Source organism: Paenibacillus xylanexedens, from assembly GCF_007676705.1.
Lineage (GTDB): Bacteria > Bacillota > Bacilli > Paenibacillales > Paenibacillaceae > Paenibacillus > Paenibacillus xylanexedens_C.
In genome coordinates, this window is record NZ_VEBF01000004.1 from 1 (window position 1) to 56555 (window position 56555).

Genomic DNA, 56555 nt, shown 5'->3' on the forward strand with positions numbered 1-56555 from the left:
CAGACTGTAAATCTGCTCCCGTACGGGTTCGGTGGTTCGAATCCATCATCCTCCACCAGTTTTTAGGGGCATAGTTTAAAGGTAGAACAACGGTCTCCAAAACCGTTGGTGTGGGTTCAATTCCTGCTGCCCCTGCCAATTAACTTTTTAGAAACCTAACTTTTTGTGGCGATCGTGGCGAAGTGGTTAACGCACCGGTTTGTGGATCCGGCATTCGGGGGTTCAATTCCCCTCGATCGCCCCTTTGTTTTTTCATTTTTTATTGGGGATTAGCCAAGCGGTAAGGCAACGGACTTTGACTCCGTCATGCATAGGTTCAAATCCTATATCCCCAGCCATTATGCGGACGTGGCTCAGCGGTAGAGCATCGCCTTGCCAAGGCGAGGGTCGCGGGTTCGATTCCCGTCGTCCGCTCCAAAATATGGCGCCATAGCCAAGTGGTAAGGCACAGCTCTGCAAAAGCTTTATCCCCAGTTCGAATCTGGGTGGCGCCTCCAGTATATGCCGGCGTGGCGGAATGGCAGACGCGCTCGACTCAAAATCGAGTGGGAAACCGTGGAGGTTCGAGTCCTCTCGCCGGTATATTGAATAGCCCTACAAATTGCTTATGCAATCTGTAGGGCTATTTTTATTTTATAAGAAATGATTTTTGCAGAGTAAGGAAAGTTGGACGTTAATAAAGATTGACGTATGTTTTTATTCAGTATATTGTAGATAAGTGAAGTCTTTAATATAAAGGAGTGAAGCAAAGTGATTACTGAAAAAAATATACTGGATACAGACCTGTTATTCAATCTCACTGTATGGGAAGAAGCATGGAAGAATCGTCCGAGAAGTTCAAAGTATAAGAAGAAAAGTGCACCATTTAATACAGAAGAAGCATTTGAGCGGTGGGCCAGAGATTATCATGCACAATCGTTTACTGAAGAAGGGAAACAGCGGTCTGAGCGCATTATGGGCTGGATTGAAAACCAGGGAGTAGAGTTCGTGGGCTTGTCCATTTTGGACATTGGAGCGGCCTCAGGCATATTTACCATTCCTTTTGCTGAAAAGGGAGCAAGGGTAACCGCTGTTGAGCCTTCTGAACTGCTTGTCTCACTCATGAATGAAACGATACCTTCAGCCCTGGAATCTAATATTGAAATAGTAAAAGAGCGATTTGAGGAAATCTCCATTCAGGATAAGGGTTGGGAGAAGAAATATGATTTTGCATTTGCTTCCATGTGTCCAGCCATGTCGGATTGGGAAACAATTGAGATGGCGATCAACTGTGCTCGTAAGTATGTGTATATAAGTACTATAGCTGGACAGAAGGAACACACACTAATGGATGAAATTAAGGATGTACTTGGGATCAGTTCTTCATACAAGGCTGGTGATATGGGATATATCCAACAGTTACTGTATTTGAAGGGTTATTCATACACGATGATCATTACAAGAGAAGTTAATTCATTTGAAGTGCCGGTGGAAGAGATTATTGAGAAGCTGCCAGAATGGCTTAATACGTATGAGTTACCAACAGATAAAGATTCCCTCAGACTGGCTGAGAAGTATATCCGGGATACATATAAGGATAGTACAGTAACCTTCTCACGTGGAGCAAGGTTTGGTAAAATTCTGATCCAACTTGAACAACCTAATATGAAAACAGTCCGTTCCAAGGATAAACGTTAAATCGTATAAGCTGGGTACGTGTCTGAGGATCAGGAATCGAGACGGACAACGTAGTTTAACGTCTAAGATGACGCTGGGAAGCATCACATCGCTGCGCAAAAAGATGAACGTATGAAACATATGAAGTTAAGATTATAGAAGTGAAATTGTAAGTGAAGGGAGCAGGATATGTGCTCCCTCTTTTTTTTGAAGCCAATAACTAATCAACCGCTTTGAACCAGACCCTCGTTTATTTGGAGATGTTCGAGACAACGAAAAAACAAAGCACATATCTAGTTTTCAGAGAATGATCTCTAAAGCATATTCCCTGATAGCTCAGTTGGTAGAGCAATCGACTGTTAATCGAGTTGTCACAGGTCCGAGCCCTGTTCGGGGAGCCATATGGAGAGGTGTCCGAGCTGGCCAAAGGAGCACGACTTACAATCGTGCTCCTTTTCTAATTTCTGTTCGACACTTCTGCTTTTTGCTTGCGCTCCCGGTACTGACCGGGAGTGATTCCTTCCCATTTACGAAATGATCGGATAAAGTTTTGCGGATTGTTGTAACGGAGTCGTGCTGCGATATCTTTAACCGTCAGATCACTTTCGTCCAGCCATTTTTTAGCGATGTTAAATCGGTACTTGGTCAGGTATTCACTAAATGCACAGCCGGTCTCTTTACGAAAAACGCTACTTAAGTAGTTGGCATTATAGTGAAGCTTAACAGCACATTCCTCAAGCGTCAGATCCTTATCGTAATCTTGATGAATCATGGCAATCATCTTCTCTGATATATGTTGGTACTGGGCATACTGTCTCCCTTTAAAAACCTGAATGATGGGCAAGATGACTTGATGGTTAAACCACTCCTCAACTTCAGCACCGTACTGCAAACCATGAAGCTCATGAAACATCGATCCATTGCCTTGAGAGATCTGTCCGAGTCGTATACCGGATTCCTGAGTCATTTGCAAAATATGCGTCAGCAGCCTCGTAAAGGCCACCTGATATTCCTCTGGCGTACACTCCATACCAAAGATCACTTCCAGGACCTGGTGCAAAAGAGCAGAGGCCTGGACTTCGTCCGCACTTTGAATAGCTTGAATCAACGAGTATTCCAATGATTCCGGGTAGGTCATGGACCAAGCTGGCGCATAATGATCTATGTTCTCATATTGAAAGATAATACCTGTCCCCAGCTTCATTCGATGCTTCAAAGCCTCCATGGCTTCTGTGTAAGCCTGAGGGATATGGTATAGGGAGCTATGCGGCTGACTGAAGCCAATACTGACCTGAAGAGCCAGAATCTCATCAATCTGTTGTTGTAATTGGTCTGTTAATACATGTAGCTGCTGTGAAAAAACAAACTGATCCTGTTCAACGGTGCCAATCACTGTGACAACCGTATGTTCCAGCACGATAGGAAGCAGTTGTTGGTTATGCACAACCGTTTCCTCCAATATATTTTGAACAGCGAATAACAGGAGGTCACGATCATTGGCACTGTATTTTCTGTGATTAACGAGATCGGCCTGTAGTGCAATAACAGCAATTTGTTGCCATTCTCGAACCTGATGTGTATAGCCATATTCATTCAGGGTGTCATGTAGAGTGTGAACAGGGCTCTTGCCCTGGAACAGATTCATCATAAAATGAGTACGAATCTGCAACAGATGCATATTTAGTGTGTTCTCCAGTTGGGAGCGAGATGCCGATAATTGTGAGACACCTGCTCGAATCTGTTCGAATTCATCAAACAACTCTGGTGATTGCTGAGTCAAAGTACTTCCTTCTTTGGACAGGCGGTTGTCACCAAGTTGGGTTAGAAGTTTACGAATTGGAATATGCATTCGTTTGGAGCCGAGCCATGCGAGCATTAATGAAAGCAAAAGCAGGAAGATACTGATATACAAGGTGTGTAATCCGATATCGATATATTCCTGTGTCAGAATGTTGGTGGGTGAGATTAGAACATATGTCCATCCTTTTAAGGTAGAAGGGCTATACGTCAGGGAATAGTGTGTATCGGCGATCTTGACTTCTCGTTCTTCAAAGCCTGTTGAAAATGTGATAGGTGATAGTCTGATTATGCTGGCTTCCGTATCACGATCTTGTAATCCAACTGCAGACAACGGTTGTCCAATATATACGGGATCGGGATGCACCATGATACGTTGTTCCCGATTTAAAATGATCAGTCCTGAGGCAGCATTGCCTAAGGGGGCTTCACCTAGCGTATTTTGTAAAGAGCATGCAGGAATTCCGGCAATTAAGGCTACATCGGAAGATGCATTCAGATTCGGAATAGATCTCGCAAGGGCAATGTGATAGATACAGCCTGTACCGGGTGAACGCTCATCATTACTGAACACCGATGAAGGGGAGAGCTGCCATCCGGAGGTTAGCGTATCCGAGATCAAATCCTTCATGGGAAGTGCCAGTGGGAAATCGGTATTACGATATAATCCGGCATGGTCAATAAGCCAATTCTGGGATTGATTCACCAATGTGATATCCAGCAAAGGTTCCCACGACCTCATATTCTGAAACTCACTCTGCAACTTATCGGCAAGTAATGGTCCTTTCCCTTGAAGTGAAGAAGAAGCAGACAGGGAACGAAGGGTTACTGGAGATCGAACGGCCTGATCAAGCATATAACTGACTGTAGCGAGTTTGTGTTCTACGTTGGATTGCATTTGTTCCAGCAACTGCCTGTTAGCTTGTGTACGATGCAGTTCAGTTTGGTTTGATGAATAGATAAACGCGGCAATCCCCGTTAACAAAATGGGCAGGGTGCTTAGCAGGATTCCGAAGATGATCATTTTATGGAGATAGCTGATTGGTCGCACGGTTTCAGTTTCACCCCTGACATTAGATATAGTAACACTTTCTATTTTAGTAAACGCTTACATATAGAACAATCTAAATTTTGTTTATTTGGATAAATAAGTAATTTTATTTGAGACAAAAGAGATTGGTACTGGATTATTGATATGTACTCCTTTTGTAATGAAAACCTGGGATACGGCTTCGATGGATTGTCCAATACGGAATAAGGGGAAACGAAAGTGAAGGGTAAACGTAAATAGAGACAAGGACATCATTCTTTCTACCGGACGATATCGGGTGAAGTAGAGCCTGAATACGGGGAATAGAAGGTAATTGGAATGTTATTCAGCTTAGGTGGAACGATGGTCTTATACCGGGACAGTCAAAGGTCCAACTAGATCCCCGACCTGAGTCTAGGATGAAAAACCGTCCACGGTCTGTTTTGAAAAGTCTCAGAATCACCTAGAATAAGGACATAAGGTTAAACAAGAAACACGGAAACAAAAAACAAGAAACAAACGAACAAATGACTTAACCAATTAAAATGAACGAACGGAAAGGGCGGTGAACAACAATTATGAGATTGAATAAGGGAAATGGCTGGGCGATTGTATTGATTGCACTTGGTGCACTACTCCTCTTCGGAAAGTTAACTCCTCTTCTTGGACACTTAATGGGTTATCTGATTCCGGTCCTGATGATTGCACTGGGATATTACGGAGTTAAACGTGGGAATGTGATGCTTGGCTGGATTGTTCTCATCATCGGTATCATCTCACTGATGGGTAAGCTGGCATGGTTGATCGGACCGATCATCGCGATCGGGTTAATCATCTTTGGTATCTCAATGCTAAGCAATAACCGCAGTCGTCGTGGTCGTTACTAAGCTTTCAGGATTATGAAAAGGAGGGAAAGAACATAATGAGTGTATTTCGTCGAATGCGGGATATTACCGTAGCCAATCTGAATGAACATTTGGAGCAAAGTCAGGATCCAGTCAAACTGATTGATCAGTTCCTGGTCTCGACCCGCCAAGACATCGGTGAAGCCGAGAAACTTCGTCATCAATATGCAAGCCATACCAGACAAATGAAACAACAAGCCGATCAGGCAGCAGGTATGGTGAACAAACGGGAAGAGCAGGCTTCCATGGCTCTGAAAGCAGGGGAAGAGCATCTCGCTAAGCTGGCCTTGCAGGAGAAAATCCTCCACGAGGAAAAAATGGAACAATACAATGAATTGTATGCACAAAGCTATGCGGCATTACAGGAGCTGGATGAACAGATCGACCAGCTGAAGGTTGAATATCAGAATGTATACAGCAAACGCCAATATTACTACGCTCGTATGCAGACGATTCAGTTACAACAACGTATGAACCAGAGAGGCAACCACAACGGTCAGAATGTACCTCGTATGTTTAACCGATTGGATGACCAAGTCTCTGATCTCGAATATGAAGCACAAAGTCTCCGGGATATCCGGCGGATGAGCCAAGGCGGTTCAGGAGCGACTGGCAGTATGTCATCCTCTGCGCTGGATAAGGAACTGGAGCGCTTAAAACAGAAATTGAACAATGACAGAAAGGAGTAGTCACATGAGTAAATTATACCGCTCGGCGCGTAATCGAAGGCTAACCGGTTTGATCGGCGGCATTTCTGAAAATCTCGGATTGAGTACCACGCTGCTACGTATCATCTTCTTCATCAGTATTTTCGCTACGGGGGGTACATCATTGTTGATCTACTTCATCGCTGCATTGGTCGTACCCAAGGAATCCAATCACGTTGATCCATATGCTTATGGTCCCAACGCAAGAGGATATAAGTAAACGAAAGGAGAAAGCACATGAGCAAATTATACCGCTCAACGCGTGACCGGATGTTAACCGGCTTGTGCGGCGGAATTTCCGAAACCATCGGGATGGATTCCACCCTGCTGCGGATTATCTTCGTCATCAGTATCTTCGTAACTGGCGGCACGTCGTTGTTAATATACTTCATTGCAGCACTGGTGGTACCAAAAGAACCGTATCCGCCTTATGATCCATATGGCTACGGCCCAGGCCCTGGTCCGGGCAGAGGATACAACAACTATGATCATCAGGCACCAAGAGGTCCTTTTCAAAATAACCAAAACCAACAAGGTCCTGGCAACTTCGGTCCTGGCCCAGGATACAACAGCAGACCCCAATCTGGTCCGCGCTCTTATGATAACAACGCCTACGGAGCAGGAGCACCGCAAGAAAGTGAACTTGATTCCATGATGAAAGATATCGAGAAAAAAGCACTGAAAAAAGAAGTTGAAGAGCTTCGCCAAAAATTATCTCGTTACGAGAAGGGAGAAAAGTAAAATGGGAGTATTTAAACGGATTAAGGATATGACGAAAGCATCGGTAAATGATATGTTGGATAAAGTAGAGGACCCAATTGTAATGTTGAACCAGTACTTGCGTGATATGGAGGCTGAGATTCATGAGGCAGAGGTAACTGTTGCTAAACAAATGGCAAATGAGCGCCGCATGAAACAACGTTTGGATGAAGCGGAGCGTACTTCGGTACAACGTGAGTCCCAAGCAGAAGCTGCTCTGTCTAACGGTCAGGAAGAAGTGGCACGCAAATTGTTGGAAGAGAAAATCTACTTTGATCAAAAAATTACGGAGTACAGCGAACTGCATGCACAGTCTGAAGCACAAGCAAAAGATCTGTTGCAACAGTTGCATGATATGAAAGATGAGTTCTACAAAATGCGTAACAAACGTAATGAACTCGTATCTCGTGCCCAAATGGCAAAAGCCAAAAAACAAATGTCTTCCATTAATAGCTTGCATTCCATCGAAAGTGGCGGGGCATCACTAGGATTCCACCGCATGGAAGAGAAAATCATGCAACTGGAAGCTGAAGCTGACGTAGCTCGTGCACCTTATCGCAACACATCATCCACGTATACGAATCCTGTAGATGTGGAAAAGCAATTCAAAGTGGATCAGCAATTGCAGGCCCTCAAAAATAAAATGGGCAATGGTTCCAAGAATGAAGCGAACGGAACTTCAAAAGAATAACTGTTCGCTCGGTGGACAATATGATATTCTATAAATCGTGTATAATGTACGGTTGGTAGAACAAAAGTTAAGCCATACAGGACTTCAGTGCCTGGTATGGCTTTTCCGTTGAATGAAGAGAGATTAACATACAGAGGAGGTGCGGCAGGGATGGATAACAAGAGTAAATGGCTTGCAGTTGTCATTATTATTATCGGCACATTCATGTTATTGAATCAGAATATTAACTTGCTGACCGCTGCCGCACTGATTCTCTTAACCATTGGAATGCTGCAAGTCCGCAAAGGGGATACCCACAAAGGTTATCGGTATCTTGGCATTGGTGCGGCACTGTTACTACTGGATAATCTAATGATTGTATTCTTAATTGTACTGGCTTCCTTGGCTTACTTTTATTCCAAAAACAAAAAGATTCATCTGGACGATGGCGTTATGAAAAAACATAATTTCATGGCTAGATATTACTGGGATCAACCATCCTGGACGCTACGCAGTATGAGCCTATGGCATGCTATGGGTGAGGTAAATGCAGATCTGTCTCTTTCGATTCCGGAGGAGAAACAAACGATTGTGCTGTTGCAAGGGGTTATGGGGAATGTTCGCCTTACGCTGCCGGAAGATTATGGTGTAGAGATTGAAGCATCGGTCCTTTTCGGCCGAATTAATCTTCTTGGAGAACAAGACAGCGGCATGATGAACAAATTAGTATGGAGAACTCCTGGATATGAGTCCAGTGAACATAAAGCAAAATTTGTCATTTCGTATATTGTTGGCGACCTAAGCATCAGTAATCCGTAGTAAAATAGATGAAGAGAAGGAGGAGACCCCGATGAAGACAAAACGACATACCGACATGGTAACCCGAAGTATGGGTGAAGGGATCCTCCTGGTTTTCATTGTGCTCGCTGTTATTTTGTATGTATTGTATACATATGGTTATCTTGCTCCATTTGCAGGCTGGCGGCACTTGATTCAATCCGGTCTGGCCTTATTGCTGCTTCTGATTGCGATCGGTGCGGTCTTTGGGTTCTATCAGAGTTACCGGGTGAAACGCCGGTTGGAACTGCTGCGGGAAACACTCCTGCAGTGGGAGAAGGGCTCACTGTCTCGTACTGTACCTGATCTGGGCGTAGATGATGTGGGCCGCTTAAGTGAGCAACTCGGACGAATCGGCAAAAAGTGGGAAGATCAAGTATCCTCGCTCCAGCGATTGTCTACCCATAATGCACAGCTTGCAGAACAAGCCAGAATTACGGCCATTGTGGAAGAGCGGCAGCGGTTGGCACGGGAACTGCATGATGCGGTATCTCAGCAATTGTTCGCGATATCCATGACAGCAACGGCTGTAGGACGGAAGATGGAGAAGGATTTTGAACGTGCTCAGCGGCAGGTGGCATTGATTGAGGAGATGGCTTCGGTAGCTCAGTCCGAGATGCGTGCGTTATTGTTACATCTGCGGCCAGTTTACCTGGAGGGCAAACATCTCGAACAAGGTCTCCGTGATCTGGTGATGGAACTGAAAACGAAAGTACCCATGGACATTGTGCTCGAAATGGACGAAGACATCGATTTGATTAAAGGCATTGAGAATCATCTGTTCCGAATCGTTCAGGAGGCTATGTCCAATACGTTACGGCATGCGAAAGCGGAAAAAATGGAGATACGGATCCAGCGCCGAACAGATGCGATTCGGGTACTGATTCGTGACGATGGGCAAGGCTTCGATCTGGATGAGAATAAACAAGCTTCCTACGGTCTGGCTAACATGCGTGAACGTGTTACGGAGATTGGCGGGGCTATACAATTTGTAACAGCGCCTGGTAAGGGAACGCGAATTGAGATTACGATACCTTTGATGAGCGATGAAAGCGAGGAAGAACATGTCAATGGAACCGGAAGTCGAAACGGAAACGTCGATCAAAGTATTGCTCGTGGATGATCATGAGATGGTACGTATTGGTCTAGCTGCGGTACTGGATACCGAAGATGGAATTGAAGTAGTTGGTGAAGCAGGTAGTGGAGAGGAAGGCATTCGGCTTGCGCAGGAATATAAGCCTGATGTTGTTCTGATGGACCTGGTTATGGAAGGAATGGACGGCATTGAGGCTACCCGTCAGGTGCTCAAAATGTACCCGGAGTGCAAAGTCATCGTATTGACCAGTTATTTGGATGATGAAAAAATGTATCCTGTCATTGAAGCAGGCGCATTCAGTTATCTGCTAAAAACATCAAGAGCCAATGAAGTGGCAGATGCGATTCGCGCAGCCGCTCGCGGGCAATCCGTTCTGGAGTCACAGGTTGCTTCGAAAATGATGAATCGATTCCGGCAGCCACAGGCAGCAGCTCCTTTGCATGATGAATTGACGGATCGAGAAATGGATGTTCTCCGATTGCTCGCCAAAGGCAAGTCGAATCAGGACATCGCTGATGATCTGATCATCGGTATCAAGACAGTCAAATTCCATGTCACGAATTTACTGGCAAAATTGGGCGTAGACGACCGCACACAGGCCGCGATCTATGCTTATAAAAATGGGCTTGCAGAGTAATAACAAGAACTATATGCAATATCATAATTAAGCCAAAGAACCGTGCTTTCATGTGCGGAAGTTATAGATAAGAGATGATTTATATATAAGTGCGTGTTCAAAAAGGTCGGTTTTCAGTACCAAGAAGATGGGATAAAGCTAGAAATGGAGTAGCGGAGCGTAGATCGAGCTACGTGAGCAACGGACATTTCGGCTGAATTCCATATTCGATGTTGATGATGCCGCTAGGCACCATTCGTAATCAAAAGCGGACTTTTTGAACAACCTCTATAAGTATGAATGGAAAGCTCCGATCTGCCATGCAAGTGGCGGGTGGGGCTTTTTTGCTGTGTTCAGAAGAAGTATAGCTAATGCGTGAAAGGGGCATGCTGTTGATAGATTCATAGAATGCAAGAAAGAAGCGGGGGATTCGAATGTTAAATCGTTGGATGACAGCAGGTATATTGGCAATAGCAATCATTATTCTTATTGGTGTGACACAGGTATACGCAGAGAAGAACGAACCCAAAGCAGCTCAACTGGAACAACTAATCTATACTGCTGACAGTGTAATTGATAATGTCGATCGTTTGGTGATTAAATGGCAAGGAGAAGGCAAGGGAGATGCGCAAGCGCAGGCCGTATTACTGGCTAGTCACTTAGGGCTTGAACCACCGATGCAGGTACGTCAGACGGGCCACGATGTGTACCGTAGTGAGCTGGTTGTAGGTGCATCTAATGGGGGCGTAGGCATGTTGGTCAATGTCGTCGATACAGGAGACAACGGATACTATGCCATCGTGCAGTTATCAGGTGATACACACACGGATCGGAAGAGATTAGTAACGTCACATGAGCAGGTGGATCAACTGTTTGTCGACTCGGGGATGAAGGCAAGCTGGAATGTGTCAGTGCAGGGTACGGCATCTACGGCTATTGAACATGATGCCAGTCAGCAGCTGGAACTGATCGAAGAACAGCTGTCCAGAAAGGTGGATATCACCTCCGTTGAACGTTATACGGATGTAGCCAGCGCAAGTGTCTCTTATGAGGCGGCTGAGCTGCCCTTGTCGATCAAGAGTGGCTCGCACATGTTGAATATGCAACTCGCAGTCCATCAGGTTGGTAGCGAGATCGACAATCGAATTACGGTGGGGTTTCCGGTGATTACGATTGAATATTAAGGAAAGAATTTTCCATGAATTTGGACCCAATATTGAGAATCTTTATCAGAAAAATGAGTGTGAAATAGTGCATCCGTTCAGTTGATATGCTAAAATGGCATCACATCCAAGAAGGAACTTGCTGGTAATTGACGGTTGTATGTCGTGCATATATAACACCATTACATAGCTCGGGGAGAGCGTAAGGTCATCTTCCCGGAAGAAAGAGGAGCCCATGGTCGAAAAACAATCGCAAGATGAAGTACAGACACCAGGCGCAGTATTTTTCATTTTTGGAGCAACGGGTGATTTGGCCCGCCGGAAGCTGTTTCCGGCCATCTACAGTCTTTACCGCGAAGGCAAGCTTGCTGAAGATTTTGCGGTTATTGGCGTAGCACGTCGTCCGAGGTCCCCAGAAGAATTCCGGGAAGACATCTATGAATCCATTAAGGAATTCTGCCGTTATCCAGCGGGGGAACCTGATGAGTGGAACGCTTTTGTCGATCATTTTGAATACAAAGCACTGGATATCAATAATGTGGAAGGATTCAAAGAGCTGCGTGAGCAGACGGAGCATCTGGAAGCGAAATTTAACACGCCGGGTAATCGGCTGTTCTATCTGGCACTGGCACCTGAGCTGTTTGGCAGTGTCTCGTACAGTTTGCGGGACGGTGGTATGCTGGAAAGTCAGGGTTGGAACCGATTGGTGATCGAAAAACCATTTGGTTATGATCTGCAATCCGCCGAACATCTGAATGAGCAGATTCGTGAGGTGTTTCGTGAAGAGGAAATCTATCGGATTGACCATTATCTGGGCAAGGAAATGGTGCAAAATATTGAAGTGATCCGCTTCGGGAATGCTTTTTTCGAACCACTCTGGAACAACAAACATATTGCCAACGTTCAGATAACGCTGGGTGAGACGGTAGGCGTGGAAGAACGTGGCGGTTATTATGATCACTCCGGCGCGCTGCGTGATATGGGGCAGAATCATATGCTTCAGATGCTGACGATGATTGCGATGGAACCGCCAAGTCGCCTGTTCCCGGAGGATATTCGGGATGAAAAGGTGAAGGTATTACGCTCTCTACGGGCGTTCACCTCGGATGAGGAAGTGAGCAACAACGTTGTGCGGGGTCAGTATGCCGAAGGGGAGTACCGTGGCAAGCAGCTTCCGGGGTATCGCCAGGAAGACAAGGTTGACCCACAGTCGAATACGGAGACGTATTTTGCCGCACGTGTATTTGTTGATAATTTCCGCTGGGCAGGTGTGCCATTCTACATTCGGACAGGCAAACGTCTACCGGTAAAAACAACCGAGATCGTAGTCGAGTTCAAGTCGATGCCAAACAACGTGTACCTTGGGAAAAAATATAAATTGGAACCGAATCTGCTGGTCATTCGGGTGAATCCGATGGAAGGCATATATATCAAAATCAATGCCAAGAAACCGGGCTCGGATTCCGAGATTCAGCCGCTCGCGATGGATTTCTGTCAGAGCTGCATGATCGGAATCAACTCGCCTGAAGCGTATGAACGTCTGCTGCACGATGCAGCAGAAGGGGATTCTACGTACTTCACCCGTTGGGACGAAGTGGCAACGGCCTGGTCTTTTGTAGATCGGATCGCTGCAGCCTGGGGCCAGAATCAGGGAGAGTTACACACGTACCCGGCTGGAACATGGGGCCCAGAAGCGACAGATAAGCTGCTGGAGCAGGATGGATTTCACTGGTGGCCGGTGAATGGTCAGGATGAGGATCGCGTAATCTGGCAAGTCAACAATTAAAGCTATTCGTTCATAAGATGAAATGATTAAGGGGCTTGGAAAGAGCGCGGATGAAGCGAACTTTCCGGGCTTCTTTTTGCTGCGAGAAGATGGAGGGAATGCGACTAGATGAATATATTTAAATTAAGTTGTTGACAAAAAGTAAGTATATAACTTATACTCAACACAAGAGATAAAGAGTTACGCAAATGACAAACTTAACCCGATGAACTTCTCGGATAAGTGCACGATTCATGAGATGAAATGTGAAACAGGTGAAGGGGTTTGACACCACATCATGAAGAAAAAAATTTAGCATAATATCTTTAATCTAAGAATACTATTTTGTATATATTGAATGGAGGAAAAGAAAATGATGTTGGACTTAGGATTGTTGTTGATTCGTTTGGTGATTGGATTGTCGTTCATGGCGCACGGGGCACAAAAGCTGTTTGGATGGTTCGGAGGTTACGGGATCAAGGGTACAGGCGGCTGGTTTGAATCGATGGGGATGAAACCCGGTGCATTGGTAGCCTTACTGGCTGGACTCGCTGAGTTCGGTGGTGGACTGTTGCTGGCTCTGGGTCTGCTCACACCGGTAGGCGGCATTCTGATTGCATTGACGATGGTTATTGCGATTGTGAAAGTCCATGGTGCGAACGGTTACTGGTCCACACAGAACGGATTCGAATATAATCTCGCGATTCTGGTCGTTGGTGTAGCACTGGCTCTGACGGGTGGCGGACAATATGCGCTGGATGCATTGATTTTCTAAACTCGATAACGAGAAATGAATGAGGAGTGCCTGGATGCCATGATTATGGCTGAAGGGTGCTTTTTTTTGCAAGGGAAAAGAGAAGAATCTGCTGTAGTAATCGGTTATTTTCGGTACAGATTATGGTACAATAGGAGAGTTGGGTTAAGAAGCAGTTCACGGTATGGATGAAAGCACAGATTTGAGGAGGATGAACTCCATTGTAAATGTGTAAAATTAATCTAGTGAGTAAATACCTCGTATGCAAAATGACCAGTGTACAATCAACCGGCCTCGCCGGATTGCATAAAGATTGAATGATGGACCGGCCATGCCGGATTAACGTGAATGAACGGACGAAAGGGATTAAACCTATGAGCAAAGCTGCAAATGATATTCTTCAACAGGAAGTGGATAAACGCCGGACGTTTGCCATTATCTCTCACCCGGATGCGGGTAAAACCACATTAACCGAGAAACTGCTGCTGTTCGGGGGCGCGATTCGCCTTGCGGGAACGGTAAAAGCTCGGAAAGCCAGCAAACACGCTACAAGTGACTGGATGGAAATTGAGAAACAACGGGGGATCTCGGTTACCTCTTCCGTAATGCAATTTGATTATCTGGATCATCGCGTCAACATTTTGGATACACCGGGTCACCAGGATTTCAGTGAGGATACGTATCGTACACTGACGGCTGCCGATAGCGCGGTAATGTTGATTGACGTGGCAAAAGGTGTCGAGGCACAAACGATCAAGTTGTTCCAGGTATGTGCGAAGCGTGGCATTCCAATCTTTACGTTTATCAACAAACTCGACCGTGAGGGTAAAAGCCCATTTGACCTGATGGAAGAACTTGAAAATGTACTGGGTATTCGTTCGGTTCCGATGAACTGGCCTATTGGTACAGGTCGCGAACTGTGCGGTGTCTATGACCGGATGAAAAATCAGGTGGAATTGTTCCAAGGGGACGATCACTCAACGATTAAAGTACAAAAGGTAGATGGCTACAAAGATCCGATTATCCGTGAGATGGCAGGAGAATACCTGCATGATCAATTGTGTCAGGATCTGGAGTTGCTGGATATTGCGGGCGACCAATTCGACATGGAGAAAGTTCAACGCGGCGAATTGACACCTATTTTCTTCGGTAGTGCGATCAACAATTTCGGCGTACAGACTTTCCTGGAGAACTTCCTGGAACTGGCACCGAAGCCTGAGCCACGTCGCAGTACGGCAGGAGAGATTCAGCCAACGAATGAGAAATTCAGCGGTTATGTGTTCAAGATTCAGGCAAACATGAACCCGGCACACCGGGATCGTATTGCGTTCCTGCGTATTGTGTCAGGCAAGTTCCAACGTGGAATGAGTGTGAAGCATACTCGTGTGGGCAAAGAGATCAAGCTGTCACAGCCACAGCAATTCTTGGCACAAGACCGGGATATTGTCGAAGAGGCGTATGCCGGCGATATTATCGGTTTATTCGATCCGGGTATCTTCCGGATTGGCGATTCACTGAGCCAAGGCAGCGAGGTTGTCTTTGAGGAGTTGCCAACGTTCTCCCCAGAGATTTTCGCCAAAGTTACCGTGAAAAATGCGTTGAAACATAAACAGTACCAAAAAGGAATTGATCAGTTGACGGAGGAAGGAACCATTCAGGTATTCCAGACGGCAAGTTTCGACGAGACAATCCTCGGTGTAATTGGTCAACTTCAGTTCGAGGTATTTGAATACCGAATGAAAGGCGAGTATGGGGTAGACGTGCAATTGCAGCGTATGCCGTATCAGTTCGCTCGCTGGATCGTGGACGACAATCTGGACGCAAGTAAATTCCGGATTAACTCTGCGCTTGTAAAAGATAAAAAAGGGAATTATGTAGTGCTCTTCGAAAATGAATACGCAATGAGAACGGCTATGGATAAAAATCCTACAGCTCAATTCCTTGAGACTGCGCCTTAAGTGAAGACATAAGTATTCCGTAGTAATCATCAAAAGGGTTAGTCGAACATGACAAGCTGATACGATGAGATAAAGCTTGCTAAAAAATAAGATCCCTCCGCCGATTGGCGGGGGGATCTATTGCTATACACCTTACTGAGAGGCAGGTATGATCCAGCCGAATAAGGGAAAGCTTTCTTTTGCAGACAGAACAAACGTAATGATGGTTACCTTCCCCCTCCATGCTCCAATTAGCGAAGCGGTTGGACGGGAATGGTGTGCAGATGCTCCTGTGCGATTTGAATGAGCTCTTCCTGCTTGGCAGGTTCTGTGTTCTTCCAGATCATCTCGAAAATGGCGCCAAGTCCAGGTAATGCAGCTTCCGGTCCATCTACTGAACCTTCAATCATCTCCCGGAGCTGATCATCACTCTTGTCATGAACTTTATGAACAATCGCTTCACGCAGGCTTAATGTAATGGGCATCGCAATTCCCTCCTCGTATATTCGGCTGCTCTAATACTGTTCCCAGGGAAGCGTGAGCGCATTCAAGTTTATCAGGCTTTGTGGTATACTACGAAGGATTATTTACGTTAGCATGGGTATCCGTAATGATGCGTCATGCTGAAGTGCAGCGGGAGGTTAAAGACCTAATGGCCAAGAAACAGTATGCCGTAATTGGCATGGGACGGTTCGGATCAAGTGTTGCCAATGCGCTGAGTGGCATGGGATTTGATGTGCTGGCAATCGATGCGGATGAGCAGCGGACTCAGGAAATGTCCAATGTGGTGACCCATGCAGTATCGGCAGATTCAACAGATGAAGAAGCGCTGCGTGCGCTGGGAATACGGAATTTCGACGTTGTCGTTGTGGCGATTGGTGAAGATATTCAGGCGAGTATTCTGACAACCCTGATATTGAAAGATATGGGTATACCCGTTCTAATCGTAAAAGCTCAAAATGAGCTTCATGGTAAGGTGCTGCAGAAGATAGGAGCAGACAAGGTGATCTATCCTGAGAGGGATATGGGACTACGTGTAGCCCATCATCTGACCTCGCCTAATATACTGGATTACATCGAGTTGTCTGAGGATTACAGCATTCTGGAGATGAGAGCTTCCGAGCAAATGATCGGTAAAAACCTGATGGAATTAGACATCCGGGCACGTTTCGGTTGTAACGTGATGGCGATCCGCAGTGGGAATTCGATGAACATCTCGCCATATGCGGAGGACCGGATCGAAGCTGGAGATGTGCTGATCATTGTGGGTCACAAGGATCATTTGACGAAAATGGAGCTTGCTTATCCGAAGTGATGGATGCAGATGGGAAGGATGGAAAGATGGATATTGTATCACCGCAAAATACACGTGTAAAAGAATGGGCACAGTTGCTGGAGAAAAAGCATCGTACCCGTCAACATAAATATATCATTGAGGGGATTCATCTGGTACAGGAAGCATTGCGCGCTGGAGCGGATCTGGAGTGCATTGTGTACGACGGAGAGCAAGGCGTACCGATTGAGCTTGCAGGACTTGAGAATCCGCTTCAGCGTGTGGAGTGGGTCAGTGTATCACCTGCGGTTATCGCCAAATGTACGGATACGATGACTCCACAGCCTGTATTTGCAATTGTACGTAAAGGCAGGGAGCCACTGGAAAGCCTGATCGCCGGAGCGCGTGGGCTTGTTGTTGTGCTGGACGGAGTGCAAGACCCAGGGAATGTGGGAACGATTATTCGGAGTGCGGATGCAGCTGGAGCAGCGGGTGTCGTACTCGGCGCTGGCTGTGCTGATGTGTATAACCCGAAGACGATTCGTTCGACGATGGGATCATTGTTTCATCTGCCCATTGTGGAGGGCCAGTTGGAATCCTTGCTTCCCGAAGCGAAGGCTGCAGGCGTGAAGTTGGTCAGTACTTCTTTGCAGGCAGAGCATTCATGCTATAGTTATGATTTTACGCAATCAGTATGGCTCGTGATTGGCAATGAAGGTAAGGGCATCTCGGATTCCACGGCACGATTGGTGGATGATGCGATTACGATTCCGATGCAGGGGCAGGCAGAGTCGCTTAACGCGGCAATGGCGGCAACGATTCTGTTGTTTGAGGCGATGAGACAGCGGATGGTGTGGTAGTAAAATAAATGTGTCTACAATAAAACGTAACAAAGACTGGATACTGGTTGAGATTCACTCAACCAATTTTCCAGTCTTTTTTTTCTAATTAACACAACTTAGAATGAAATGTGTGCCAAAAATAATTCTTTACTGTTCGTTCTAGAAATGATATGCTAACAGCAAGTTAGATCTAACTGCTTTTTTTTATGGATTAAAGAATGATCGTTCTAAAAACTAAAACTACACTAATTTAAAGAGTATGAGGGAGAGAATAAGATGAAATACACCGTAATTACAGGAGCAAGTTCAGGGATTGGATATGAAACGGCACTGGCATTTGCAGCACGTGGCAAAAACTTGATTTTGGTAGCCAGAAGATTGGATAAGCTGGAAGAGCTTAAATCCACTATTCACGGTATTGACCCTAAAGTGAATGTTATCGTTCACACATGTGACCTGTCTATTACTGCAGAGGCATACACACTGTATAACAATTTGAAAGAATATCAGATTGAGACTTGGATCAATAATGCGGGGCTTGGAGAAGGTTCGTTCATTGCTGAACAGAATTTGGATAAAGTGGAGACCATGCTACGTGTTAACATCGAATCTCTAACGATTCTCTCTACATTGTATGTGCGAGATTATGCAGATGTTGAAGACACACAGTTAATTAACGTCTCCTCCGGACTCGGATATGCCATTGCTGTAGGTAGTGTTGCTTATTCTGCATCGAAATACTACGTTAGTGCCTTCACAGAGGGCCTTGCCAAAGAACTGGAACTGAAAGGTGCAAAACTGAAAGCGAAGGTCTTGGCACCAGCGATCACGGAAACAGAATTTGTACAAAAATCAATAGATGCTGAAGGATTTGATTACAAAGCAAATATGCCTAAGTACCACACGGCCAAAGAGATGGCTAGCTTTATGGTAGAACTCTATGATCATAACGACGTAGTCGTAGGGATTGTAGATCAGAACTATGAGTTCCAACTGAGAGGCGCAATCTATCCGGTCATTTCAGAATTGCATTAATACATCTGTAAAATTATGAATGAATGAAGAGGAGTGTATCTGATGGAAAAGATTTGGAGTAAAACGAAAATGGGCAACATGGAGCTGCCTCATCGACTAGCGATGGCACCCATGACACGTAGTCGAGCACAAGAAGATGGTACACCTGGAGAGTTGGCGGCACTTTATTATGCTCAACGTGCAACGATGGGACTCCTGATTACGGAAGGTACACAACCTTCGGATGATGGACAGGGTTACTTGTGGTCACCGGGCATTTATACCGACAAGCATATTGAAGGATGGAAAAAAGTAACCGATGCGGTGCATGAAGCTGGCGGATATGTATACATCCAATTAATGCATGCGGGTCGCATGTCACATCCGGACAATACCCCGCATCACCGTCAACCGGTTGCTCCATCAGCAATCGCACCTGGTGTAGAAATGTTCACAGCTAAAGGAATGCAGGATATCCCTGTACCCCGGGAATTGAGTCGGGAGGATATTCAAACGACGATCTCCGATTTCCGAAAATCAGCAGCCGCAGCGATCGAAGCGGGGGCGGATGGCGTCGAAATTCATGGAGCCAATGGCTATTTGATCAATCAATTTTTAGGAGAAAATTCAAATACACGCACAGATGAGTATGGCGGATCTATAGAAAATCGTGCTCGCTTTGCGATTGAAGTAACGAAAGCCATCGCCCAGGAAATTGGAGCAGAGCGAACAGCATTCCGTATCTCGCCAGGAACCCCGCTGGGCGGTATCCAGGATGGTGAACAAGGTCCTGATCTGTATCGCTACCTTGTAAAAGAATTAGCTCAATTGGACCTAGTATACCTTCATATTATGCATCTCGGAGATGAGAACCTGCTGCAAGACATTCGTTCGATCTGGCAAAATCCATTGTTGGTCAATCGGGCCGGAAGAACTTTGGAAGATCTCAGTGTCGATTTAGATCGTGGTCTCGCTGATGTGGTACCTGTAGGTGTATGGTCTTTAGCTAATCCGGATTTGGTGGAACGACTTCAACAAGGTGCGCCACTGAATGAAGCAGATCCGACAACATTCTTTGGATTGGGAAGTAAGGGCTATACGGATTATCCTACGTTGGAAGAATTAAAGTCGCAAGAGGGGCAACACTAGCACAAGCATGTAAGGTGGCGTACAACTGAATTGTGCGCCATGTTCTCACATAAATTGAACTAATCATTTACACATTAACGGGAGGACAGAAAGAACCTGAAAAAGCGAAGCGTTCGCCTTTATCACCGGATTTTCCCTTTAGAAAGGGGATCAAAAAAATCTGGGGATAACAGCGATTGGAAGGTTGTTCTGTCATCGTAGTGTCAGTGTGAATAATCTTTAGTTCAACTTATATAGTCTATAAGTAAAGGAAGAGGATAAATGATGAGAGCAGCTCAAATACAGAAATACTCCAAAAAAATCCAAGTGGAAATCAATAATATTGAGATACCTCAGATTCATAGCCGTGAGGTCCTTGTCAAAGTGAAAGCTGCGGGTGTAAATCCGTTGGATATATTGAATATGAATGGCAGTGTTCGGATGATTGCCGACTATACGTTACCTTTAACTTTAGGGAATGAATTATCGGGTGTCGTTGAAGCCGTTGGTGATGATGTTTTGAATTTTAAAGTGGGGGATTCCGTTTATACAAGGTTACCTCTGAATAAAATTGGTGCTTTTGCTGAATACGCTGCTGTGCATGAGGATGCTTTATCCATAATGCCTGAGAATCTGTCTTTTATCGAAGCTGCTGCAGTGCCTCTTACTGCCCTGACCGCGTATCAAGCATTGCATGATGTACTCCAAGCGGAGCCGAATAAAAAGCTGTTTATTCCTGGCGGAACCGGGGGATTCGGTGCAATGGCCATCCCGATTGCCAAGTCCATGGGATTAACGGTTATCACAAGTGGTAGTGAGAGGGGCAGAGCACGTACTCTATCCATTGGAGCAGATCAATTCATTGATTATAAGACTGAGCAGTATGCTGACATTCTGTCTGATATCGATTATGTGATCGACACCTTGGGTGCGGATGAGATCAAAGCTGAACTGAGCATTTTGAAACCACAGGGGAAATTAGTTTCTTTGAAGGCTGGACCCAATTATCGCTTTGCAGTGGACAGTCAGTTCCCGATGTGGAAAAGAGCACTGTTTGGTCTCGTAGGTGCACGCCTGGATTCTTTAGCGCGTAAGACTCAAACTGAATATCGTTTTTTATTCGTGCACTCCAGTGGAGTTCAATTGCAAGAGATTACAGCTCTTGTGGAAAAAGAAGACATTAAGCCTTCGATCGATTCTACGTATACGTTTGATGACATTGAAAAGGCATTGATCAAAGTATCAACGGGTCACTCTCAGGGCAAAGTCATTGTTACCTTTTAAAGGCTCGTTAAGATCATGTTCATGCTATTCAATGTTCGTTTTCTGAACAGGAGGGAAGCCAATGGCGAGAAGCAAAGAGTTCGAAGAGTCAGTTGTACTGGATAAAGCGATGAGACTTTTTTGGGAACAAGGCTATGAGAAGACGTCTATGACAGATCTGGTCAATCATATGGGAATTCATCGTAAAAGCTTGTATGACACATTTGGCGATAAACATACCTTGTTTCTGAAGTCAGTAGATCTGTATGATCACCAAATGAGCTCCGCCCTTGCAACAGGCGTAGAGCATTCTCAAACGGCAACGGAAGCACTTCAGTTTATATTTTCTTCTTTGATTCATAGTGAGGAGCATCCAGCATCAGGCTGCTTCATTGTTAATTCAACGGTCGAATTGGCGGCACGTGATGACGACATGAACAACCGATCGACAGAGATGTTTGCAAATACGGAGAAACTAATCAAGGACATTATTGTGTGGGGACAGCAGGAGGGTGAATTCACAACGGAGTACAACGCCGAAGTATTGGCGGAATATCTGCATAATGTAGGCGTTGGGTTAAGGGTGATGGCCAAAACTTCGATGACCAAAGAAAAACTTCTTCGTATGGCGATGTTATCCATGGATCTCATACGGAGGTAGTCTATTTTTTTCACTATTATAGAACGTTCGTTCAAATATTGATGTTCCAGATGAAACATATTTTATAGAAAAGAGAGGCAGGCAACAACATGAGAAAGACAGTTCTAATCACAGGGGTATCGGGTGGGATCGGTAAAGAGTTAGCAGATCGGTTTGCCAAAGGTGGACATCATATTGTGCTGGTAGCACGAAGCGAGGGTAAAATACAGGATCTAGCTCAGGAGTACCGGAAAAAGTATGGCATTCAGGCGACGGTTATTGCCAAAGATGTAGCGGCACCTGGGGTACCACAGGAGATTTATCATGAGCTGAAGGAAAAGGGCATTGTTGTTGACTATCTTGTCAACAATGCGGGTTTCGGCCTGTTCGGGACATTTATGGAGACGGATATGGAACAAGAAATTAATATGATTGACGTGAATATTAAGGCTTTAACGGTCATGACCAAGCTGTTCTTACCGGATATGATCCAACGTGGGCAAGGCGGAGTGATGAATGTGGCTTCATTGGTAGGCTTTTTCCCTGGACCGATGATGTCGGTATATTATGCGACGAAAGCGTATGTGCTATCGTTCACTGAAGCTTTGGAGAATGAAGTAAACGGTACTGGTGTTACGGTGACGGCACTGTGTCCAGGTCTGACATCTACCGGATTTGTGGATCGTTCGGGTATGGGTGTCTCGAAGATGCTGCAAGGCCCGATCATGGAAGCGGGACAGGTAGCGGAAGAAGGATATCAAGGCTTCTTGCGTGGCAAGACATTAATTATGCCAGGGGCTCGTAACCGCTTCATTGCATTTATGCCGCGCTTGTTACCGCGTAAGATGATGACTCGCATGATTAGATCCTCACAGGACAAGACAGGACATTAAACATTAAAAAAGGAGCTGGTCGAAATGATTTTTTATGATTCCCCTCAAGCAACCGTTTCATGGAATGAGGAAAATAAGGTAGTTGTTTTGCAATGGAAGGGCTTCGCGCAAGGTGAACAATATCGTACACCACTAAATAAATTGTTGGAGTTAGCGGTGCAAAAACGCTCGAATAAGGCGTTATACGATAGCCGTCACTTGGCCGTTATTTCGCCAGATGACCAAGAATGGGTTGCAAAAGAGTGGTATCCGAGATCACTCGAAGCAGGACTTAAGTATTCAGCACTGCTTGTTCCTCATAAAGCGATAGCTAAATCGAGTGCAAACCGAATGCTCTCAGGAATGGACATATCCAATCCATCTCAAGAATTCCATGACATAGATGAGGCATATCATTGGCTGGCAACTGTAAAATGAGAAGGTAAAAACATGTTATGCATAAATCAATTGAGTTCGTTAGCGATACTAAAATCAGGTTTCTCCCAATCCTCTCGTATCACTGTGTCCTTCATCGTCCCTTTTACGACAAACATACACAAAAACAGGAGGGAAACTGAAGGGCACAAATTGAATTTTCTCAATCTCGAATAGTTCAGCTAATCGTTTCTTCATATGAAGGGAGTACTGGTATAACACTAACGTGCCTTCAGGTCGGAGCGCTGTATGGATCTGTGAAAGGATGTTATGTCTCATTTCTCTGGAGAAATTAAAAAATGGCAGTCCACAAATAATACTATCCTAATGATGCACATTTTCTTGATGCATCTTTTTCAATAGATAGGATGCATTCGAATGGTACATGAATTCAGGATATGTTTTCTTCAGATTATTTCTCATTTTCGGGTCTCTTTCAAATAAAAAAACGGTAGCAGATTGGGGTAATTCAGCTCTCATAAGACGTGTGATGGCACCTGTTCCAGGCCCCAGCTCAGCAATGGTTCGAATTTCATCCCATCGTACAGACTGGACGATTTTATGGGCCAGAAATTTGGAACTGGGCAGGAGACTGCCTACTCGTTTGGGGTTCTTCAGAAATCCTTGCAGGAAAAGAAGTGGTTCGGATGTTTTCATTGCTGTATCCTCCATGACTGAATTCTCTGATGGTTACTGGATGTTGTTGGAAGGCAGTCTTATCTGGAACGTAAATATGTTATGCGTATGCTGAAGTGTCAAGGTACCCTGATGTAACTCTGCAATGTTTCTTGCAATCGAAAGACCCAGACCAGACCCCGTTTGAATGCCTTCACTGCTTCTTGAATAATCTACCTTATAAAAACGATCAAACAGTTTATCTTTTTGCTCTATTGTGAGAGGCATACCTTTATTTTCGACTTCAATGGTAATGTGTTCATGACGCATACTCATTCGAATGTGGATCGTACCCGGTTTGAAGGAATACTTTAGGGCATTCATGAGAAGATTATCGATGGCGCGAGCAATCTTATCACTATCTACGATGGCCATGATTGGAGCATCGCCGATCTCTTTTACAATATGAATACTATTTTCCTGAGCCAATGGTTCAAATTCAAACAGTAACTGATCCAAGAGTTGATGTAGGTCAACCTTTTTCATATCCAGTTGGGTATCTACTGAGGTTAAGCGTGTGTATTCAAATAAATCATCGAGCAGCTTCTTTAAATGCGTTGCTTTGTTATAGGTGTTCTGTATGAAGCGGTCATACTCTGCTTTGTCTTGAAAAGATTCTGTTCTAAGAAGCTCGATATACCCGATTATGCTGGTAAGCGGTGTGCGCAGGTCATGTGAGATGCCCGTAATCATGTCCATCTTGGATTTTTCCAACTCGCGCTCCTTGATCATCTGTAGCTGCAACTGCTCAGTCATGTGATTGATGTTTGAAGCGACTCGTCCAAGTTCATCTTGTCGATTGACGGGTACACGGTAATCCAGATTGCCCTCCGATATGAGTTGAAGTCCTTGCTCTAATGTAATGAGATCTCTCACAATTTTTCGTGTGAAAAACAAAAAAATTAACGTGAAAATTACGATGAAGATTGGTGTTAGAACATAAGGAAAGATGTAGAGAAGCGAAGGCCAATTAAATCTTTCACTAATTTTTGCGGCAGCTATGATCAACATATTATTTACACCCACAGAGCCAACAAACGAAATCAATAAACTGATCAACATTTGATATAGGATGTTAATCTGTATCTTTTTTTTAAAATGTGGTAATCGTTTAATCAATTTTATAGCCCACTCCCCATACCGTTTTAATATACTGAGGTTCCCGTGGATTCATTTCCAATTTCTCACGTAGGTTACGAATATGAACCATCACTGTATTATCGGAATACCCGAAAGGTTCTTTCCATACAGTTTCGTATATCTTCTCGGAGCTAAATACTTGTCCAGGATGGCTGGCAAGCAACACCAGAATAGAAAACTCCAGAGGCGTAAGCGAAATGTCATTCTCTTTGAGCTTCACGGAATGTTTACTTGTATCAATGACAAGGTCCTTGATCAGAATAAGTGAATTAAATTCTGCTTTGCCAATCAGTGTTTGACGTCGCAGCTGAGCCTTAACGCGAGCCAGTAGTTCTAACGGATTAAATGGTTTGACCATGTAATCGTCAGCTCCGGTAGTCAGGCCTGTAATTTTATCGATGTCCTCTTCCTTAGCGGATAGCATAATGATAGGGGTAGTTGATACTTCTCTTATTTTGAAGCAGGCTTTGATTCCGTCCATAACGGGCATCATAACATCCAGAATGACGAGCTGGACCGAAGTTGTTTTGATAATATGTAGCGCTTCTTCCCCATTGGCTGCTTCAATGACCTGATATCCTTCGTTACGTAAATAGACATGAATGACATCCCGGATATCGGGTTCATCATCAACAACGAGAACGGTATTCACAATTCAACACTCCTTTTATGACCTTCTTCTATATAAAATTTCAAATGCTTATAAAGTGGATAACTTCAGTGTAAACGATAGCCCAGGATGTTTAAATTGTTTCCTTTTTGCGACAGACATAAACGAACGCAGGAGGGACATTCAAAGGCACGAATTCTACTTTTTCGATAATAAAGTATTCGGATAATGTTTTTTTCATTTGAAGTGAATATTGAAAGGCGATGAATAACCCTCCAGGTTTGAGTGCTTTATGAATCTGATCCACCAACGTATTTCTTAATTCAGGCTCAAAGTTGAAGAACGGTAACCCGCTAAAAATGTAGTCCAGTTGCTGAACGCCCTCTTGATTCATGGATTCTAACAATCGAGCGGCATCTGGATAACAGGCGAAACCCGGGTAAGCAGTCTGAAGATTATTTCTCATCGTTTCGTTCATCTCAAACAATAACACGTTGGTAGAATCTTGTACTTGTTGATGAATATATCGAGTGATGGCTCCAGTACCCGATCCGAGTTCGGCGACGGCTTTTACTTCCAGCCAAGAGGCTTGATTCACCATTTTGCTGGCGAGAAACCGGGAACTGGGTATGATACTGCCAACATGTTTAGGGCTTTGCAAAAAGCTTTTCAAAAATAAAACAGGTTCATTGGAATTCATAGGAGTTCCTCCATGTGATGGTATGTTACCAAACCAGTTAGAAATGTAATAATTGAAACGTCGATAGAATGGGGCCGCCGAAGTAAATTCCTGCTGTAAAATACGTAATGGTCCAGAGTACAGCGCCGGAATATGAGATGAGAGCAAATTTACGATACTGCACGCCGCTCAGCCCAATGACCATAGGAAGGACATATCGCACGATTGGAATGAACAAACCAATGCATATTGCCCAATTGCCATACTTATTCAGGATCAGTTCGGCCTTGATGAAATGCTTATGATGTTGAAATCTGTGTTTTATCTTGGGTCCAAAAAACTTCCCTGCAAAATAAGCAAAGGTAATGGCCGTTAATAGTCCTGATAAAATACAGAAGTATGTGATCCATGAATTGATAACTCCTGAGTGGCTCAGAATGGCACCGCTGATAATGGTGATCTCATTAGGAATTGGAACGCCGAAAGGCCCTAACGAGAAGGCAAAATAAAAAATCAGATATCCGTACTGATGAAGTAGCTCTAAGATCGTATTACTGATCATTGTTTTGCCTCCTCTCTTGTCGATATAGCCATCTTAATGAAAAAAACTAAGGAATTAATGAGCATAATTCTGAAGAATATCTAAAGAATACATAAGCAAAGCCAAACAACTACATTCAAGAGAAAAAAGCCTTGCCTACTTACTGGCAAGACTTGATAAGGTGGATATATTCAGGAGCGGTGATCTAGGAGCATGGTTTGATGATAAATTCCTTAATTACCAGTACCTTCGTCTATATGGTACAGATCGCATAAAAGAAGAGCCGAGACGTCATAATGATGACTCAGCTCTTCTTTTGGTCCCATGAGAACATACTTTTTTGAAATCAGTTTATTGCAGGAAGTAGAACCATCTGAATTTGGCACCAGCAACAAAAAACAAAACAATCCATCCCCACATAAACAACAAACGTAGAGGTCGTGGAATCAGTAAATATTCTGAGTACAATTTGCTGAAAAACTTCATCACCGTAGTAACCACCCCTGCTAAGTTACTCCCTTACATCCGCTTTCGAAAGAAAAAGAAGTAAGACGATATGATAACCAAAACTCCAATAAGTCTATATACCGTGGCGTAGGCCTCAAGGTTGGTTCTGGCGATTACAAATCCGATGATCGAAATAGATAATAGCAAAAGACCAAAGGTAATCTTATAACTCAGGTTCAAAACCTCCAGTTATATCAAAATTAGGTATATTATATCATAATAAACACCAGAGAATTTTTTTGTATCAGATTCAGCCATACCTACTCATTCAATAAATAAATCGAACGATATGATGCTGGCATGCCAATATATAGTGTAAGGAGGAAGGGGATGGCTAATGAGTGAGCAGGATGAGTACATAGAACTTGTAACGTTAATACGTGCTGGGCGTGAAGAAGCATATGGAGAATTATATGAGAAAACAGTGACGGGGATATATCGAACTGTGCGTTTTCTCATCAAGGACGAGTCTGACGCGGAGGATGTGGTACAGGAAATTTACATTCAGGCGTATCGGTCATTAGAGCGATATGATGCGGAGCGTGCTTTTCGTCCCTGGTTGATGGGGGTGACGATGCGACAGGTTCAGAGTTATCGACGCAAAAGGTTGATGCAGTTTCGGTTTAGCAAGCGGGTCGAGAAATCTGACGTTGGTATGGAATATGACTTTTCCACTGAACTGATCAACAAACTGGCCAATCGTCCTCTGCTGGAACAGGTGCGCCGTTTACCGTACAAGCTGCAGCAGGTGGTCACACTTCATTATTTAAATGAATACACGCAAGAGGAGATTGCTGGCATATTGGAGATTCCGCTTGGAACCGTAAAATCGCGCATACATGCGGCGCTGGCGAAGTTGAGACAGAAAGAAAAGATGAATCCGAGGTTGCGGGGAAAGGTGGAGGATCTGCATGAAACTCGATGAACAGTTGCGAAAAGCTTATCAGGAAGAGACACAAGACTGGTCGATTTCTGCGAGAACAAAATATAAAATTATGGATGGTATTCGAAGTGATTCATACCGAAGAAAGAGTCGAAAAAAATGGCTGGTCACTGCGCTATTGGTTGCTGTTCTTATCATTCCCACCGGAGCCTATGCAGGGTACAGCTATCTTGCAGATGGAATATATGGTTCACAGGAAAATATCACAGCTATGGGGGGAACAGCTGAGGATTATATGAGGTTGGAAGCGAAGCTGCAGACGGCCAAGGCCCATTTCAGCGAAGAAGAATTTGTTCAATATATGGACTTGTTGAAGCAAGTGGGGCAAATGGCCGTAAAGTATGCCGATTCTCAGGGCAATATGCATCCAGAGCAGTGGAGTACAGTGGAGCAAGAACGGTACAGCCTTCTTGTTGGTGAACTGGAACCGTTTTTCGAGAAGCTGGAAGCTGCGAGTGTAGGGTCCTCCAAAAAACTGATGGACGAGCAGCAATTTTGGACGGAACAGTTGGAACAGGCAGAGAAGACATTTACCAAGGAACAATATCGTGAGTTCAAGTCTGTCTATGAACAAATGAAAAAATACCAAGTTATGGTGATGGACAAGGATGGAAGTATCCATGAGGAACGCTTGTCAGCGGAGCAGAAGGATGATTTAAGGCAGCTAGAGAGACGCCTAATTCCCTATTTGAAACGGTTGGAGCTCAATGTGCGTTGAGTTGAGTGAACTGTGAAAGAGGAGCAGAAGCGGAGAAGAGATTCTTTCGCTTCTTTCTTTATGTTGTGAACCATTATTTCCTCCCCTGCACCTTCAGCCGATATTGGTGCGGTGTTGTACCTGTGGCAGTACGGAATACTTTACAAAAGTAGGAGGGACTCGTCATACCGACGCGGTGACCGATTTCGGGAACCGTAAGCGAGGAACGGGTGAGCAGCACGCACGCATGACGAATGCGGGTAGCTTGAGCATAAGCGACAATCGTGGTGCCGGTCGCTTTTTTGAACAAATGAGACAGATGATAGGGAGATAGGTGAAGTGTATCTGCGATATGCTCCAAACGGAAAGGCTGTGAATAATGCTGTTCGATCCACTGTATGGCAGCTTCGGCATGAGGATGAAGAATACCTGAATTGAATGCTGCGTCCGCATGTGAAGAACGAGTTTCAACATCTTTCCATAAGTAGCGAAGTTGCGTAAGTGAATCGAGCACAAAGAGACAGGTATCCTCCTCAGCTTCATGAGGTAGCAGATCTGGATAAGTCTTATCGAATTGTTCCATTCGTTGAATGAGTGGGGAAGTGATAGCAAGTCGGATGGGCTGAATGGGAGATTGCTCTCTCAACAGATCCTCTATGAAACGGTGAGTCGCGATAAAATGCGACCAGTGTGCCTTCAACAGATCAAGTTCAACCATGAGTACATTTCGAATGAAAGGCTGCTGTCGGGATACTTGAATCTGGACGTGGTGCAATTGAAAAGGTCGAAAAACCATGAGCATACCGGGTTCAAGGGAGAACACCTGACCTTCTGTTATCAACTGTCCGTATCCCTTATGTATGTACGTAATCTCCATCTGTGAATGAGCGTGGAACACCTCGCGAAACGTAGTATTGGATGTGCGACGACAGGCCAGATTAAATTGTTCTCCCAGGGTGATGGACATCATGAACTCCTCCCTCAACATGCGCAAGATAGTTTTATTTTAGCACAAGATGAACGCATAAAAGCGCTTTATTATTGTGTATTGTGAAGGGACTAAGGGAGGTATGCAATGATGTTAAAAGTGGCGATTATCGGAGCAGGTGCAATTAGTGGAGCACATATCTCAGCATATTTGGCATTTCCTGAGCGATGTCAGATTGTTGCTGTGGTCGATATGTACGTGGATAAAGCACAGAAACGAATTAAGGAATACGGACTGGAGGGAGCGGTAGCCGTTGTCGACTATAACGATCTATTAAGCGAGCATATTGATCTGGTTTCAGTCTGTACACCGCCTTATACCCATGCCCCAATTGCATGTGATTTCATGCATGCAGGTGCGCATGTGTTAGTCGAAAAACCGATGGCCTCTTCCCTGGAGGAAGCGGATCTAATGCTGAGAGCAGCGCAAGAAAGTGGAAAGCTGTTATCGGTTGTGGCTCAAAATCGGTTTACGACTCCAATGATGAAGCTGAAAGGTGTGCTGGACAGTAAACAGATGGGCCCTATCGTACATGTGCAGGTTGATTCGTTCTGGTGGCGGGGGCACAATTATTATGATCTGTGGTGGCGCGGGACATGGGAAAAAGAAGGCGGAGGCTGCACCCTTAATCATGCAGTGCATCATATTGATGCCATGCTTTGGATGATGGGACCTCCAGTGGAATTGCAGGCCATGATGGCAAATACGGCACATGATAATGCCGAAGTCGAGGATATATCCATGGCGATGCTTCGCTTCCATGAAGGGGCGCTTGGCATGATTACCAGTTCCGTCGTTCATCACGGAGAGGAGCAGCAGTTGATTTTTCAGGGCAAAAAGGCTCGGGTATCTGCACCTTGGAAAGTGGTTGCTTCTACCGCGCGGAATAACGGATTTCCGGAACCGAATAGAGAGTTGGAACACCAGATTCAGAAGCTCGCTGACGAATTACCGGATGTTACTCATGTCGGTCACGCTGGGCAAGTTGAGAATGTGTTAAACGCTATTGAAACAGGATCACCCCTTCTGGTAGATGGTGAAAGTGGCCGGAATACGCTTGAACTGATTGTGGGCATTTACAAGTCGGCAAGTACAGGAGAAAAGGTCACTTTTCCACTAGGGGTGGAAGACGCGTTTTACACAAGGGAAGGAATTATGCAACACGCCGTACACTTTTATGAAAAGAAGACGACGGTGGAGAACTTCGAGGATTCAAGTATTACCCTCGGGAGCAAGTTGGATTCGTGATATTCACATAAAAATCGCAGAAAAAGATGCCAACTCACGTCTAGTGATTTTGGCATCTTTTTCTTTTAAATGATTAAGAATAACATTCCGCTCCAAAATATTCTACTTCGGAGTGAGTTAATCATCTATTAGAGACAATATTAAAGACATGAATAATATGACGTTTATACGTGTGTTTTGCATTTCCCGTTTGTAATCCCTATTTCGCCTTTAAATTAAGGGATGTTACAGCCACTTATCAGCCCAACGTTCCACGGCGCTTAGCGCTCTCCCCAGTTCCGTGCCTTTTCGTGACAACATATATTCAGTCCGAACTGGACGTTCCGTGACCACATGGCGAACCACAAGTCCTTCTTCCTCCAATTCCTTCATTCGCTCATTTAACACACGTTTGCTCAAGTCAGGGATATAAGCGTGAATCTCACTGAAGCGTTTGGGCTCCTCCATCAATGCATGAATAATGAGGGCTACCCATTTTCGGCCAATGATCTGATAAGATTGTTCCACTTTTGTGCATATTTGCTTGGCATTCTCATCATCGCTCATGATTGTACTCCTTTGATTTAGTATTGCTTGTAATATCATTAGTATACTTATTGTAACCTACTTGTCCACAGGCCATATGTGTAAAATGTCACATACCAATTGTTCTTAATCTTACCACATAAAGCGTTATCATTAAATAAAAACCCTATAAACACTGGAGTTCACAGGTTCGACATGATTATTGACGAATTGTGACGACAGGTGTAATATGGGTAACGTTAATTCAAATGGTTACAATTTATAACCTAAACACAGGTTGTGGAGAGAAGGAATGTTCCATGGTTGAATTCAGGTGCGTTATATAAACGGAGGCAAGGCGGGGAACACACCCACTTATTCCGTCTTTTGTCATGCTTGGATTTGAACATTTTGCAACATCATATACTATACTGCACAGATCACAGGAGGCAATCCAATGGATGCAATGACATTTGTCCTGTTCGGGGCAACTGGCGATTTAGCCAAACGCAAGATTTACCCTGCATTATATAACTTGTACATGGATCAGAAAATGCCGAAATCTTTCTCCGTTATCGGTTTGGGACGACGTGAATTGTCGGATGCGGACTTCCAGGCAAATGTAGAAAAGTCACTGAATGAATTTTCACGTCAGACGCCAGAAGAAGCATCACAGGTTCGTGATTTCATTGGAGCTTTCCGTTATTGTTCTTTAAATAACACGAAGCTTGAAGATTACACCAAACTGTTGGAACTGGTTCAGCAGCGTGAACAAGAGCTTAACATTCCCGAAAATCGCATGTTCTACATGTCGGTGGCACCGGAATTCTTTGAGCCGATCGCATTGAACATTCAAGAAAGTGGCCTGGGTGATACCAAAGGCTGGAAGAAACTGATTATCGAAAAACCATTCGGACACGACCTGCAGTCGGCTCGTGATTTGAACGAAAAACTGAGCAATACCTTTGCGGAAGAAGAAATCTATCGCATTGACCATTTCCTCGGTAAACCGATGGTTCAAAATATTGAGACACTCACTTACGCGAATCCGGTGATTCAAGCGTTGTGGTCTAACCGGTATATCGCCAACGTACAGATTACGGCAAGCGAAACAGTGGGTGTTGAAGAACGTGCCGCATATTACGACCAAAGTGGGGCCCTTCGTGATATGTTCCAGAACCATATGCTTCAGTTGCTGATGATGATCGGTTTGCATTTGCCGAAACGCTGTACACCGGAAGAAATTCAATTCAAAAAGCAAAAAATTGCTGAAGCACTTCGCCCTTTGACGAAAGAAAATATTGCTTCTGAAGTTGTTCGTGCGCAATATGCAGCAGGTGACCTGCAAGGTACTTCGGTTGTTGGATATCTGGACGAGCCTGGCATCCCAGCCGGATCTCAGAACGAGACCTATGTTGCCGCGAGACTGTGGATCGATGATCCATTCTGGAGCGAAGTTCCATTTTATATCCGTACAGGTAAACGCCTGGCTGAGAAATCCACCAGAATCGTTGTTGAATTCAAGGCACCACTGAAGACGGGGCATGAAGCCGAAAATACAACGGAACCGAACCTGCTTACGATTGAAATTGGTCCGGGAGAAAGCATCTCGCTTCAATTAAATGCGAAGAATCCATTGAACCATGGTGAAGTGGAGCCGATGCATATGACCTTCAACTCAGGTAAACGTAACATCCCTGAAGCGTATGAGAATCTGATCTTTGACGCAATGCGTGGTGATTCCACCTTCTTCGCTCACTGGAATGAAGTGGAGCTGGCATGGCAATGGGTGCAACCGATTCAGGAAGCGTTCGAAGCGGGTAGCGTGCCATTGGATACGTACAGCGCAGGTTCGCATGGACCAGAGTCAGCAGATCGCCTGACAGCCGAAGACGGTTATCGTTGGTGGTAAGTGAAACGAAAGAGTGAGCATAATAGGACACAATAGTAAAAAACAACAGTACATTCCATTGTGCTCACCAATGAACATTTTGCATAAATCCAAAGACACCTTCCGCTCAGCGGGATATAGAAAACGAAATGCTCCTATTCGTCTAGAGCCTGTACTCGAGAGCGAGTTGGATCGAATGATGCAATTGCTGATATAAAAACAGTATTAATTATGAATTATACCGTTCCAATTTTGCATAAGCCCTTCCGGTTATGTGGCCGGAAGGCCGTGAAAATTTTTGAATATAGATTAGCGGACGCACTGAGTTTTTTGCCTAAGTAGCGACGTAGTGTAGGGGACGGAATCGATTCTGTAGAAGCAAAGCGTTCGCCTTTGTATCCAAATTTCATCAATCTAAATGTTGATGAAAAGAAATTTGGATACAACAGCGATCGAAAGAACGAGCCGTAACCGGAACGGTTGCTGCGAAACGGCAATGTAGTCTGGCGCTCTGCAACAAAGTGAAATTTAAACATTGTTCATAACAGGAGGATTTTGAAATGAAACTTGGACTTATTGGATTAGGAAAAATGGGATTAAACCTCGGTAGAAACCTGATTGATCACAAACACGAAGTGGTTGCTTTTGACCTGAACGCTGAAGCGGTTAATGAAATGAAAGAATACGGTGCTGAAGGCGTATCTTCTTACGCAGAGATGGTCGCTTCGCTTGAATCCCCACGTGTATTGTGGATCATGGTTCCTCACAACGTGGTAGACGCTGTACTGGCTGAAGTGAGCCCATTGTTGTCCAAAGGCGACATCATTATTGAAGCGGGTAACTCCCACTACAAAGAATCCATCCGTCGTTACGAAGAGATGAAACCAAAAGGCATTCATTACATGGATGCAGGTACATCTGGCGGTATGGAAGGCGCACGTAATGGCGCTTGTTATATGATCGGTGGAGACCCGGAAGCTTGGGCAATCGTTGAACCGGCATTCAAAGATACTTCTGTAGAGAACGGCTACCTGTATGCAGGTAAAGCGGGCAGCGGTCACTTCCTCAAAATGGTTCACAATGGTATCGAGTACGGTATGATGGCATCCATCGGTGAAGGTTTTGACGTATTGGAGAAAAGTGGATTTGATTTTGACTTCGAACAAGTGGCTCGCGTATGGAACAACGGTTCCGTTATCCGCTCTTGGTTGATGGAGCTGACAGAACGTGCCTTCTCCAAAGATGCAAACCTTGATGAGATTAAAGGCGTAATGCACTCTTCTGGCGAAGGACGTTGGACGGTAGAAACGGCATTTGACCTTCAAACGGCTACACCAGTTATCGCTTTGTCCTTGCTGATGCGTTACCGTTCCCTGGAGACAGACACATTCACAGGTAAAGTGGTAGCAGCACTGCGTAACGAATTTGGCGGTCACGCTGTAGAGAAAAATTAATTTTATATATAACTGTTAACATATGATGAACATCGGGTAATGACTTATATCGTGTTTACGAATTCATCAAGTGGAGGGAACATATCATGAAATTTTTCTTGGATACAGGGAATGTGGAAGAAATCAAACGGATCGAACGTCTGGGTCTGGTGGATGGAGTCACGACCAACCCGTCTTTGATTGCCAAAGAAGGTCGCGTATTTAAAGAAGTCATTCAGGAGATCTGTGGCATCGTTAAGGGCCCTGTCAGTGCTGAAGTCATCGGTCTCAAAGCCGAGGATATGTTGAAGGAAGCTTATGAAATTGCAGAATGGGCACCGAATGTAGTCATTAAATTGCCGATGACCGAAGATGGGCTATATGCTTGTCATGAATTGTCGCAAAAAGGGATCAAAACCAATGTAACGCTGATCTTCTCCGCAGCACAGGGCCTGATGGCGGCGAAAGCCGGTGCGACTTACATCAGTCCATTCGTTGGTCGCTTGGATGATATTGCGGTGGACGGTATGAAATTGATTCGTGATCTGCGTCTGATTCTGGACATGTATGATCTGCCTTCCGAGATTATCGCAGCAAGCATTCGCAATATCAAACATGTCGAAGATGCAGCCCTTTCCGGTGCGCATATTGCCACCATTCCAGGTTCGCTTCTGCCAACACTTTGGAAACACCCACTGACGGACAGTGGGATTGAACGTTTCCTGAAAGACTGGGAATCTGTTCCGAAATAAAGTGGTAGACAATGCCCGATTCTTTGGGTGTCTGAACATAAAGCCTTTCGCATTGTGGAGTAATCTGCAAGCGGAAGGTTTTTTTATCTTTGTTTTCGTTTGATCCAATTAGTCAGTGGTGACTGCTTGTCTCTTTAATATTGTTATTACTTTCTGTCCAGTGTCCACGTACTGTCCTTCTTTTTCGGGACAACAGTGCATAAGGTTAACATATATCCTATAGCTCATCCCGCAGGGGAGGGACACTTCGATGATGAGAAGAAGATGGCGAGGCCGGAGACGTCGTAAACCGCCAAGCGGTAAACGCAAAATGTGGTTAATCATTTTATTGGTTACAGCGTTTTGTTTGATGCAGGGTTTTGCCTATGTGGATAAGAAAATGAAGCCCCCGATCATGCATTTGGCCAAGATCAGAGTGAAGCAGATTGCAACCGAAGCGATCAACAAGGCGATTACAGCACAGGTGGCAGATGGTAAAACCAATGAAGGGTTAATTGACTGGAAGACGGATACCGCCGGGAAAGTGTCCGGTTTCATGCTGAACTACAATGAGCATATGCGAATCACCGCAAGTACGATGAATATCGTGCAATCCACGCTTCAGAATGTACACATGTTAAAAGAAAAGATACCGCTGGGGCAGGCGCTGGGCAGTCCGGTGTTGGCCTCATTTGGTCCGAGTATACCGGTTCGTATCGAGCCTCAGGGCGCTGTCAAAGTGGATCTGAACACCCGTCAACAGAATGCAGGCATTAACATGATTTTGGTGGAAGTGTACATTCATATCATTGCTGAGGTCGCAGTAGTGGTTCCCTTCGATATGGAGCCCGAAACGGTCGATACGGAAATCCCGATTTCTTATCTTCTGGTTGTCGGCGATGTGCCAATGTATTATTACGATAATCAGGGCAAGCCAGTAGGCAGTAACGGTAGTCAGGCCCCGGCTATTGCACTGCCATCAGGGCATACGGGGGTATCAAGCGGTAGTGAAATCACTACGAATCCCCCTAGCCAGAACCAGCAACAGGCACCAACAGACAATGTACATGGGAACGAGCTTGAATTTGAGCCGGATCTGCCGGATATCAATGGGGGATTGCAACCTAATAAGGATACGCAGCCATGATGCACACAAATTTGAATTGCAAAGCAAAGAAAGGGGCCTCTAATAAAGAGGTCCCTTTTTCGAATGCTTATCGTACTCTGAGCCGAAGAGAATCGACTTAAATCCCGGCAATTTACAGGTTTGGGTCAAGACATGAGGTGTACTCCAAATTGCTTCCCACGTACGGGCATATCCTCGTCTCACTTGTTTTTCGTATTCTTCTGTTTGCGTTCTTCCTGTTCCCAATGTTTCAGCTGTGGGTAAGGATCGAACGACCATTCGTGCAGTCCGCTGTCCCGGTAAATCCCATAGTGCAGATGAGGAGGGAATTTACCCTGTGTCCCAGGTTTGCCATAACCCGAACTGCCAACCCATCCCACGACCTGACCGGGGATAACCACTTCACCGATGCGTGCGCTCTTGTCAAAACCCGAGAGGTGGGCGTAGTAATGATAATGGTTGTTCAAATCGCGAATTCCGATGCGCCAGCCGCCAAACGGGTTCCAGCCTTTGATCTCCACGATCCCGTAACAGGTGCTGCGCACAGGTAGTCCATGCGGAGCGAAGATGTCGGTTCCCTCATGAATGCGATAGCCGCCCCAACTTCGTTTCGTACCCCAGGTGCTGCGGTAGGAGTAGTTGGTTCCGAGCGGCACGGGAAAGGCATGTCCAAATAGATCCAAGTTGTCAAAATGCTCATATAACTTCGCGAATTGTTGTATCCGTTGTACAGCACGGGAGTTGTGATAATATTCCCACAGGGCAATGTTGAAGTCCTCTTGCTTGTGTCCGTAACCCTGAATAACAGAAGCTATGCTGTACAGCACATCCTGATCATTGTTGGCATCTGCCAGGCCATCCCCAGAACCGTCACGTCCATATCCGTTGAAAAAGAGAATGGAGTTCGGGTGTTGATCCGTCTCATCAGGATTTAGCCATCCTCTCCATGCCGGAGAGGTCATGAAAATACCTGTAAGTCGCTCAGGATGCTTGCGATCCTTCGGGTGTGCACGGGTAATCGTTCGTTCATACTGATCAATTGCGGCCAGCCTGTACCAGGGAATCTGAGTCATCTGACCGATGCTCTCGTATAAATGACGACGTGCAGCGAAAATTTCTGCGGGCTTTAGCTCAGCTGCCTGTGGTTTGGGAGCGGCCCCGGAGGGTTCACTGTAAACATCAACAGGCAAGAATGGGAGAAGCAGAGTACCTGCAAGTAATGTTTTGATCCAAAAGCGGTATGTGTGCCTGAAGGTCAAGCGTTGTTGCACTGGGAAGCAGCCCCTTTCCATTAGAATGATACAAGGTACCCGATGAACCAAGCTAAAGGTTAGCGTTCTTCAAAAGTCCTCATTTTATCCATGTGAGCTGTCGTTATGAATCGAATGAAACAAATTGTCCAGAGCAGGGTTGAATGCACAAGATGTGACAAATGGGGGTTTTTCCAGCGCTTTCATGGTATAATATGTTCCGAGCAACAGCCTAACTTCAGTAGAAAGAAGGTTTATGCATTGGCTAAACGTGTTAAAGAACCGAAACCGGATTGGATTCGGATCAAATTGACAACCGGCGATAACTATCAGGAAATGAAAACGATGATGCGTTCCAAAACGCTGCATACGGTATGTGAGGAAGCACGGTGTCCGAATATTTATGAATGCTGGGCCAATCGAACGGCCACTTTTATGATTTTGGGCGACATTTGCACAAGGGCATGCCGTTTTTGCGCGGTGAATACAGGCTTGCCAACGGAGCTTGATTTGCAGGAACCAGAACGTGTGGCGGAAGCAGCAGAACAGATGAATCTGCAACACTGCGTAATTACAAGTGTAGCCCGTGATGATTTGAAGGACGGGGGAGCTACGATTTTTGCAGAGACGGTAAAGGCCGTGCGGCGGCGCTTGCCATTGTGCAGCGTTGAAGTACTCATTCCAGACTTTCTGGGCGATCGGGAATCTTTGCAGATTGTAATGGATGCCAAACCAGACATTCTGAATCACAATATTGAGACAGTTGAGCGGTTGTCAGACAAAGTGCGTGCCAAGGCCAAGTATAGACGTTCACTGGAATTGCTCGCTCGTGCCAAAGAAATGCAACCTAACATCCCAACGAAATCAAGCATTATGCTTGGTGTAGGTGAGGAATATAATGAAATTTTATCAACGATGGATGATCTTCGTGCGGTGAACTGCGATATTATGACGATTGGTCAATATTTGCAACCATCGGAGAAACATCTGTATGTTGAAAAGTATTATCCGCCAGAGGAGTTTGCTGCATTGAAACAGGAAGGATTGAAACGTGGATTCAGCCATGTCGAATCCGGCCCGATGGTTCGCAGCTCCTACCATGCGCATGAACAGGTGAAATCGGCTACCAAACATGCTGAACAGGCGGCAACACACGCGTGATGGAGGATACCGGATTGGAAGAAGAAAAAATCACAGAACAGATTCAGGAACAACTTCAGGAACAGATCCAGGAGCCGGTTCAGGAGTCAGGTGTTGAATTGGTTGAAGAAAAGCCCAAAGAACCGGTCATTGTACAGATCGGCGGCAAAAATTATGAAATCGTCCAGAACCACAAAGAGGGCTGGAACCCAGAAGTCTTCCGTGATCGTTACAGTGAAGTGCTGGAGCGTTACGATTATATTATCGGGGACTGGGGTTATAGCCAGTTACGGTTAAAAGGTTTTTACCGTGATAACCATCCCAAAGCTACGAAGGATTCCATGATCGCCAGTATGGTGGATTATATCAATGAATATTGTAACTTTGGCTGTGCGTACTTCGTGCTTCAGAAGAGCAAAGATCAACCTCAAGCCAAAGCAAAAAGCGGTTCCTGAGAAGGACCGCTTTTTTGGTGTGTATGTTAGTCCAGAAATGCCGTGCGGACCCGATTCCAGAATGGATAAGGACGGAAACGCGCAAAACTAACCTTGTGATTGGATACCTGACAACGCACAGATATGAGATCCTCCACCATTACGTTCACATGATCAATCGTCATTAATAACCGCTGATCCTTACGGGAGAAAATATCACAATGATGATGCTTGGGCAAAATAACCGGTGAACCGAGTGTCCGATAGACTCTGTTATTGATCGAAGCAATCTCCGCAATCTGAATGGCCTCAATGGTTGGATGCACCATGGCACCGCCAAGGGCTTTGTTGTATGCTGTACTGCCTGATGGCGTGGACACACAGATTCCATCTCCACGGAACATTTCAAAAGTCACATCGTTAATATCGACCTGGGCCACGACGGTACCGTCCACACCTTTTAATGTAAATTCATTAAGTGCAATGTAAGAGGAATTCCCCGACTTTTTACGAATCTCAAGCTCCAGAAGTGGATATTGTACAATACGTGGCTTAAGCCGCTCCGGATCTCCTTTGCCACTCATCAGTCTAACTAATTCACGTAATTCTTCCTTCTTCCAATCGGCATAAAAGCCGAGATGGCCTGTATGAACCCCAACAAAAGCAATATCCGGAATGCGGTCGATGAAATTGTGAAATGCCTGCAGCATCGTACCATCGCCCCCGATGGAGATGACGATCTCCGGCGATTCTGCATCCAGCTTGAACCCTTCTTCCTTCGCCAGCGCATGAAACTGCTGACTGAGATCAATCGATAACTGGTCTCCGCGGTCTTGAACATAGTATCTCAAGATGAAAGCTCCTTTGTGGTCATTATACTACCGATGATAATCAATTCCGCGGAAGAACACAACGTTTGGATGCATATTCAGTTAAATGTAGATGAATGGTAGGCTTATTTTTTGGCTTGTCGACTAGGTTTGAGAATGGAACTTAATGCCGCCAACAATAGCAACAACACGGTGAGGCTTACAAAAACAATCATTCCGGACAAAAAGATCAGTCCCCAGTCCGGTGTATACGTCGATAATGATGGGATGAAACCGGGCTCCATTAGAACAGGGGAAGTAGAACGCCCCATCATGGGTGTCCATAACAGCAGGACGAGCACAGGTGCGATTAGCGCATGTATCGCCCTGGCAAATAGAAAGGGGCCGTATCTCATTGGTGTGTTACTGAGGACACTCATAATCTGCGCATGGACGGATAGTCCGCCCCAGGAGAGTACAAATGCAGCTGCCGCTACTTTATATACGAGTGGAATAGAGGTACTGACACCTCCAGCTTCCTTGGCCCCCAGTGTTACTTCAAATAAACCCCCGACCAAGCTAGGAGATAAGGATGGAGGCAATCCGGTATACTGTAGCAATTGCTCGGTAATCCTGTACAATCCGCCAAGCCAACCGGTCTGCACAAGTAACTCCATCATGACCGAGAAGAATACAACCAGCCCTCCTACGATAATAATAAGGCGAAGGGATGAGGAGACTGCCTGGCGCAACAGTTCACCAAATGCCCGTCCGTCAGCCTTTCTTGCTTCATGCATCGCATAGATGGCGCGGATTAGTCTGTTTTGATGCTTCTCCTCTGATGGAGCTTTAGAAGAGATGTCTGGGTGTGAGCCTTTCGCTGCACCCCCGTGGAAACGCATGAGCACACCCACCAGAAAAGCAGCAGCATAATGGCTTGCAACCAATACTGGAGCAATGGCAACATTGTGAAAGAACCCAACCGATACAGCTCCTATCATGAAGATCGGATCGGATGATGTGGTGAAGGCAACGAGCCGTTCTCCTTCTTCCCGAGTAACCAATTTTTGTTCCCATAACTGGGCGGTCAGTTTAGCCCCTGTAGGATAACCGGATGCACAACTTACGGCAAATACAAAACCACCGCTTCCGGGCACACGGAACAATGGACGCATTAGTGGGTTCAGCAACGTACCGAGAAAATGAACAATCCCGAATCCGAGCAGCAGCTCGGACAGCACTAAAAAAGGAAAAAGGGAGGGAAACAATACGTCCCACCAGATGGACAGTCCGCGTACACCTGCATGCCAGGTTTCCGCTGGGAACAAGACCATTAACACACAAAGGATCAGGAGAGCGAGTGTGATCAGGACATGGGTGAGTCGTTGTGGAGCAGCCATGAGTTCTTCTCCTTTATTTTTGGAATGGTCGGTGTGCAGCAGTCAGTGGCGCTTTTGCCATCAATATATGAAAAAAAGCGGACAAACAGTACAAAATTATATATAGAAAGCGCTTGCAAAAGTGGCTGTGTTTTTGAGTGATGTGTGCTAAAATGGGAAAAACGCCTGAACGTCACCTAATTGTCTCCAAGGTGGAATTCAATTCGGATGGAGTGATGATCATGAGTCTTGTCACCGGGATCCTGGTCTGTGCTTTTGTATATGTGATACGTGCCTCGCTGGTACGCTCTGAGGAAGAGGATTGGCGGAGTTATTAATGGAATATCTAGTGCGCCAACCCATGCGGTTGGCGCTTTTTTTGTGTAATGTTTTGAAAAAGGTCCTATATACAGATAGCTGGTCATGCATCCTGATGATTTCATGTTATATAGGACTTTTTGGTTTTTTTTGATAGAATGGAGATAAAGGCTTTTGTAGCCTGGATATTGTTACTGTTTTCACAATGTTCACGGAACGTGTAATATATGGCAAAATTCGACATCAGAAAGGGGAATCAGACGAATGAATCCCAGTTTGAGTATTTATGACAATCTTGGCGGCGAGAAAGGTGTTCGCGCACTGGTCGAGGCTTTCTATCCGATCGTTCAGCAGAATGAGCAACTGGCGCCACTTTTTCCGGAAGATATTCAGCCGGTCATCGACAAGCAGTATATGTTTTTGTCTCAGTTTTTTGGAGGGCCAGGGCTGTTTTCCGAAGCATTTGGACATCCAATGATGCGTGCCCGTCATATGCACTTTGAAGTGACGGTTGAACGGGCTGAGGCTTGGCTTGCATGTATGAATCAGGCGTTAACACAGATCGGTGTGGAGGAGCCCTTGCATTCGTTTATCCTGCAGCGTTTATCCGGGCCTGCACATCATTTTGTGAATACACCATAGTTCCGATTAGGATTATAAGCGTACGGGAGAGGGATGGGAGCGAGTGGAATTAGAGCCGCTGTATAAGGTGAAAGTGACGTGTCATTATTGCGAAACCGAGTATGACACCTCACGGGTAAGACCGAGCTTGAAAAGACCCTACCGAACGGATTCCGATTTTTGTGCTTACTACAAGCTGGAGAATCCGGATTTTTATGTGGTTCGCATCTGCCCGCAGTGCGGGTTTGCCTCCACGGAGAACGCAACGGAGCATTTGAATGATGCTCAGCGCAAGGCTTTTAAGGAACAGATCGGTAATCGCTGGGTGAAACGTGATTATAGTGGAGCACGGACATTGGACCAGGCCCTGGCTACGTACAAGCTCGCCTTGCTGTGCGCACAGGTTATCCAGGAGAAAGACCGTGTCGTCGCTGGCCTGCTGCATCATATTGCCTGGCTGTATCGTTATATGGAGGATCATGCACAGGAACATCGTTTTCTTGAATTTAGCCTTGAGGCTTATGTCAAGGTATTCGAACGTGAAGGAACGGGTGGCAATGAAGCCAAACTGTTGTATCTGCTCGGGGAATTGAACCGCAGGGTAGGCCGGTTCAATGAAGCGGTGCAATGGTTCGGCAAGGTCATTCATGACAAGCGGATCACAGATGCGGCTATGATTCGTGCTTCAAGAGAACAGTGGGCCGTGCTGCGCGAACAGATGATTTCAGGCAAGCTGGAACTCCCAGAAGAGATGCTGGAAGCAGAGAAAGAGGCTACGAAACGTAGCCCCCTTTAAGTTAAATCTTGATTAGTTACGGACTGGACGGCTGGATAACAAATAGTCACTGTCGTTGTCGATCACGGTCATGCTGGTATTACAGCAGGGGAAGACCAGTAATTTCTTTTTTCCTTCACGAATGAGCACAAGCTCTTTCGGTTTAAGGGGGAGCAGCACATTGCTTGCATGACAGTAAGGGCATTGCTGAACATAGATATCTCCCATGACAATATCGTAAGGCCAGCTGTTTTCAAACGGAATCATTCCTGTTCGCCTTCTGTTGCGGCAGGTTTGGATGCTTCTTGTTTGGCGAGTTCCGCAATCTTCTGCATCAGGATATGTTGGGGCATGTGCATCAGGTGCTCCAAAGGTACGCCCAAGGATTCTGCTAATTTGACGGCTGTATCAGCCGATACTTGTAAAGGTTTCATACGTTTACCTCCTGAAAGTTGCTATGAATACATGTTCAAAAAGTCTGGTTTTCAGTACCGAGAAGATGGAATGAAGCTAGAAATGGAGTAGCGGAGCGTAGGCAAACTACGTGAGCAACTACATTGTTTCCAAAGGAAACAACCTTCGTAAGCATCCGCTTATTTCGGCTGAATTTCATATTCGATGCTGATGATGCCGTTAGGCATGATTCGTAATCAAAAGTGGACTTTTTGAACAACCTCTGTAGCTATTTCTCTAGTATAGAGATACAGCACACAGAAAACCAGTTTTTAATTCAATCCTAATGATCAAATTTATAGAGAGAGGTGCCTGATTAAATGAAAACGCCATTACACCCCGTATGGGATCTGGAGTCCATTTTTAGTGGAGGTTCTTCCTCCGAATCATTCGCTGCATATCTGATTGAACTGGAAGAGGATGTACGTAAACTGCAACATCTGTTGAACGAAACGCCTGCACCGACTTCATTAGAAGAGACGGCTGCATTTGATCCCATTTTGGAACTGCTGCAAAGCTGCTATGTCCGCATATCGGAAGGTTCTGCGTTTGTAGGCTGCCTCTCATCGCAAAATCAGAAGGACAAGAAGGCAACGCAGCTTCAGGGGGCAATCAGTTCCCTTAGTGCGATGTTGAACGGCAGTAAGTCGAAGTTCGATAATACACTTAGTCAGACATCGGATTCGGTGTGGGATGAGTGGATTGCTCGGGAAGATATCCTGCCACTGGCATTTGCATTGAACGAGAGTCGCACGTTGGCTCGTGAGAAGCTGTCGCCAGAACTGGAAGGTCTTGCTCTGGATCTGGGTGTGGATGGTTACCATGGTTGGGGCAAATTCTATAACACGATTGTCAGCAAGGTAAACATTCCATTTGAGCAAGATGGGGAAACGGTGGTGCTGTCCGCAGGACAGGCTGCCAACAAGCTGAGCGATAGTGATCGGAACGTACGCGAGACGGTATTCGCCAACTGGGAGCAGGCTTGGACCGATGTCGAAGATTTCTGTGCAGATACACTAAACCACCTCGCAGGATTCCGTCTGAAGTTATATGAGAAACGCGGCTGGGATGATATCCTCAAAGAACCGCTGGCCATCAACCGGATGTCACGTCAGACACTGGATACGATGTGGGATGTGATTAACGGGGCTAAACCTGCCCTTGTTCAGTATCTGGAGCGCAAGGCGGAACTGTTGGGTGTAGACAAGCTCAGCTGGAGCGATGTAGACGCACCTGTAGGCCAATCGAGTGGCAAAATCACTTACGATGAGGCAGCGATCAATATTGTTGAACAGTTTGCTAAGTTCAGTCCTAAACTTTCTTCTTTTGCAGAGATGGCTTTCGAGAAACGCTGGATCGAAGCAGAAGATCGTCCTGGCAAGCGCCCAGGAGGATTCTGTACGTCTCTGCCACTTAGCAAAGCAACCCGAATTTTCATGACCTTCTCCGGGACGCCATCCAATGTGTCGACTCTTGCGCATGAACTTGGTCATGGATATCACCAACACATTATGGAAGAGTTGCCTGCATTGAATCAGCGCTATGCGATGAATGTGGCAGAGACGGCGTCCACATTTGCCGAACTGATTGTAGCAGATGCCCTGGTACAGGCGGCAACAGATGAGCAAGAGAAGCTGGCGTTGCTGGAAGACAAAATACAGCGCAGTGTGGCGTTCTTTATGAATATCCATGCACGGTTCCTGTTTGAGAATCGTTTCTATGAACAACGCAAAAAAGGCCTGGTCAACGCGGATGAGTTATCCAAATTAATGGTGGAGGCACAGCAGGAAGCGTTCTGCGGCGCGCTTGCATCAGATCATCCTCATTTCTGGGCATCCAAACTTCATTTCTATCTGACAGGTGTGCCATTCTATAACTTCCCATACACGTTCGGTTATATGTTCAGTGCGGGAATCTATGCAAGAGCACAGCAGGAAGGTACAGCATTTGCAGATAAATATGATGATTTATTACGTGATACAGGGCGTATGACAGTTGAAGAACTTGCTCAGAAACATCTGGGTACGGACCTGACACAACCGGATTTCTGGCAAAATGCTGCGGACTTGGTTATTGCCGATATTGAGCAGTTTCTGCAGATGACAGCAACCGAAAAATAGGTTGAAGATATATGAAATGGCTGCAATCCCGTGTTAACAGACACGGGATTGCAGCTTTTTTTGTTCGAGATCCCGATTTTTAGTTCTCGAATATTTTGTCGCAAATAAGTGAAAAAACTCGGTTTAAGGAAGTGGAATGGCAATTAATTGCGCAAATTATAGTCATAATTACCCAAGTTTATCATTCTTTGTTGAATGAGCACATATGATGTCATATAATGAGTCGTAAGTCCTTGTCATGTAGGACTATAAGCTTATAGGAGGAGTGTTATTATGAAAATTGAACAGCTTTCATTAGCACGACAATTAGATTTGGTATTCAAAGAGCTTGATCATGAATTATCAGGTTTAGATTCAGGGGTAGTTTTTGTGCAAATACGAAACAACGTAATTGGGAAATTTGGAATTCGACATAATCCGATAACCGGACGCGATGGACAGATGGAAATCGAGGATGGAGGATTAAACGATACCCAAAGAACTTCTTTCCGAGCGATGGCTCTGGAAACGTTGAAATTCAAGCGTAATTGGACACATGGAGAAATAGCGTATGACTTCACAGTAAGACAAGGTATGATTTTGGTAGATGCAACGATGGAATCCAATTACAATATGGCCAGCCTTATGATTCGTTACCCTAGAACCAATACATACAACAAGGATTCAGGTATGGAGTCGACCTCATAATTCATTGCACAAGAGAAAGCGGCACTTCCGAAGAAGGCCGCTTTTGTTTTTTAACGCTACTTAAGCAAAAATTACGAGCTTACGAACGACCCGATAATTGCTGCTCAGCGATTTGCACCAGACGTTTAGTGATGTATCCACCCAGAGAACCTGTCTCACGGGAAGTATAGTTACCGTAGTAACCATCTTGTGGAATCGTTACACCCAGCTCTTGTGCAGCTTCTATTTTCAATTGTTGCAAAGCAGCATTTGCTTGGGGAACGACCAGGTTGTTGGAGCGGCTACCGCTACCTTGGTTTTGACTTCCGTACATATGTGTCACCTCCTTATGGGTTGGTGATGTTAGTATGGTTAGAGAAAACGGAAATATACATGATATGGCGTAAGGGAAAATATGGATGATTAATGGTAGATATGTCATATAAAAAAGCCGACCCAATGCGGGTCGACAAGTTGTATAAGGATATCAAAATATAGGGTCATATGCGCAAAAGCAACATAGAGGATGATAAGCTCGCTTAGTCTGTAGGAGGTATAACCTCAATACGTGTAAATAGCTCAATAGGCTGTTCCGGTTCAAGACGAATTAACCCTGTCTGATCATCCGACAAAGCCAGATTGGGTGCATCCGGGAGCCAAGTATACGGTTCAATGCACAAGAATTGATCGGATTCACCTTTGGTAAAGAGAACCCAGTGTTTGAAAAATGCTTCATCTGCTGAATATTTCAATGTATAACCATCTTGTCTGCGTAAGTAAGCCGTGGCTGGTTCACCTTCGGTAGCTTTCAACAAAGTATCCCAGTTACGTCCCTGCAAGTTGATGCCTTCGTTCAGAGCAGACCATTCACCTAGAGATTCTATTTCACCTGTAGGGAGTTGTTCTTCATTCTGTCCGTATAGTCCGGAAACAGGCACTTGCAATGTCCAGTCGGCAGGTTTGCCGTCTAGCAAAAACCATGTATGATATCCCATCCCGAATGGAGCAGGTGTTGAGCTCAGATTGGTGACTCGCAGACGCTGGCTAAATACAGCGTTTTGCAGACTGAACGTCATCTCAAGCTTCAGGGGAATCGGGAATTGAGCCATCCAGTGATCTTCATTTTCAGTCAGTAATTCGGTCGTAATTGCACAGCCGTCTTCATCTTCCTCAATGTCACTGACACACCAGGATTGGGTACGGTGGAGACCGTGTATATGGTTGTCATTCGCCGTGTTCTGATCAAACTGGTAACGAACACCTTCATATTCGAATTGTCCCCGATGAATGCGTCCTGGTGGAATCAGAAGAGGAACGCCAAAATGGTACGGCTTCTGCAGATAAAAGGCAAGATCGTCTTCATCCGGACGACGGACGACATCTCTGTCCTGCACCAAATCGCGAATAGAAATAATATTATTTCCTAGACGCGGCAGCAGGGTGATTTCCAATTCACGGCTATGTAGGATATACGTGTCGTAACCATTCCATTGGCCTTTGGTCACTTGTTTCATATCGATGCTCCTTTTCCCACTTGAAATCTGTCTGCAAGCAGTTGTGATGACGATCTGCTGCAGGCGTGTCATTGTGTACATGCCAGCTATTTCCTGCTCTACTTTGAGTAAAGTAAACAATAGGATAAGCAATTCCATCATAACAGATTTTAGTGTGCGGGGTAAAAAAGTTCATCTCATTTTGACATTCGCGCCTGTGCGCATTAAGATGGAACTCTGAAAGCATTTAGTTAAAATTAAATGACATGAAATCGATGACAGGGATAAGTAGGCCAAGAGAACTCTCTTCAGAAAGCCGGTGGTTGATGCGAACCGGTGTGAGCTTTTTACCGAATGGACCCTTGAGTGTGGATTTGAACAGGCGTAGCCCATCGATAGGCTTGCCCCACTAGAGTCTGCCGTATAATCCACGTTACGGAACAATGAAGGCATTTCTTCAGCTTGACTTGAATTCAGGGTCAGGAGCAATGGAAGAAAAGCGAATAAGGGTGGCACCACGGTCTCACGTCCCTTGCGGATGTGGGGCCTTTTTGCGTTCGCAGAGAATGGCGGGAGCTTTTTATATACAATCAGGGAGGCGTTATGTGCAATGAAAACAGTACTTTCAGGTATTCAACCGAGCGGCAAGCTCACATTAGGTAATTATATTGGTGCAATCAAAAATTTTGTGAAACTCCAGCATGACTATCAGTGTCATTTCATGGTGGTTGATCTTCATGCCATCACCGTGGCTCAAGAGCCGGCAGCATTGCGTGAACAGTCAGAAGCTGTAGCTGCGCTGTTTATTGCAGCAGGCATAGATCCGTCGAAATCCAACGTATTTCTGCAATCCCATGTACCGCAGCACGCGGAACTGGGCTGGTTGATGACTACGCTGACCTCCATGGGTGAGCTTGAGCGTATGACTCAATTTAAGGATAAATCATCCGGTAAAGACTCCGTTGGTGCCGGACTGTTCGTTTATCCATCATTAATGGCTGCTGATATCTTGTTATACAATGCTGACCTTGTGCCAGTAGGTGAGGACCAGAAGCAGCATTTGGAGCTGACACGTGATCTGGCAGGACGTTTTAACCACCGTTATGGGGAGTACTTTACCATTCCAGATCCGTATATTCCACAGGTGGGTGCTCGGGTCATGTCACTTGATGATGCCTCTTCGAAAATGAGCAAAAGTAACCCTAACGCTGGCAGCTATATCGCTCTACTTGATCCGCCAGATGTTATTCGCAAAAAAATCAGCCGTGCTACAACGGATTCCGGGCGTGAAGTGGTATACGATCCGGCGAACAAACCGGAAGTTAGCAATCTGATGAGTATCTACGCGGAATGTGCCGGTATGACGCTTAAGGAAGTAGCGGAGCGTTATGAAGGCAAGATGTATGGTCCGTTCAAAAAGGAACTGGCTGAAGTGGTTGTGTCTGTAATTGAACCGCTGCAACAACGGTATAATGAGATTCGCGAGTCTGGCGAATTGGCCGAAGTCTTGGATACATCAGCCCGCCGTGCAGAAGAAGTTGCTGCTCAAACGTTGGATGCAGTGAAAGAACGTATGGGGTTTGTTCCTAAACGTAAACTGTAGTGGTGTACAATCATCATATTTCACGCAATGAATAGTTAACATGAATAAAGAGGAGCCCTAATGAAGGACTCCTCTTTATTTGTACGTTTATTATTGAATTATAAAATGACCTGGTCAAGAAGTAGGCTCTGAAGCGGTCGAGCGAACTTCCTGACGTTCTTTTTTGGCGCGAATCACAAATCCCCAACCAATGTTGGCAATGGACAGCACAAACAGTAGTGCGGCTAACCAACCAGAGTAGGAGATTGTAATTGCTGTAACCGCTAACAAGATGATCGAAGAGAATGCGAACCATAAGGATAAGCCTTTGCTCATTGGGAAAAACCTCCATCTACAAATTTAGTAAAATTCCGTATAACCTGAAGCGTACGAGCCATAATAATCTTGCAAGCTTGCAATACATTACAGACACAGATTGAAAGGAGATTATAAATTATGGCTCAAGGATCTCGTTCTTCAAACAACTTGGTGGTACCTCAAGCGACTGCAGCACTGCAACAATTGAAAATGGAGGCTGCACAGGAACTGGGTGTGACTATCCCACAAGACGGTTACTATGGTAACTACACTTCCCGTGAAACAGGATCTTTGGGTGGATATATCACCAAACGTCTGGTGCAAATCGCTGAGCAGTCTCTGGCTGGGTCTGGCAAATAATTTATCTTAACCAAACAGCAACAAAACAGGATAAACAGAAAGCCCGGGGCGGAAACGCTCCGGGCTTTCTCGCGTATCAGTTCCTATGTCTGATTGTGCCTTGCCATGCTCGCTTCGTCAAGGGCGTGCAGATAAAAGTTTTTTATCCATCTTCTCATCACTTAACCAGCCCACATACGTATCGATTGTTTCGAAATTCCGATCCATCACGACTACAGCGACAAATGGATACTGTTTCCGGTGTCGATAACGTACATCTGCCCAGCGTACCTTGTAACCGGCAGGCAATTCTTCAACCTCAGCCACCGCATAGGAGGTAAAGTAGAGGAAGGCACTGACTTCCGGCGATTTGCGTGAAGCAGCAACGGCTGCATGGGTAGAAGATGAGGCGTGCAGGCTCCATGCCAGATTAGAACCATCCATTTTACCAATCTCATAACTGCCATCTTTAACTTTTTTAACGATATGCCAGCGATTCCAGGATATCGTCGGAATGACGATATATTTTGCTTGCTCTGGGCTGTTATCGAGACGTCTAACCTTTCTAACCGCTTGTGCACGAGCAATCGTCCGCCATACATAATATAAACCAGTCAAGCTATACAACGTAATGAAGATTGGTGCAGGGGCGAACAGATCAAAGGCCCATAACAGGATAGCCACAACGTGCGTGGTGAATAGAAACGGATCAAAAATATGAATGATATTCCAGGCGATCCAGCGTTCCGTAAAAGGCCGGGCAGCTTGGGTTCCATAGGTATTGAACAGATCAGTGAATACATGAAAGCCTACGGCTACAGCGGTCCAAGTGGCAACGTGACCCATAGGGACACCAGGGAATATCAGTGCAATAACGCCAGTGATGAGCAGAACCCATAACAGGAGAAACGGCAGAGAGTGTGACAAGCCCCGATGATTCCGGATGTAAAGCGAATTGCTTTTGAGACGTAACGCAGTATCGATGTCAGGGGCCTGGGAACCGGCGATCGTGCCAACCATTACCGCAGCTGCAAGCATAGGATTTGACGCGACGATCGGATCGACATAAGCCAGACCGGCTAAACCAATCCCCATGACAAAATGTGTAGAGGTATCCATAAACGTCTCCTTTGTGTGGTGTATCGTTCTAAGGCATATTGCTTCTCTATCTAGGTGATACCCATATATAGTGTATAATATCCGCCTGTTAGGATGCAAAACACCCCAAATTCCAAAGTGATGACAATAAATGTATTATAACCAATAAATGTACGTGGTTTGTCAAACTATTTCCACATTTCCTATGGTAAACTTTATATCGGATACAGAGAGAAATTACGCCAGAGAATGCAAGATACAAATCGAATGATGTACAACGTTGAAATAATGTATGGGCATAGTTCCTTCAAACCGTTACAATAATATAGAATCTCATAAAAAGTAGGTTTCTTTGAATACATATGTCACAATGCATGGACTAAGCGTAACGAAAATGAGGACTTTTTTGATTCACATATGTATGCGTATTCATTAGAGGAGATATAGAAGGGACGAGGAAGATGCTGAAAAAGTACAAATGGACATGGATGCTGCTGGGGCTCGCACTGATTATGGCTGTGTATCTGATGTGGGGCACCGTATTTGCCAGTAAGGAAAAATTACCCGAGATTCGTGAAATCCAATCCTTTTCTATGGAAAATGTAGATGGGAGTACGGTATCCCTGGAGGATACTCAAGGGAAAGTCCGATTGTTCTACTTTTATTTCACCAGTTGTCCAGATGTCTGCCCGATTACGACGTTTACGTTATCCCAGGTGCAGGATCTGTTGAAAGAGGACGACACTTTCGGTAAAGATGTCTCGTTTGTATCCATTTCATTCGACCCCAAAGTCGATACAAGAGAGAAGATTAAGACGTTTGCGGACCGCTTCCATGCGGATTATGCAGGATGGTACTTCTTGCGAGGGGATATGGACAAAACAAAACAGTTCGCCAGGGATTCATTCCAGATCCTGATTGAAGGGGAGAATAAGGACGATTTTGCCCATATGAACATGATTGGTCTGGTGGATGAGAATAACCAGCTGCGCAAGGTATATAACGCATTTAATACAGAGGACGTCGTGCCAGCTGTAATTGCCGAGGATATTCGCAATCTGATCAACGAATAATGATCTAATTATCATGCTTAAGGCTGCCTTCAGGTTGGATCTCAACCCAAAGGCAGCCTTTTGGTATTTCATTTTAATAGGAAGGATGTTCAGGGTATTGGATGTATGTCTCTAACCCGGCCTTCTCCAGCTGGGCAATGAGATACTCATCAGGCGTTCCTTCTACACCTGCATATCCCCGTCGTGTATACATCTGTACTGCATCCGGGAAAGCATCCCGAAGCACACCTCTAATTTTTTTGCCGGAACTGTCATTATCCATAAATAAAAAGACTTCATCATATCCGACCTGTTTGCGCAAGGTCTCCAGCTTGAGTGAATTAAGTGTTCCAAACGTGCATAGAATGTTGATTTCGGGTCCAACCAGACGTTTTAGTTTGCTTCGGTCATTCTTACCTTCCACAATGACATGAATAGGCATCATATTCACCTCTTGTTCGAGAGCTTATGTCGACATTCCCCGGGAAATGTTGCAGCGAAAATCGACTGAATATATAAAATGGACTCCTTTCTTTACACGACTGCTAACTGGGTAGAACAACCCATCAAGACAATTCTCTGAAATCTTATTTTATGTGCATCATTAGGTCAGTAATAGCTTGCAGTGTCGTTCCGGTTACGGATCGTTCTTCCGATCGCTGTTGTCTCCAAATTTTCTGATTGATTTTTTATAGGTTGAAATATGGAGACAAAGGCGAACGCTACCGCTTCTTCAAAATCGATTCCGTCCCCTTCACTACTTTTGGCTAATCGTTCAACCTTAATAATCGTCAATAAGATAAAACCTTCGGTGATTGTGAAAGATAGATTTCCCAGTTAGCTTTTATCAACGTGTAAAACGTCAGTCCATTTTATATAGTTTAGCTGTAAATGGGGGAATGATGCAAAGCTAATGAAAATACTGGCCTAATTCAATATACTTTTCGAATCGGACAGGGAAGCTTCGCGTCTGGATGTATAGTATGGAAGCAGCAGCATACCAATCATCAATAAAACAAAGGCGATGAAATAGGGCGATAACCCGACACGGAGTTGCCCGGCTGTGATGGGGCCGATGAAAGAACCAATGGAAGTGGCGATGGATTGCAGCGAGAAGATTCGTCCCAACTTGCTTCCTCCGCTCAGACGGATAAATAGAGTGGCCATAGCTGGAAAGATAATACCTTTGGACATCCCAAGTACAAACAATACGGTAGACAACGGAATTTGCGGAATAGCTGCCATTACAAAAAAACATAAAGACATCAGTAGTACGCCTGCAACCAGTCGCAGTTTGGGGGAATACCTATTGAGAAATAACATGCTGAGTGTAAAGAGTGCCCCAATACTGATTATGGAGAACAAAAGGCCGGTAGACATCATGGATGAATGCCCTCCTCCCCGCAGGGGTAATTCGAAGAAGAGGATTCCCTGCGCACAGGCAATAACCAGCGGCAGGGCAAAGTAGCGCCAGGATACCGGCAGGAATACACTAGTGGCATCTGCGGGTGCAACGTCAGGTTTCGCAGGTTCCGTTACTTTCTCATGCTGTTTGACGATACCACGGGGCATGGTCATGAATGCAATGACACCTGTGAGTATAAGCAGATAACCTAAGCCTGAGAATGTAGCGGAAAATCCCATAGAACCTACAATGATTGCCCCAGCTGCTGGCGATACAACCGAGGCGAGCGTATGAACTACCCCGTGACCTGACATATACTTTCCTTGTTTCACCGGATCGCTGGATAGCTGTGCAAGCAGGGCGAGACATGCCGGAGACAGGAAGGCCAGCACAAAACCGCTGATGGAACGCAGCGCCAGCAGTTGCCATGGGGTATGGACATGGGCTTGCAAGAGCAGGATGAATCCTGCCCCAAGCAGACTGAACACAATGTAGCGGCGACTACCATGTTTATCAATTTGTGTTCCAGCAATGAGATTGCCAGGAAGATGCGTTAAGGAATAGATGCCCATCATCCAGCCGATGAAGGTAGGGGCAGCTCCAAGCGAGATGGCAAAAGGGGTCAAAATGGGATACTGAGCGTGCAAATCAAATACGGCAAGGAACAAAAACAGGTATAGCCAGATGGCTGTTTTCACATAAGCCCCTCCTTGTTAAGCGATGCATGTTCCAATTACAAGTCCTTGAACGTGTTCCCCGTTCGCTAGCAGAACCTCATGGTACTACTTGTACGCCTGGCGGGACGAACTTAGACCGTTTATTTTTACGAGGGAGGGCTTAGCTGACAGCAGCTTCGGAAATCATGTATAATATTCGGGAAGTGTAACGAATGAATTCTAATACGGAAGGTGTAGTCATGAACATAGAAGTAATGAAAGAGTTTGTGATGCAGAACTGGCTGGTGATCGTGGTTGCATTGATCATTTTGTTCTTTGTTCTGAATGTGGTTAAAACCGTATTGAAATGGGCGATTGCCATCATCATTATTGCGGCTCTACTGATATACAGCGGCATCTCCATTGATCAGATCAAACAGACAGTGACAGACGTACAATCCAGTACGATGGACACATTGAAGAAGGAAGCGACCAGCATGATGCTCAAGGAAGCTTCCAAAGCAACCTACGTCAAAGGGCAGGATGGCGCATTCACCATCACAAGTCCCAATGTGGAGATTAAGGGCCGAACGCAATCGGATAAAGTTGATGTGACCTTCCGCGGAATTTCACTCGGTGAATGGAAACTCGACAATGAAACGATACGTACGTTTGTCGAACAGGCACAGGAAAACAAGACAGCACCAGCATCGTAGTAAAGGGGGAATCAGTACGTGCTGCAGAATTGGCTGGACAGCCTGAAGGAGTTTAATGGCATCACCATTATGCTGCTGCTGATTGTGGCTGCTTCATTGTTACAAGGGTGGTCCAGAGGGGCTTCGCGTTCAGCAGGCAGACTCTTCGGGTTCCTGATGGATGGCATTATGGCGGTGATTGGTATTCTGTTGTCGATCGGTTTAACGATGTGGCTTGCACCATATGTGCAGCAGTGGCTGTCTGCGTATGCTTCAGCCATGCCTAACCGCGAGTTGAATCGGTGGGAACAGATGTATTATACGTTAGTTACAGCAATTGCAGATTTTCCGCTGATGCGGTTCGCTGTATTATTTGTACTTAGCTACGGACTCATTCGATTGGTTCTTGGATTGCTGTCTTCATTTATGTTTAGCAGCAGGCAGGGGCTAGGCGAGGAAAGTGCTCCTAAAGGTATGTTTAGCAGGTTGACAGGTGCATTGATAGGCACGATTATAGGCTCTGTCCGCGGAATGATTGTCATTGCGGTGCTGTTCATGATTGTCAGTCTCTACCCTGGGAGCATGTTCAGCCGATATGTGGAGGCATCTCCCATCTATATGCAAGGGGCCAAATCGGTGATCGAACCGTTGTCTGGTACGTTCATCAAGGACAAGCTTCCCGTATTTACGCAGGCTGTGCAGAAGGAACTTGGCGGTATCCTGCAACGCAAATATGAAGTCATTGACCATAATATTCCGACAGACATTGAATCTGCTGCGCGTGAGGTTGTTAAAGGCGAATCGACAGATGAAGCCAAAGCAAGAGCGCTCTATGACTGGGTAGGTTCACGTATTCAGTATGACTATGGTAAAGTGGATGACTATGAGCAAAAGGGCATATGGCATGAACAGACTCCGCAGAATACATTTGATACACGCAAAGGCGTATGTATTGATTATGCTCGTCTCTATGCCGTGATGGCCCGTTCACAAGGACTTGAAGTCAAAGTCGTTACAGGACTTGGGTATAACGGCCAGGGAGGGTACGGTCCGCATGCGTGGAATGAGGTGTATTTGAGC

The 56555-nt window shown here is 45.2% G+C and carries 61 protein-coding genes, 7 tRNA genes and 1 other annotated feature (1 of these 69 running past the window's edge); of the genes, 47 read left to right on the top strand and 21 right to left on the bottom strand.

The window, feature by feature from the left end; genetic code table 11:
- Positions 1-64: 64 nt before the first annotated feature.
- From FS628_RS21290 to FS628_RS21325, 8 genes are all read left to right on the top strand, one after another.
- Positions 65-138, top strand: a tRNA-Trp gene (locus FS628_RS21290).
- 30 nt (positions 139-168) lie between these two features.
- A tRNA-His gene (locus FS628_RS21295) sits at positions 169-241 on the top strand.
- Between the two features lie 22 nt (positions 242-263).
- Positions 264-338 (top strand) — tRNA-Gln (locus FS628_RS21300).
- 4 nt (positions 339-342) lie between these two features.
- A tRNA-Gly gene (locus tag FS628_RS21305) sits at positions 343-417 on the top strand.
- Between the two features lie 6 nt (positions 418-423).
- Positions 424-497: transfer RNA gene (locus FS628_RS21310), tRNA-Cys, on the top strand.
- Positions 498-503: 6 nt separating this feature from the next.
- Positions 504-582, top strand: a tRNA-Leu gene (locus tag FS628_RS21315).
- A gap of 168 nt (positions 583-750) precedes the next feature.
- Positions 751-1677 (top strand): class I SAM-dependent methyltransferase, encoded by a 927-nt coding sequence (locus FS628_RS21320; protein WP_145325029.1) that lies wholly within the window; start codon positions 751-753, stop codon positions 1675-1677.
- Between the two features lie 304 nt (positions 1678-1981).
- A tRNA-Asn gene (locus FS628_RS21325) sits at positions 1982-2057 on the top strand.
- A gap of 56 nt (positions 2058-2113) precedes the next feature.
- Here FS628_RS21325 and FS628_RS21330 read toward each other — a convergent pair.
- Positions 2114-4477 carry a helix-turn-helix domain-containing protein gene (locus FS628_RS21330; RefSeq protein ID WP_222125268.1) on the bottom strand — a complete coding sequence of 788 codons (2364 nt, stop codon included), beginning with the start codon at positions 4475-4477 and terminating at the stop codon, positions 2114-2116.
- A 584-nt stretch (positions 4478-5061) separates the two neighbouring features.
- Between FS628_RS21330 and FS628_RS21335 the strand changes: the two genes are divergently transcribed.
- The 12 genes from FS628_RS21335 to FS628_RS21390 all read left to right on the top strand — a co-directional run bounded on the left by FS628_RS21335 (position 5062) and on the right by FS628_RS21390 (position 15713).
- Positions 5062-5370 (top strand): LiaF transmembrane domain-containing protein, encoded by a 309-nt coding sequence (locus tag FS628_RS21335; protein WP_017692311.1) that lies wholly within the window; start codon positions 5062-5064, stop codon positions 5368-5370.
- A 35-nt stretch (positions 5371-5405) separates the two neighbouring features.
- Positions 5406-6077, top strand: a complete 672-nt coding sequence (locus FS628_RS21340; RefSeq protein WP_145325031.1) for a PspA/IM30 family protein — start codon at positions 5406-5408, stop codon at positions 6075-6077.
- Between the two features lie 4 nt (positions 6078-6081).
- Positions 6082-6315 (top strand): PspC domain-containing protein, encoded by a 234-nt coding sequence (locus tag FS628_RS21345; RefSeq protein WP_145325032.1) that lies wholly within the window; start codon positions 6082-6084, stop codon positions 6313-6315.
- A 17-nt stretch (positions 6316-6332) separates the two neighbouring features.
- Positions 6333-6836 (top strand): PspC domain-containing protein, encoded by a 504-nt coding sequence (locus FS628_RS21350; RefSeq protein WP_145325033.1) that lies wholly within the window; start codon positions 6333-6335, stop codon positions 6834-6836.
- Position 6837: 1 nt separating this feature from the next.
- Positions 6838-7545 carry a PspA/IM30 family protein gene (locus FS628_RS21355; RefSeq protein ID WP_017692315.1) on the top strand — a complete coding sequence of 236 codons (708 nt, stop codon included), beginning with the start codon at positions 6838-6840 and terminating at the stop codon, positions 7543-7545.
- 150 nt (positions 7546-7695) lie between these two features.
- Positions 7696-8343 carry a cell wall-active antibiotics response protein LiaF gene (gene liaF / locus FS628_RS21360; RefSeq protein ID WP_145325034.1) on the top strand — a complete coding sequence of 216 codons (648 nt, stop codon included), beginning with the start codon at positions 7696-7698 and terminating at the stop codon, positions 8341-8343.
- A gap of 31 nt (positions 8344-8374) precedes the next feature.
- Positions 8375-9484 carry a sensor histidine kinase gene (locus FS628_RS21365; RefSeq protein WP_145325035.1) on the top strand — a complete coding sequence of 370 codons (1110 nt, stop codon included), beginning with the start codon at positions 8375-8377 and terminating at the stop codon, positions 9482-9484.
- Positions 9432-10094: a response regulator transcription factor gene (locus FS628_RS21370; protein ID WP_145325036.1), complete on the top strand. Its 663-nt coding sequence runs from the start codon at positions 9432-9434 to the stop codon at positions 10092-10094. Before FS628_RS21365 ends, FS628_RS21370 begins: the two co-directional genes overlap by 53 nt.
- Positions 10095-10507: 413 nt before the next feature.
- Positions 10508-11257 (top strand): YwmB family TATA-box binding protein, encoded by a 750-nt coding sequence (locus FS628_RS21375; protein ID WP_145325037.1) that lies wholly within the window; start codon positions 10508-10510, stop codon positions 11255-11257.
- A 214-nt stretch (positions 11258-11471) separates the two neighbouring features.
- Positions 11472-13022, top strand: coding sequence for a glucose-6-phosphate dehydrogenase (zwf, locus tag FS628_RS21380; RefSeq protein WP_145325038.1), 1551 nt, complete (start codon positions 11472-11474; stop codon positions 13020-13022).
- 355 nt (positions 13023-13377) lie between these two features.
- On the top strand, positions 13378-13776 hold the full coding sequence (locus tag FS628_RS21385) for a DoxX family protein (protein ID WP_145325283.1): 399 nt from the start codon (positions 13378-13380) through the stop codon (positions 13774-13776).
- 353 nt (positions 13777-14129) lie between these two features.
- Positions 14130-15713 carry a peptide chain release factor 3 gene (locus FS628_RS21390; RefSeq protein ID WP_145325039.1) on the top strand — a complete coding sequence of 528 codons (1584 nt, stop codon included), beginning with the start codon at positions 14130-14132 and terminating at the stop codon, positions 15711-15713.
- Between the two features lie 230 nt (positions 15714-15943).
- Here the strand turns inward: FS628_RS21390 and sspI are convergent, their stop codons facing one another.
- Entirely contained in the window at positions 15944-16177 is a 234-nt protein-coding gene (sspI, locus tag FS628_RS21395) for a small acid-soluble spore protein SspI (RefSeq protein ID WP_036673259.1), read from the bottom strand.
- A gap of 128 nt (positions 16178-16305) precedes the next feature.
- On the opposite strand from sspI, the gene FS628_RS21400 reads away from it, so the two are divergent.
- The 8 genes from FS628_RS21400 to FS628_RS21435 all read left to right on the top strand — a co-directional run bounded on the left by FS628_RS21400 (position 16306) and on the right by FS628_RS21435 (position 23162).
- Complete coding sequence (locus FS628_RS21400; protein ID WP_145325284.1) at positions 16306-17007, top strand: potassium channel family protein; 702 nt, start codon at positions 16306-16308, stop codon at positions 17005-17007.
- 26 nt (positions 17008-17033) lie between these two features.
- The gene (locus FS628_RS21405; RefSeq protein ID WP_145325040.1) at positions 17034-17825 is read left to right on the top strand and encodes a TrmH family RNA methyltransferase; all 792 of its coding nucleotides are present in this window, start codon (positions 17034-17036) and stop codon (positions 17823-17825) included.
- A gap of 258 nt (positions 17826-18083) precedes the next feature.
- Positions 18084-18842 carry an SDR family NAD(P)-dependent oxidoreductase gene (locus tag FS628_RS21410; RefSeq protein ID WP_145325041.1) on the top strand — a complete coding sequence of 253 codons (759 nt, stop codon included), beginning with the start codon at positions 18084-18086 and terminating at the stop codon, positions 18840-18842.
- A 42-nt stretch (positions 18843-18884) separates the two neighbouring features.
- Positions 18885-19970 (top strand): alkene reductase, encoded by a 1086-nt coding sequence (locus FS628_RS21415; protein ID WP_145325042.1) that lies wholly within the window; start codon positions 18885-18887, stop codon positions 19968-19970.
- Between the two features lie 264 nt (positions 19971-20234).
- Positions 20235-21233, top strand: coding sequence for an NADP-dependent oxidoreductase (locus FS628_RS21420; RefSeq protein ID WP_145325043.1), 999 nt, complete (start codon positions 20235-20237; stop codon positions 21231-21233).
- Positions 21234-21294: 61 nt separating this feature from the next.
- Entirely contained in the window at positions 21295-21873 is a 579-nt protein-coding gene (locus tag FS628_RS21425; protein WP_145325044.1) for a TetR/AcrR family transcriptional regulator, read from the top strand.
- An 89-nt stretch (positions 21874-21962) separates the two neighbouring features.
- On the top strand, positions 21963-22745 hold the full coding sequence (locus tag FS628_RS21430) for an SDR family NAD(P)-dependent oxidoreductase (protein WP_145325045.1): 783 nt from the start codon (positions 21963-21965) through the stop codon (positions 22743-22745).
- Positions 22746-22769: 24 nt separating this feature from the next.
- Complete coding sequence (locus FS628_RS21435) at positions 22770-23162, top strand: hypothetical protein (RefSeq protein ID WP_145325046.1); 393 nt, start codon at positions 22770-22772, stop codon at positions 23160-23162.
- Between the two features lie 321 nt (positions 23163-23483).
- Here the strand turns inward: FS628_RS21435 and FS628_RS33060 are convergent, their stop codons facing one another.
- The 5 genes from FS628_RS33060 to FS628_RS21460 all read right to left on the bottom strand — a co-directional run bounded on the left by FS628_RS33060 (position 23484) and on the right by FS628_RS21460 (position 26825).
- A complete protein-coding gene (locus tag FS628_RS33060; protein ID WP_313958626.1) occupies positions 23484-23816 on the bottom strand; it encodes a hypothetical protein in 333 nt (110 codons plus the stop codon).
- 33 nt (positions 23817-23849) lie between these two features.
- Complete coding sequence (locus FS628_RS21445) at positions 23850-24845, bottom strand: sensor histidine kinase (RefSeq protein ID WP_440131301.1); 996 nt, start codon at positions 24843-24845, stop codon at positions 23850-23852.
- A 100-nt stretch (positions 24846-24945) separates the two neighbouring features.
- The gene (locus FS628_RS21450; protein WP_440131305.1) at positions 24946-25629 is read right to left on the bottom strand and encodes a response regulator; all 684 of its coding nucleotides are present in this window, start codon (positions 25627-25629) and stop codon (positions 24946-24948) included.
- A gap of 88 nt (positions 25630-25717) precedes the next feature.
- Positions 25718-26284: a class I SAM-dependent methyltransferase gene (locus FS628_RS21455; protein ID WP_145325048.1), complete on the bottom strand. Its 567-nt coding sequence runs from the start codon at positions 26282-26284 to the stop codon at positions 25718-25720.
- 37 nt (positions 26285-26321) lie between these two features.
- On the bottom strand, positions 26322-26825 hold the full coding sequence (locus FS628_RS21460) for a DedA family protein (protein ID WP_145325049.1): 504 nt from the start codon (positions 26823-26825) through the stop codon (positions 26322-26324).
- Positions 26826-27648: 823 nt separating this feature from the next.
- Between FS628_RS21460 and FS628_RS21465 the strand changes: the two genes are divergently transcribed.
- Complete coding sequence (locus tag FS628_RS21465) at positions 27649-28236, top strand: sigma-70 family RNA polymerase sigma factor (protein WP_145325050.1); 588 nt, start codon at positions 27649-27651, stop codon at positions 28234-28236.
- The gene (locus tag FS628_RS21470; RefSeq protein ID WP_145325051.1) at positions 28223-28972 is read left to right on the top strand and encodes a DUF3600 domain-containing protein; all 750 of its coding nucleotides are present in this window, start codon (positions 28223-28225) and stop codon (positions 28970-28972) included. Before FS628_RS21465 ends, FS628_RS21470 begins: the two co-directional genes overlap by 14 nt.
- Before the next feature lie 73 nt (positions 28973-29045).
- Here the strand turns inward: FS628_RS21470 and FS628_RS21475 are convergent, their stop codons facing one another.
- A complete protein-coding gene (locus FS628_RS21475) occupies positions 29046-29918 on the bottom strand; it encodes an AraC family transcriptional regulator (RefSeq protein ID WP_186327913.1) in 873 nt (290 codons plus the stop codon).
- A gap of 111 nt (positions 29919-30029) precedes the next feature.
- Here FS628_RS21475 and FS628_RS21480 point away from each other — a divergent pair, with 111 nt between their 5' ends.
- Positions 30030-31187 carry a Gfo/Idh/MocA family protein gene (locus FS628_RS21480; protein WP_145325286.1) on the top strand — a complete coding sequence of 386 codons (1158 nt, stop codon included), beginning with the start codon at positions 30030-30032 and terminating at the stop codon, positions 31185-31187.
- Between the two features lie 225 nt (positions 31188-31412).
- On the opposite strand, the gene FS628_RS21485 is transcribed toward FS628_RS21480, so the two are convergent.
- A complete protein-coding gene (locus FS628_RS21485) occupies positions 31413-31733 on the bottom strand; it encodes a winged helix-turn-helix transcriptional regulator (protein ID WP_036605715.1) in 321 nt (106 codons plus the stop codon).
- A 415-nt stretch (positions 31734-32148) separates the two neighbouring features.
- Here FS628_RS21485 and zwf (FS628_RS21490) point away from each other — a divergent pair, with 415 nt between their 5' ends.
- The 4 genes from zwf (FS628_RS21490) to yunB all read left to right on the top strand — a co-directional run bounded on the left by zwf (FS628_RS21490) (position 32149) and on the right by yunB (position 36893).
- Positions 32149-33603, top strand: a complete 1455-nt coding sequence (gene zwf / locus FS628_RS21490; protein WP_145325053.1) for a glucose-6-phosphate dehydrogenase — start codon at positions 32149-32151, stop codon at positions 33601-33603.
- A gap of 539 nt (positions 33604-34142) precedes the next feature.
- On the top strand, positions 34143-35036 hold the full coding sequence (gene gnd / locus FS628_RS21495) for a phosphogluconate dehydrogenase (NAD(+)-dependent, decarboxylating) (RefSeq protein WP_145325054.1): 894 nt from the start codon (positions 34143-34145) through the stop codon (positions 35034-35036).
- An 86-nt stretch (positions 35037-35122) separates the two neighbouring features.
- Positions 35123-35767, top strand: a complete 645-nt coding sequence (gene fsa / locus FS628_RS21500) for a fructose-6-phosphate aldolase (protein WP_145325055.1) — start codon at positions 35123-35125, stop codon at positions 35765-35767.
- 250 nt (positions 35768-36017) lie between these two features.
- Positions 36018-36893 carry a sporulation protein YunB gene (gene yunB, locus FS628_RS21505; RefSeq protein WP_145325056.1) on the top strand — a complete coding sequence of 292 codons (876 nt, stop codon included), beginning with the start codon at positions 36018-36020 and terminating at the stop codon, positions 36891-36893.
- Between the two features lie 179 nt (positions 36894-37072).
- Here yunB and FS628_RS21510 read toward each other — a convergent pair whose 3' ends face one another.
- Entirely contained in the window at positions 37073-38143 is a 1071-nt protein-coding gene (locus FS628_RS21510) for a M23 family metallopeptidase (protein WP_145325057.1), read from the bottom strand.
- Between the two features lie 240 nt (positions 38144-38383).
- Here FS628_RS21510 and lipA point away from each other — a divergent pair, with 240 nt between their 5' ends.
- Both lipA and FS628_RS21520 read left to right on the top strand, forming a co-directional pair.
- Positions 38384-39283: a lipoyl synthase gene (gene lipA, locus FS628_RS21515; RefSeq protein ID WP_145325058.1), complete on the top strand. Its 900-nt coding sequence runs from the start codon at positions 38384-38386 to the stop codon at positions 39281-39283.
- Positions 39284-39297: 14 nt separating this feature from the next.
- A complete protein-coding gene (locus tag FS628_RS21520) occupies positions 39298-39717 on the top strand; it encodes a YutD family protein (RefSeq protein WP_260871135.1) in 420 nt (139 codons plus the stop codon).
- A gap of 26 nt (positions 39718-39743) precedes the next feature.
- Here FS628_RS21520 and FS628_RS21525 read toward each other — a convergent pair whose 3' ends face one another.
- Positions 39744-40547, bottom strand: a complete 804-nt coding sequence (locus FS628_RS21525) for an NAD kinase (RefSeq protein WP_145325059.1) — start codon at positions 40545-40547, stop codon at positions 39744-39746.
- A gap of 104 nt (positions 40548-40651) precedes the next feature.
- On the bottom strand, positions 40652-41905 hold the full coding sequence (gene ylbJ, locus FS628_RS21530) for a sporulation integral membrane protein YlbJ (RefSeq protein WP_145325060.1): 1254 nt from the start codon (positions 41903-41905) through the stop codon (positions 40652-40654).
- 152 nt (positions 41906-42057) lie between these two features.
- On the opposite strand from ylbJ, the gene FS628_RS32045 reads away from it, so the two are divergent.
- The 3 genes from FS628_RS32045 to FS628_RS21540 all read left to right on the top strand — a co-directional run bounded on the left by FS628_RS32045 (position 42058) and on the right by FS628_RS21540 (position 43619).
- Complete coding sequence (locus FS628_RS32045) at positions 42058-42222, top strand: hypothetical protein (protein WP_222125274.1); 165 nt, start codon at positions 42058-42060, stop codon at positions 42220-42222.
- A 244-nt stretch (positions 42223-42466) separates the two neighbouring features.
- Complete coding sequence (locus tag FS628_RS21535) at positions 42467-42844, top strand: globin domain-containing protein (protein ID WP_145151723.1); 378 nt, start codon at positions 42467-42469, stop codon at positions 42842-42844.
- 43 nt (positions 42845-42887) lie between these two features.
- Complete coding sequence (locus FS628_RS21540; protein ID WP_145325061.1) at positions 42888-43619, top strand: DUF2225 domain-containing protein; 732 nt, start codon at positions 42888-42890, stop codon at positions 43617-43619.
- Positions 43620-43631: 12 nt separating this feature from the next.
- Here FS628_RS21540 and FS628_RS21545 read toward each other — a convergent pair whose 3' ends face one another.
- Complete coding sequence (locus FS628_RS21545; protein ID WP_017692378.1) at positions 43632-43865, bottom strand: hypothetical protein; 234 nt, start codon at positions 43863-43865, stop codon at positions 43632-43634.
- On the bottom strand, positions 43862-44032 hold the full coding sequence (locus tag FS628_RS21550; protein ID WP_105409906.1) for a YycC family protein: 171 nt from the start codon (positions 44030-44032) through the stop codon (positions 43862-43864). The genes FS628_RS21545 and FS628_RS21550 overlap by 4 nt, the downstream gene beginning before the upstream one ends.
- Before the next feature lie 339 nt (positions 44033-44371).
- On the opposite strand from FS628_RS21550, the gene FS628_RS21555 reads away from it, so the two are divergent.
- Both FS628_RS21555 and FS628_RS21560 read left to right on the top strand, forming a co-directional pair.
- On the top strand, positions 44372-46171 hold the full coding sequence (locus tag FS628_RS21555; RefSeq protein WP_145325062.1) for a M3 family oligoendopeptidase: 1800 nt from the start codon (positions 44372-44374) through the stop codon (positions 46169-46171).
- Positions 46172-46441: 270 nt separating this feature from the next.
- A complete protein-coding gene (locus FS628_RS21560) occupies positions 46442-46858 on the top strand; it encodes an O-methyltransferase (protein ID WP_145325063.1) in 417 nt (138 codons plus the stop codon).
- A 79-nt stretch (positions 46859-46937) separates the two neighbouring features.
- Here FS628_RS21560 and FS628_RS21565 read toward each other — a convergent pair whose 3' ends face one another.
- Both FS628_RS21565 and FS628_RS21570 read right to left on the bottom strand, forming a co-directional pair.
- Entirely contained in the window at positions 46938-47171 is a 234-nt protein-coding gene (locus FS628_RS21565; RefSeq protein WP_145325064.1) for an alpha/beta-type small acid-soluble spore protein, read from the bottom strand.
- Positions 47172-47376: 205 nt separating this feature from the next.
- Positions 47377-48351, bottom strand: a complete 975-nt coding sequence (locus FS628_RS21570; RefSeq protein WP_145325288.1) for an aldose 1-epimerase — start codon at positions 48349-48351, stop codon at positions 47377-47379.
- A 245-nt stretch (positions 48352-48596) separates the two neighbouring features.
- Positions 48597-48866 (top strand) — a binding site (T-box leader).
- 74 nt (positions 48867-48940) lie between these two features.
- On the opposite strand from FS628_RS21570, the gene trpS reads away from it, so the two are divergent.
- Positions 48941-49933 carry a tryptophan--tRNA ligase gene (gene trpS, locus FS628_RS21575; protein ID WP_145325065.1) on the top strand — a complete coding sequence of 331 codons (993 nt, stop codon included), beginning with the start codon at positions 48941-48943 and terminating at the stop codon, positions 49931-49933.
- 114 nt (positions 49934-50047) lie between these two features.
- Here the strand turns inward: trpS and FS628_RS21580 are convergent, their stop codons facing one another.
- On the bottom strand, positions 50048-50248 hold the full coding sequence (locus tag FS628_RS21580) for a hypothetical protein (protein ID WP_145325066.1): 201 nt from the start codon (positions 50246-50248) through the stop codon (positions 50048-50050).
- A 120-nt stretch (positions 50249-50368) separates the two neighbouring features.
- Between FS628_RS21580 and FS628_RS21585 the strand changes: the two genes are divergently transcribed.
- A complete protein-coding gene (locus tag FS628_RS21585) occupies positions 50369-50590 on the top strand; it encodes an alpha/beta-type small acid-soluble spore protein (protein ID WP_056702318.1) in 222 nt (73 codons plus the stop codon).
- 117 nt (positions 50591-50707) lie between these two features.
- Here FS628_RS21585 and FS628_RS21590 read toward each other — a convergent pair whose 3' ends face one another.
- The gene (locus FS628_RS21590) at positions 50708-51688 is read right to left on the bottom strand and encodes a metal-dependent hydrolase (RefSeq protein WP_145325067.1); all 981 of its coding nucleotides are present in this window, start codon (positions 51686-51688) and stop codon (positions 50708-50710) included.
- A gap of 440 nt (positions 51689-52128) precedes the next feature.
- Here FS628_RS21590 and FS628_RS21595 point away from each other — a divergent pair, with 440 nt between their 5' ends.
- Positions 52129-52740 carry an SCO family protein gene (locus tag FS628_RS21595; protein ID WP_145325068.1) on the top strand — a complete coding sequence of 204 codons (612 nt, stop codon included), beginning with the start codon at positions 52129-52131 and terminating at the stop codon, positions 52738-52740.
- Positions 52741-52813: 73 nt separating this feature from the next.
- On the opposite strand, the gene FS628_RS21600 is transcribed toward FS628_RS21595, so the two are convergent.
- The 3 genes from FS628_RS21600 to FS628_RS21610 all read right to left on the bottom strand — a co-directional run bounded on the left by FS628_RS21600 (position 52814) and on the right by FS628_RS21610 (position 54822).
- Positions 52814-53161 (bottom strand): toprim domain-containing protein, encoded by a 348-nt coding sequence (locus FS628_RS21600; protein ID WP_145325289.1) that lies wholly within the window; start codon positions 53159-53161, stop codon positions 52814-52816.
- A 167-nt stretch (positions 53162-53328) separates the two neighbouring features.
- A complete protein-coding gene (locus FS628_RS21605) occupies positions 53329-53514 on the bottom strand; it encodes a hypothetical protein (protein ID WP_145325069.1) in 186 nt (61 codons plus the stop codon).
- Between the two features lie 132 nt (positions 53515-53646).
- Positions 53647-54822: an MFS transporter gene (locus FS628_RS21610; protein WP_145325070.1), complete on the bottom strand. Its 1176-nt coding sequence runs from the start codon at positions 54820-54822 to the stop codon at positions 53647-53649.
- A 191-nt stretch (positions 54823-55013) separates the two neighbouring features.
- Here FS628_RS21610 and FS628_RS21615 point away from each other — a divergent pair, with 191 nt between their 5' ends.
- Together FS628_RS21615 and FS628_RS21620 are read left to right on the top strand one after the other, a co-directional pair.
- Positions 55014-55496, top strand: coding sequence for an ATPase (locus tag FS628_RS21615; protein ID WP_186327914.1), 483 nt, complete (start codon positions 55014-55016; stop codon positions 55494-55496).
- A gap of 18 nt (positions 55497-55514) precedes the next feature.
- Positions 55515-56555, top strand: the 5' portion of a protein-coding gene (locus FS628_RS21620) for a transglutaminase domain-containing protein (RefSeq protein WP_145325071.1). It continues 105 nt past the right edge of the window; the window shows 1041 of its 1146 coding nt (coding positions 1-1041); its start codon is at positions 55515-55517; the stop codon falls past the right edge of the window.

What these genes read in the sequence shown, in the direction of transcription:
- FS628_RS21330 (WP_222125268.1), bottom strand. Translation starts at nt 4,477, where the DNA reads ATGATCATCTTCGGAATCCTGCTAAGCACCCTGCCCATTTTGTTAACG.
- FS628_RS21335 (WP_017692311.1), top strand. Translation starts at nt 5,062, where the DNA reads ATGAGATTGAATAAGGGAAATGGCTGGGCGATTGTATTGATTGCACTT.
- FS628_RS21340 (WP_145325031.1), top strand. Translation starts at nt 5,406, where the DNA reads ATGAGTGTATTTCGTCGAATGCGGGATATTACCGTAGCCAATCTGAAT.
- FS628_RS21345 (WP_145325032.1), top strand. Translation starts at nt 6,082, where the DNA reads ATGAGTAAATTATACCGCTCGGCGCGTAATCGAAGGCTAACCGGTTTG.
- FS628_RS21350 (WP_145325033.1), top strand. Translation starts at nt 6,333, where the DNA reads ATGAGCAAATTATACCGCTCAACGCGTGACCGGATGTTAACCGGCTTG.
- FS628_RS21355 (WP_017692315.1), top strand. Translation starts at nt 6,838, where the DNA reads ATGGGAGTATTTAAACGGATTAAGGATATGACGAAAGCATCGGTAAAT.
- liaF (WP_145325034.1), top strand. Translation starts at nt 7,696, where the DNA reads ATGGATAACAAGAGTAAATGGCTTGCAGTTGTCATTATTATTATCGGC.
- FS628_RS21365 (WP_145325035.1), top strand. Translation starts at nt 8,375, where the DNA reads ATGAAGACAAAACGACATACCGACATGGTAACCCGAAGTATGGGTGAA.
- FS628_RS21370 (WP_145325036.1), top strand. Translation starts at nt 9,432, where the DNA reads ATGGAACCGGAAGTCGAAACGGAAACGTCGATCAAAGTATTGCTCGTG.
- FS628_RS21375 (WP_145325037.1), top strand. Translation starts at nt 10,508, where the DNA reads ATGTTAAATCGTTGGATGACAGCAGGTATATTGGCAATAGCAATCATT.
- zwf (WP_145325038.1), top strand. Translation starts at nt 11,472, where the DNA reads ATGGTCGAAAAACAATCGCAAGATGAAGTACAGACACCAGGCGCAGTA.
- FS628_RS21385 (WP_145325283.1), top strand. Translation starts at nt 13,378, where the DNA reads ATGTTGGACTTAGGATTGTTGTTGATTCGTTTGGTGATTGGATTGTCG.
- FS628_RS21390 (WP_145325039.1), top strand. Translation starts at nt 14,130, where the DNA reads ATGAGCAAAGCTGCAAATGATATTCTTCAACAGGAAGTGGATAAACGC.
- sspI (WP_036673259.1), bottom strand. Translation starts at nt 16,177, where the DNA reads ATGCCCATTACATTAAGCCTGCGTGAAGCGATTGTTCATAAAGTTCAT.
- FS628_RS21400 (WP_145325284.1), top strand. Translation starts at nt 16,306, where the DNA reads ATGCGTCATGCTGAAGTGCAGCGGGAGGTTAAAGACCTAATGGCCAAG.
- FS628_RS21405 (WP_145325040.1), top strand. Translation starts at nt 17,034, where the DNA reads ATGGATATTGTATCACCGCAAAATACACGTGTAAAAGAATGGGCACAG.
- FS628_RS21410 (WP_145325041.1), top strand. Translation starts at nt 18,084, where the DNA reads ATGAAATACACCGTAATTACAGGAGCAAGTTCAGGGATTGGATATGAA.
- FS628_RS21415 (WP_145325042.1), top strand. Translation starts at nt 18,885, where the DNA reads ATGGAAAAGATTTGGAGTAAAACGAAAATGGGCAACATGGAGCTGCCT.
- FS628_RS21420 (WP_145325043.1), top strand. Translation starts at nt 20,235, where the DNA reads ATGAGAGCAGCTCAAATACAGAAATACTCCAAAAAAATCCAAGTGGAA.
- FS628_RS21425 (WP_145325044.1), top strand. Translation starts at nt 21,295, where the DNA reads ATGGCGAGAAGCAAAGAGTTCGAAGAGTCAGTTGTACTGGATAAAGCG.
- FS628_RS21430 (WP_145325045.1), top strand. Translation starts at nt 21,963, where the DNA reads ATGAGAAAGACAGTTCTAATCACAGGGGTATCGGGTGGGATCGGTAAA.
- FS628_RS21435 (WP_145325046.1), top strand. Translation starts at nt 22,770, where the DNA reads ATGATTTTTTATGATTCCCCTCAAGCAACCGTTTCATGGAATGAGGAA.
- FS628_RS33060 (WP_313958626.1), bottom strand. Translation starts at nt 23,816, where the DNA reads ATGAAAACATCCGAACCACTTCTTTTCCTGCAAGGATTTCTGAAGAAC.
- FS628_RS21445 (WP_440131301.1), bottom strand. Translation starts at nt 24,845, where the DNA reads ATGTTGATCATAGCTGCCGCAAAAATTAGTGAAAGATTTAATTGGCCT.
- FS628_RS21455 (WP_145325048.1), bottom strand. Translation starts at nt 26,284, where the DNA reads ATGAATTCCAATGAACCTGTTTTATTTTTGAAAAGCTTTTTGCAAAGC.
- FS628_RS21460 (WP_145325049.1), bottom strand. Translation starts at nt 26,825, where the DNA reads ATGATCAGTAATACGATCTTAGAGCTACTTCATCAGTACGGATATCTG.
- FS628_RS21465 (WP_145325050.1), top strand. Translation starts at nt 27,649, where the DNA reads ATGAGTGAGCAGGATGAGTACATAGAACTTGTAACGTTAATACGTGCT.
- FS628_RS21470 (WP_145325051.1), top strand. Translation starts at nt 28,223, where the DNA reads ATGAAACTCGATGAACAGTTGCGAAAAGCTTATCAGGAAGAGACACAA.
- FS628_RS21475 (WP_186327913.1), bottom strand. Translation starts at nt 29,918, where the DNA reads ATGTCCATCACCCTGGGAGAACAATTTAATCTGGCCTGTCGTCGCACA.
- FS628_RS21480 (WP_145325286.1), top strand. Translation starts at nt 30,030, where the DNA reads ATGTTAAAAGTGGCGATTATCGGAGCAGGTGCAATTAGTGGAGCACAT.
- FS628_RS21485 (WP_036605715.1), bottom strand. Translation starts at nt 31,733, where the DNA reads ATGAGCGATGATGAGAATGCCAAGCAAATATGCACAAAAGTGGAACAA.
- zwf (WP_145325053.1), top strand. Translation starts at nt 32,149, where the DNA reads ATGGATGCAATGACATTTGTCCTGTTCGGGGCAACTGGCGATTTAGCC.
- gnd (WP_145325054.1), top strand. Translation starts at nt 34,143, where the DNA reads ATGAAACTTGGACTTATTGGATTAGGAAAAATGGGATTAAACCTCGGT.
- fsa (WP_145325055.1), top strand. Translation starts at nt 35,123, where the DNA reads ATGAAATTTTTCTTGGATACAGGGAATGTGGAAGAAATCAAACGGATC.
- yunB (WP_145325056.1), top strand. Translation starts at nt 36,018, where the DNA reads ATGATGAGAAGAAGATGGCGAGGCCGGAGACGTCGTAAACCGCCAAGC.
- ylbJ (WP_145325060.1), bottom strand. Translation starts at nt 41,905, where the DNA reads ATGGCTGCTCCACAACGACTCACCCATGTCCTGATCACACTCGCTCTC.
- FS628_RS32045 (WP_222125274.1), top strand. Translation starts at nt 42,058, where the DNA reads ATGGGAAAAACGCCTGAACGTCACCTAATTGTCTCCAAGGTGGAATTC.
- FS628_RS21535 (WP_145151723.1), top strand. Translation starts at nt 42,467, where the DNA reads ATGAATCCCAGTTTGAGTATTTATGACAATCTTGGCGGCGAGAAAGGT.
- FS628_RS21545 (WP_017692378.1), bottom strand. Translation starts at nt 43,865, where the DNA reads ATGATTCCGTTTGAAAACAGCTGGCCTTACGATATTGTCATGGGAGAT.
- FS628_RS21550 (WP_105409906.1), bottom strand. Translation starts at nt 44,032, where the DNA reads ATGAAACCTTTACAAGTATCGGCTGATACAGCCGTCAAATTAGCAGAA.
- FS628_RS21555 (WP_145325062.1), top strand. Translation starts at nt 44,372, where the DNA reads ATGAAAACGCCATTACACCCCGTATGGGATCTGGAGTCCATTTTTAGT.
- FS628_RS21565 (WP_145325064.1), bottom strand. Translation starts at nt 47,171, where the DNA reads ATGTACGGAAGTCAAAACCAAGGTAGCGGTAGCCGCTCCAACAACCTG.
- FS628_RS21570 (WP_145325288.1), bottom strand. Translation starts at nt 48,351, where the DNA reads ATGAAACAAGTGACCAAAGGCCAATGGAATGGTTACGACACGTATATC.
- trpS (WP_145325065.1), top strand. Translation starts at nt 48,941, where the DNA reads ATGAAAACAGTACTTTCAGGTATTCAACCGAGCGGCAAGCTCACATTA.
- FS628_RS21580 (WP_145325066.1), bottom strand. Translation starts at nt 50,248, where the DNA reads ATGAGCAAAGGCTTATCCTTATGGTTCGCATTCTCTTCGATCATCTTG.
- FS628_RS21585 (WP_056702318.1), top strand. Translation starts at nt 50,369, where the DNA reads ATGGCTCAAGGATCTCGTTCTTCAAACAACTTGGTGGTACCTCAAGCG.
- FS628_RS21590 (WP_145325067.1), bottom strand. Translation starts at nt 51,688, where the DNA reads ATGGATACCTCTACACATTTTGTCATGGGGATTGGTTTAGCCGGTCTG.
- FS628_RS21595 (WP_145325068.1), top strand. Translation starts at nt 52,129, where the DNA reads ATGCTGAAAAAGTACAAATGGACATGGATGCTGCTGGGGCTCGCACTG.
- FS628_RS21600 (WP_145325289.1), bottom strand. Translation starts at nt 53,161, where the DNA reads ATGCCTATTCATGTCATTGTGGAAGGTAAGAATGACCGAAGCAAACTA.
- FS628_RS21615 (WP_186327914.1), top strand. Translation starts at nt 55,014, where the DNA reads ATGAATTCTAATACGGAAGGTGTAGTCATGAACATAGAAGTAATGAAA.